The sequence below is a fragment of the Ramlibacter sp. bp-362 genome, from assembly GCF_054956735.1.
On sequence record NZ_JBUDXE010000007.1, the window covers coordinates 161992 to 215445 of the forward strand.

A 53454-nucleotide genomic window follows, 5' to 3' on the forward strand; every position below is an offset into this window, starting at 1 on the left:
GTGATGTCCTGCGCGGCGCACACCGCCTCGAATGCCCGCTTCTTCTCCGCATCGATGAGGATGGTGAGGCGGGCGGGTTTGTCGTCCATGCGGTCGTTCTCTCGTGCTGACATGATAATACTCTGCGTCTATCATGTGAGTCCGATGGTAGTACGCCGCGCCGGCCGGCGCTGGCGGAACCGCCCCGGCAGGCATCGGCAGGTGGCTCTTCGTTTTGTAGGCGGGAACAAACGCTGAGCCAGCAATAGGCGCGCAGCCCCGGTTTTTCAAGGCGGCGCGACGGAAGGGCTCAGGCGGCCGCGGCGGCGGCGGGCGCGCGGCCGGGCAGCGGCGCCTCGCGGATCGGCAGGTGCACCAGCGCGGCGCCGATGGCCAGCACGATGTCCACGTACCAGACCCAGTCGTAGGCGCCCGTCACCTCGAACACCTTGCCTCCCAGCCAGGATCCGAAGAAGGCACCGACCTGGTGCGTGAGCATCACGAGGCCGAACAGGGTCGCCATGTTGGCCGGCCCGAAGAAGCGCGCGACCAGGCCGGCGGTCGGCGGCACGGTGGACAGGTAGGTCAGACCCATGACGGCCGCGAACAGCAGCACGACGGGGCCCGTCTTGGGCGCGAGCAGGAAGGCGACCACCGCCAGCGCCCGCGCCGCGTAGATCACCGACAGCAGCGACTTCATGCGCCAGCGGCCCATCGCCCAGCCGGCGCCCAGGCTGCCGGCCACGTTGAACAGGCCCAGCATCGCGAGGGCCCAGCCGCCCCACTGCGTCGGCAGGCCGCAGGCCTCGATCACGCCGGGCAGGTGCACGGCGAGGAAGGCGACGTGGAAACCGCAGACGAAGAAGCCGGCGCACAGCAGCAGGTAGTCGGGCGTGCGGACCGCCTCGCGCACGGCGGCGCGCGGGCTGACGGGCGCCGCGGCGCCGGACTGGGCGGCGGCATGCTGCGCCGTCCCGCGCAGCACCCAGGCGGCCGGCAGGCAGAACAGCACCATGAGCGCCAGCACCTGCATCGCGGAGCCCCAGCCCATGCCGACGATCAGCGCCGCCGCCAGCGGCGCGGTGGCGAACTGGCCCAGCGACCCCCCCGCGTTGACGATGCCGGTGGCCATGCCCTGGCGCGCCGGATCGATCATGCGCACGGCCGCGGACATCAGCACGGCCGGCCCCGCCATGCCCGATCCGCCCGAGGCCAGCACGCCGATCGCGAAGATCAGGCCCAGCGTCGTCGTCATCAGCGGCGTGATGAAGGTGCCGATGCAAAGCAGCACGACCCCCGCCACCAGCACGCGCCCGGCGCCGTAGCGGTCGGCCAGCGCGCCGGCGAAGGGCTGCGTGAGCCCCCACCACAGCTGCCCGAAGGCGAAGGCCAGGCTGATGCTGCCGAGGCCAAGGCCGGTGGAGGTGTTGAGCGCCGGGAGGAACAGGCCCATGCTCTGGCGCGTGCCCATGGTGAGGGCGAAGGTTCCGGCGGCGGCGAGCAGCACGAGCCAGAAGGCCGCGCGGCGGCTGGCTTCAGTCATCGATCTCTCCTTGGTGCGCGGCGGGCGGCAGCCCGGCCGCCGGGCAGGGCATGGAACGCTACCACGGCCCCGGTGCCGCGTCGCCGTCACAGTGACTCCGGCGCCACAGGGCGGCTGCGCGTATGCTCGCCGGCGAGGAGGAGATCACATGGATGGAGCGGACCGCCTGGAAAGCTGGCTCGCGCAGGAGCGCGAAATCGCGGCGCGGCTGGCGGCCGGCGCCGGCTGCGGCGTGGCGAAGCCCGAGCAGGTGGCCGGGCGCAGCGGGCTGGACGTGCTGCAGGCGATGCTGCGCGGCGAGCTGCCCTACCCGCCGATCGCGCGCACGCTGGACTTCCAGCTGGTGGAAGTCGGCGAGGGCCGCGCCGTGTTCCAGGGCACGCCGGGGCCGGCGCACCTCAATCCCCTGGGCACGCTGCACGGCGGCTGGTACGCGACGCTCCTCGACTCGGCGCTCGGCTGCGCGGTGCACACGATGATGCCGCCGGGGCGGGGCTACACGACCGCGGAACTGGGCGTGAACCTGGTGAAGGGGATCGGGCCGAAGGTGCAGCGCGTGCGCGCCGAAGGGCGGGTGCTGCACTGCGGGCGGCAGCTGGCGACGGCCGAAGCGAAGTTGTTCGGGCCGGACGGGACCTTGTACGCGCACGGCACGACGACGTGCCTGGTGTTCGAAATGCGGTAAGGACGGTGGGGATCGCTGCGCTCACCGCCACCCTACGAAGCCGAACGAGAACGCAACGATCCGTAGGGTGGCGGTGAGCGCCAGCGAACCCCACCGCTCCTACTTCCGCACGCGGTCGAACGCGAACGTGAAGATCAAATCGACCCCGGTCCGCTCGCCCGCCTCCACCCGAAGCGTCGCGCGGCGCGACAGGTCGAAGAAGATGAACAGCGTGCCCATCGCGCCCGACAGGCTGCGCTCGTAGGCGGCGTAGAAGTTGTCCGCGAAACGCTTGCCGACGCGCACCACGGCGCCGCTCGTGCTGTCGGGGCTCACGCTCAGGTCGTCCAGCCCCAGGCTGCCGGCGATGCCCTTGCCCGTGCCGCCGCGGCCGGACAGCAGGGCCGCCGCCGCGCGCTGCAGCAGGGCGGCGTCGGCGCCGCCGCCCGCGGACGAGCGCCCCAGCACCACGTACGACAGCGTCTCGGCCTCGGACAGCCCGGCCTCGGAATACAGTTCCACGTGCGGCGACTGCGCGCGCCCGGTCACCTGCACGCCGACCTTCTCCTGCAGGTTGGGGCGGATCGCCAGGATGTCGAGCGCCGGGTTGTCGGCCGGGCCGGTGAAGCGCAGCACGCCGCGCTCGATCTCCATCCGCTGCCCGTAGGCCTGGTAGGTGCCGCCGACGGCCCGGATCACGCCGACGATCTGCGGCGTCCCCGAGCCGTCGCCCTGCACCTGCACCGAGCCGGCCAGGCGCGTGTCGAGGCCGCGGCCGGTGACGCGGAAGTCCGGCCCGAGGTTGAAGCGGACGTCGAGCGACAGCTTGCCCTCGCCTTCCGGCTGCGGCTTCTCGCGGCGTTCCGGCTCGGTGGCCGGCAGGCCCACCGCATGGCGCACGACCACGTCCTCGCCCAGGCGCGGCGGCGTCTCGTCCGGGATGCGGATGCGCGCGCGGTCCACGCGCAGCTCGCCCGTGACGGTGGTGCCCGTGCGGTCCATGCGCGCGAACACCGGTCCCGAGACGGTGAGCTGCCGGTCGCTGCGGATGCTGGCGCGCAGCTGCGACAGCTGCGCCTGCGCCGTGAACACCACGCCTTGCGGCGTCCAGCTGCCTTCTCCGAAGGCGAGCACCGTGCCGCCGCCACCGCCCTCCTCGCTGCCGTGCAGGAGGAACTCGTCGACGACCAGCTTCTGGCCGGCGAGGCGGGCGCGCAGGCGGCCGTTGCGCAGCTCGATGCCGTCCACCACCGAGCGCAGCGCCAGGTCTTCCGCGTTCACGGGGCCGGACAGCTCCGGCTGCGCGCGCGTGCCGGCGATGCGGATGTCGGCCGCCAGCGAGCCGCGCAGGCGCCAGCCCGGCGGCGCCAGCAGCGACCAGACGCCGATGCGCGGCAACTGCGCCTGCACCCGCCCGGCCAGGGGCGCCTGCGCCGCCCAGGTCCAGCCGCCCTCGGCGCTGCGCGCCAGCCGCGTGCGCAGCTCGCCCTGCGCATGGCCCGCGCGCTCGCTGTCCCAGGTGAAGGAGAGCAGCAGCTGCTCGCCCTCGCTGCGCAGCGTGAGCCGCGCGTCGCGCACGCCGGCGGTGACGCGCGCCGCGGCGCCGTCGATGCTCTCGGCCAGCACGTTGACGTCGCCGCCGGTGCGCACCAGCGAAGCATCCACCTGCAGGCTGCGGCCCAGCCGCGCATTCCACTGCGCATCGAACACCATGTCGCCCGACAGCGCCGCGCCACCGAGCTGCGGCCCCGCGACCAGCTCGATCCAGGCGAGCGGCAGGCCGCTCACCCGGCCCGAGGTGAACAGCTCGCCGCCCTGCCGGCGCACCGGGTTCCAGGCCAGCACCGCCTCGTGCGCCGCGCCGCCGCTGGGCAGCGGCGGCGCGCGCAGCAGCGCCTGTCCCGCGCCGACTTCGAAGTTGCCGCCGGCCGCGCGCCAGTCCACCGGCTGCTGCAGTTCCAGGCGCCAGTTGCCGCGGCTGAGCGCCGGGTCGCGCAGTTGCAGCGCCAGCGTCGTCACGCGCCCGTTCCAGCGCGAGGCGGCGCCCGCCAGCGTGCCGCCGAGGGTGCCGCGCGCCGTGACCGCGACCTGGCGCTGGCCTTGCTGCAAGGTGCCGTCGAGGCCCAGCGTCGCTTCGCGCAGCCGGCCCTGCCACTGCAGCGCGGCCTCGCGCACGGTCCACGCCGGCTCGCCGCCCGGCCCCGGGGCGGCCCAGCCCAGCCCTCGCACGTTCGCCTGCGCCTGCACGGCCGGATCGCGCCAGCCGCCCTGCCAGGCGAGCCGCGCCTGCGCTTCGCCGCGCAGGTCCAGGTCTTTCAACAGCGGGGCGATGCCGGGCCAGCGCGCCCACCAGCGCTGCGCGAGCGCCAGGTCTCGGGCCGCCAGCTGCGCGCTGCCCTGCCCGCGCGCCGGCGCGATGCTGCCCTGCGCATCGGCCTGCAGGCCCGGCGCGTGCAACTGCAGCTTGCCGCTGCCGGCCTGCGCCGCGAGGTTCCACTTCACCTCCCCCTGCAGGGAGGCATCGCTGGTGCGCAGGCGCAGGCGCGCGAGCGTGATCGCGTCGCCTTCCCAGCGGCCGCGCGCGACGATCTCGCGCAGCTCCAGCGCGCGCGCGGTGCGCGTTCCGGGCCCGGACGCCGCGGCGCCGGCGCGCAGTGCCACGTCGAAGTCCACCGCCCGCCCCGCGCCGGACAGCTGCACCGGCCCCGAGATGGGCAGCGAGGCCATGGACGTGTGCAGCCGCGCCGGATCGACGCCGGCCACGCGCCCCTCGAACTTCCAGCCCGGACCTTCCCAGGCGCCGCTGCCCTCGATTTGCCCGCCGCCCGCCTGCGCCGCCAGCGATTCCACCAGCGCCGTGCCGTCGCGCCAGGCGCCCTGCACGCTCGCCGACGTGACGGGCAGGCGGCCGCGGTCCCAGGGCCCGGCGAGGCCGTTGCGCAGGTCGGCCGCGAGCCGGTAGCTGCTCGCGGACAGCGGCTCGACTTCCACGTGCCCCGACAGCTCCGTGCGCGGCGCGGCCGGCCAGAGCATGGCCAGGTCCAGGTGCTCGAACTCCGCTTCGCCGCGCGGCACGGGCATGGCCGCGAACGGCGTGATGCGCGCGGTGGCAGTCGCGCGCGGTAGCGCGCCCGCGTCGGCGGGCCCTTCGGCGACCAGCTTCGCACTGGCGTCGATCCCGCTGGCCGGGCCTTCGGCGCGCAGCTCCAGCTGCAGCGGCACGCGTTGTTCGCTGCCCGGCACCGGCGCCAGCAGCTTGCCCGCGAGGCGCGCGTCCAGCGTCAGCGCCCCGGTCGCCAGCATCGTGGCCTCGCCCCGGTAGGTGCCGCCCGCGATGCGCAGCGACTGGAGGTCCACGCGATGCCGCAGCCCGTCGAAGGCGTACTGCGCCGCGAGGCCGCTCGCCTCGAATTGCGCGGCGCCCTGCCAGGACAGCTCACCCACTTCGAGCTGGTCCACGCGCACGCGCCAGGGCAGCCGCAGGTCCTTCGGCGGCTGCAGCGGCTCCTGGCTGCGCGGGCGCTTGTCGATCACGCGCGCGCGCGCCACCTGCACCTGCCGCAGTTGCAGCGTGCGATCCAGCAGGGCGAGCGGCTCCCATTCCAGCCGGATGTCCTCCGCCTCCAGGCGCAGGCCGTCGCGCTCCCAGACGATGCGGGCGATGTGCCAGCCGCGCCGCAGCGAGCCGCGCACGCCCTCGCTCTGCACGCCGCCGCGCGCCGCCTGGCGCAGCGTCCATTCGAGCGAGCCTTCCTGCCCCGCCCACCACCAGATCCCCGCGGCCGTGACGACCAGCAGCAGGCCGAGGCCGACCAGGACGCGGGTCGTCCAGCGCGCGATGCGGGCGGTGCGGGCGCTCAAAACACGAACCCCGCGCTGAAGTGCAGGCGGAAGCGCTTCGCCTGCACGCCGTAGGCGATGGCCGCCTCCACCGGGCCCACCGGGCTGCGCCAGCGCACGCCGGTGCCGACGCCGACTTTCGCGCGCAGCTGGCTCGGCTGGTCCGCCACCGCGCCCGCGTCCACGAACAACGTGTGCTCGAAGGCGGTGGCCTGGCCGCGCCAGCGGATCGGCCGCTGCCACTCGATGCTGCCGTCGGCGAGGTAGCGGCCCGGTCCGACCAGGCCGCCCGGCAGCGGCACGCCGATGTCCAGGTAGCCGTAGCCGCGCACCGAGGTGTCGCCGCCGGTGCGGAACAGCTGCGTCGCCGGGATGCGTGCTCCTTCGCGCGCGAGCACCGCGCCGCCTTCCGCGCGCATCTGCAGGCGCCCCCGCTCGATCGGGTGGTAGCCGAGCCAGCGTACCAGCGTGCGCTGGAAGGCATGGCCGTTGCCGCCCATGGTGAGGCCGCCGCCGAACTCGAAGCCGATGCCGTGCCCCGAGGACGGCTGCTGCACGTTGTCGAAGTAGCGGCCGGTCCAGATGTAGTTCGCGCTGACGGCGGAGCCTTCCCCCGTGTCCAGCGGCGTCAGCGCCACGTTGCGCGGGTTCTGCACGGTGGAGCGTTCGTACTGCAGGTACCAGCGCCGGTCGATGCGGTCGCCGAGCTTGAACCGGCCGGCACGCACCCGCTGGCTGTGCGTGACCAGGCGGTCATCGTCCAGCTTCTCGGCGCGGAGCAGCGCCGACCAGCGCCAGCCCTCCTCGTCCGGGATGTCGGTCCACTCGGTCTCCGCGTACGGATTCTTCTTCTCGACCTGCAGCTTGGTGGTGGCGCGCCATCCGATCAGGGGGACGCGGTTGTGCGTGTGCTCGATGCTCGCGCGCGGGCCGCCGTCGGTGGTGAAGCCCAGTCCCAGCACGACCTTCTGCAGGCGCGCCTCGCGCACGGTCACCTGCACCGGCGCCGCCGCCGGGTCGGACGCCGGGTCGACGAACAGGAAGGCCGAATCGAAGTAGCCGCTGCCGGTGAGGCGCAGCTGCGCCTGCACGATCTGTTCCTGGTCGTACACGGCGCCCTCGGGCAGGCGGGCGATGCGTTCCACCAGCACCGGGTCGTAGCGCTTCACGCCGGTCACCTGCAGCGGGCCGAGGCGGAAGGCCGGCCCGGAATCCAGGCGCAGGCCCAGGCGCGCCGACGCATTGGCCGCGTCCACGTCGGCCAGGCTGTAGCTGATGCGCCCGGCCGGGTAGCGGCGCGCCAGCAGCTGGCGGGTCGCGTCGGCCTTGGCGCTGTCCCAGGCCGACTGCGTGAAGGGGCGGCCCACGGGCAGGCTCCAGCCGCTGACGATGCCCTCGCGCTGGGCGATCGCCTGCGCGTCGGCGGTCGTGGCGATGTCGCCCTCGAAGGCGATGGCGACGTCGGCCACGCGCGTGCGCTCGCCCGGCGCCACGTCGACCACCAGCCGCGGCCGCGCGCCCGCCTCGCGCGTGATCGCGACCTGCGGCGCGAAGTAGCCCTGCGTGGCCAGCAGCTCGCGCGCGTCCTTCTCCGCCAGCACGATCAGGCGGGCGATCTCGGTGTCGTCGAGGTCGCTGACGGCGCGGTAGCGGCGCAGCTCGAGGTTGCGCTCCAGCAGTTCCTTGAGCGGATCGGGAGCGCGGACGACCAGGTCGAAGGCGGGGCCCTGCGGCTGGGCAGAGGCCGCGGGCGCCAGCAGCAGCCACGCCACGGCCCATCCCGCCGCGGCGAGCAACATGCGGATCATGGACCCCGAACTATGCCGGTGCGCACGCCGGGGCGCCGTAGGCCGAATCCGACTCATGCGGGGGCATCGACGAGCTGCACCATGTGGCTATCATCCGCGCATGCGGATCCTCCACACCATGCTGCGCGTCGGCGACCTGCAGAGGTCGATCGATTTCTACACCCAGGTGCTCGGCATGAAGCTGCTGCGCACCACCGAGCGGCCCGAGCAGAAGTACTCGCTGGCCTTCGTCGGCTACGGGACGAACCCGGAGCATGCGGAGCTGGAGCTCACGTACAACCACGGCGTGGACCACTACGACCTGGGCAGCGCCTACGGCCACATCGCCATCGCCGTGCCGGACGCCTACGCGGCCTGCGAGCGCATCCGCGCTGCCGGCGGCAACGTCACCCGCGACGCCGGCCCGGTGAAAGGCGGCAACACGGTGATCGCGTTCGTGACGGACCCGGACGGGTACAAGATCGAGCTGATCCAGCGGGACGCCTGAAGAAGGCAGTCACCGCTTCAGGCCCGCCGCCTCCTGCGCCAGCCGCGTGAGGCGTGCCCAGTCGCCCTTGGCGAGCGCTTCGGCTGGCGTCAACCACGAGCCGCCGACGCAGGCCACATTGGCGAGCGCCAGGAACTCGTTCGCATTGGCCGTGCTGACGCCGCCGGTGGGGCAGAAGCGCACGTCGTTGAACGGGCCCTGCCACGCCTTCAGCATCGCCGGGCCGCCCGCCTGCATCGCCGGGAAGAACTTCAGCTCGGTGTAGCCGTCTTCCTGCGCCATCATGATCTCGCTGCCCGTGGCCACGCCTGGCAGCAGCGCCAGCCCGAGGTCGCGGCAGGCCTGGCCGACGGCGTGCGTGTAGCCGGGGCTGACCGCGAAGCGGGCGCCCGCCATCGCGGCGGCCTGCGCGTCGGCGGCGCTGCGCACCGTGCCGGCGCCGACCACGGCTTCCGGCACTTCCTTGGCGATCGCCTCGATGCAGGCCAGCGCCACCGGCGTGCGCAGCGTCACTTCCAGCATGCGGATGCCGCCGGCCAGCAGCGCGCGCGCCATCGGCACGGCATGCGTGCGGTCCTGCAGGACGATCACCGGGATCACCGGGGCGTCCTGCATCACCTGGATCGGCGTGGGCCGCTCGGGCAGGGGATTCAGAGCCATGTGCAGGCGCCTTCCTCGGCAGCGGCGGCGTTGCGCCGCATGCCGGCAAACAGTTCCCGGCCAGTGCCGTGGCCGTTGGCGGTGCGCTGCGCATCGGACAGCAGCGCGGGTTGGCGGCGCGACCACTCGGCGGCGTCGACGAGCGCGTCGAGCCGGCCGGCCGGCGCATCCAGCCGCACGACGTCGCCGTCGCGCAGCAGCGCGAGCGGGCCGCCCGCCGCCGCCTCGGGCGAGACGTGGATGGCCGCGGGCACCTTGCCCGAGGCGCCGCTCATGCGGCCGTCGGTGACCAGCGCGACGCGGAAGCCCCTGCCCTGCAGCACCGCCAGCGGCGGCGTCAGCTTGTGCAGTTCGGGCATGCCGTTGGCCTGCGGGCCCTGCCAGCGCACGACGCAGACCACGTCGCGCTCCAGCTCGCCCGCCTTGAAGGCGGCGAGCAGGTCCTCCTGGTCGTCGAAGATGCGCGCCGGCGCCTCGATCACGTGCCGGTCGTCCGGCACCGCCGAGACCTTGATCACGCTGCGCCCCAGGTTGCCGGTGAGCAGCTTCAATCCGCCCGTGGGGCTGAAGGGCTGGCGCGCCGGGCGCACGATGCCTTCGTCGCGCGAAGCGCCGATCTCGGACCACACGAGCTTCTCGCTGCCAGCCTCGAGCGCAGGCTCCCGCGTGTACTCGCGCAAGCCCCCTTCGCGCACCGTCAGCACGTCCTCGTGCATCAGGCCCACGTCCAGCAGTTCGCGGATCACGTAGCCGGGGCCGCCGGCGGCCTGGAACTGGTTCACGTCGGCCAAGCCGTTCGGATAAACGCGCGCCAGCAGCGGCACGACGCCGGAGAGCTCGTCGAAGTCGTTCCAGTCGATCACGATGCCGGCCGCGCGCGCCACCGCCACCCAGTGGATCAGGTGGTTGGTGGAGCCCCCGGTGGCGAGCAGCGCCGCCATCGCGTTGACGATGCTGCGCTCGTCCACCAGCTGGCCGATCGGCGTGAAGCGGCGCGCCTTGACCAGGCCCAGCACGGTGCGCACCGCCTCGCGCGTGAGCGCCTCGCGCAGTTCCTGCTGCGGCTGCACGAAGGCGGCGCCCGGCACGTGCAGGCCCATGGCCTCCATCAGCATCTGGTTGCTGTTGGCCGTGCCATAGAAGGTGCAGGTGCCCTGCGTGTGGTAGGCCTTCATCTCGGCTTCCAGCAGCTCGGGCCGGCCGACCAGGCCCTGCGCCGCCTGCTCGCGCACCTTCGCCTTCTCGCCGTTGGACAGGCCGCTGGGCATGGGCCCGCCGGGCACGAACACGGTGGGCAGGTGGCCGAAGTGCAGCGCGCCGATCAGCAGGCCGGGCACGATCTTGTCGCAGATGCCCAGCATCAGCGCGCCGTCGAACACGTCGTGGCTGAGGCCCACGGCGGTGGCCATCGCGATCACGTCGCGCGAGAACAGGCTCAGCTCCATGCCGGCCGTGCCCTGCGTGACGCCGTCGCACATGGCCGGCACGCCGGCGGCGACCTGGGCCGTCGCGCCGTGGCGCCGCGCCTCGTCCTTGATGACGGGCGGGAAGGCGCCGTAGGGCGCGTGCGCCGACAGCATGTCGTTGTACGCGTTGACGATCGCGAGGTTGGGGGCGCGTTCGGTGACGACGCGGAACTTGTCGTTGGCGGGCAGGCCGGCGAACGCGTGGGCGACGTTGGCGCAGCCCATGCGGTCGGCGCCGCGGTCGCGGCCGGCGGCCTGGGCGATGCGGTCGAGGTAGGCCGAGCGGGTGGGCGCGCTGCGTTCGCGGATGCGCTGCGTCACCGTGGCCAGCACGGGATGGAGTTTCATGGCAGCTTCAGGTGTTGCGTCCATCCTACCCCGCAGCGAAGGCATTGGGGCCGCCAGGGGGTACGAACCGGTTACCAACTTCCGGCGGCCGCGCCGCTGGGCTAGAGTTCGTGCGTGAGCGAAGTGACGAAGCCGGCGCGCGACGCGGCGGCCATGCTGGAGCGGGCCCTTTCCGAATGGGGCGGGCAGGAGGATCTCTGGATCTTCGGCTACGGCTCACTCATCTGGCGGCCCGACTTCGACTTCGCCGAGCGCCGGCCGGCGCGCGTGCACGGCTGGCACCGCGCGCTGAAGATGTGGAGCCGCATCAACCGCGGCACGCCGGAGCGCCCGGGCCTCGTCTTCGGGCTGCTGTCGGGCGGCTGCTGCCGCGGCGTGGTGTTCCGCGTGGCGCGCGAACACGGCGCGGAGATCCTCACCCGCCTGTGGTCGCGCGAGATGGCGACCGCCGTCTACGACCCCAAGTGGCTGCTGGCCGACACGCCGCAGGGCCGCGTGCGGGCGCTCGCCTTCACGCTGTCGCGCCGCAGCCCCAGCCACACGGGCGAACTCACCGAGGAGGAGTACCGCGCGATCTTCGCGCTGGCCTCGGGCATCTACGGAACGACGCTGGACTATGCGCACCGCACGATGGAGGAACTGAAGCGGCACGACATCCGCGACCGCAACCTCGAGAAGCTGCTGCGGCTGATCCAGCGGAATTCGTGACCCGGGTCAGCGGGAGGCGAGCAGGCGCTCCGCCCGCGCGAGATCCTCCACCGTGTCGATGTCGGTGACGATCCCCGCGTCCTGCAGCTCCAGCTTCCTCACCTTCGCCTGCCGCACGATGGCCGCCGCGCCCTCGGCGCCGGTGAGCGCCTGCAAGGCCATGCCGTGCTCGCGCGCGAAGCCGACCGGATGGCCGCGCGTGCCCTGGTAGACCGGCACGACCACCGAGGCTTGCTGCAGCGCGGCCGCCACCGCCTGCAAGGACGCGGGCCGCACCAGCGGCAGGTCTCCCGGCAGCACCAGCCAGCCGCCCGCGTCGGACGTCGCGCGGACGGCCGCCGCGATGGAATCGCCCATGCCCGCATGCCCCGCGTCCTCCACGTGGAAAGCCAGTCCGCTCGCGCGCACCGCGGCGAGCGTGTGTTCCAGCACCGGCCGGCCGGCCAGCGGCGCCTGCAGCTTGGAGCCGCTGCCGCCGGAGGCGCGGAAGCGCTCGCCCCGGCCGGAGGCGAGGACGAGCACCACGGGAGCGGAGGGAGCGGGGGACATGGCGACAGCGATCGTAGCGCCGGTGCGAGAATCGCCGCTATGAGCAGCACCTCCGAACGCATCGCCGAACTGCGCAAGAGCTACGAGCGCGCCGAACTGGGCGAGGACGCCTCGCACGCGGACCCGCTGAAGCAGTTCGACCAGTGGCTCACCGAGGCCATCGCCGCGGAAGTGCCGGAGCCCAACGCGATGACGCTGGCCACGGTCGGCAGCGACCTGCGACCGAGCACGCGGCCGGTGCTGATCAAGGGCTACGACGACCGCGGCATCGTCTGGTACACCAACTACGAAAGCCGCAAGGGCCAGGAGCTGGCCGGCAATCCGCACGCCGCGCTGCAGTTCCACTGGGTGGAGCTGGAGCGGGTGGTGCGCATCGAAGGCCGCGTGGAAAAGACCAGCGCGGAAGAGAGCGACGCCTACTACGCGACGCGCCCGCTCGATTCGCGCATCGGCGCCTGGGCCAGCCCGCAAAGCCAGGTGATCCCGGGGCGCAGCGTGCTGGTGACGGCCGCCGCGAAATACGGTGCGCAGTTCCTGCTCAACCCGCCGCGGCCGCCGCACTGGGGCGGCTACCGGCTGGTGCCGCAGGAGTGGCAGTTCTGGCAGGGGCGCAAGAGCCGGCTGCACGACCGGCTGCGGTACCGGCGGGTGGGGGCGCAGTGGGTGCGGGAGCGGTTGGCGCCGTAGCGCCTGCGCCGCATCGCTGGGGTTCGCTGGCGCTCACCGCCAGCCTACGGACGCCGCGGCCCGTAGGCTGGTGGTGAGCCGCAGGCGAACCCCAGCTCTCATCGCTTCATCAACTCCGTGAACGTCTTCCTGAACTTCGCCACCTTCGGCGCCGCCACCGCGAGGCAGTACCCCTGCGTCGGGTTCTTCTCGAAGAAGTCCTGGTGGTACTCCTCCGCCGGCCAGTAGTTCGTCATCGGCAGGACCTCGGTCACGATCGGCCGGCCGAACAGCTTCTCCTGGCTCATGGCGCGGATCATGTCGTCGGCGACCTGCTTCTGCTCCGGCGTCGTGTAGTAGATGCCGCTGCGGTACTGCGTGCCGACGTCGTTGCCCTGGCGGTTCATCTGGGTCGGGTCGTGCACCACGAAGAAGATCTCCAGCAGCTGACGCGTGCTGACCTGCGCCGGGTCGTAGGTGAGCTTCACCACCTCGTTGTGGCCCGTGCGTCCGGTGCAGACCTGCTCGTAGCTCGGTCGTTCGGTGTCGCCGTTGGCGTAGCCGGATTCGACGTCCGTGACGCCGCGCACCTCCTTGAACACCGCCTCGGTGCACCAGAAGCAGCCGCCGCCCAGGACGATGGTTTGCAGGTCGCTCATGTCGGTCCTCCGTGAAGCCCTCACTGTAGTCCCAGCGGGCCCTGCCTTAGGATGCGCGGCCATGCACGCCATCGCCGCGACGAGGGAATCCCGCCATGCTGCTGCCCGGTGAGTGGAAGCCGGTCCTGGCGGCGCTGGTGCTGCCGCCGGCGGCGCCGCTGCTGCTGGCGCTGCTCGGGGGGCTCGTGGCGCTGCGCCGGCGCGGCGCCGGCCTGGTGCTCGCCTTCGCGGGCATCGCGCTGGCCTGGATGCTCAGCACGCACGGCATGGGCCTGCTGCTCGCCCGCCAGCTGCTGCCCGCGGTGGCGCCGCTGCAGACGCCCGCGCTGCTGCGGGTGCAGGCGATCGTGGTGCTGGGCGCCGGCGTGCTGCCCCAGGCGCCCGAATACGCCATCGCGCAGCCGCATCCGCACACGCTGGCGCGCCTGCGCTATGGCGCCTGGCTGGCGCGGCACAGCGGCAAGCCGCTCGCCTTCGCCGGCGGCGTCGGCTGGGCCGCCGCGGGGACGCGCACCGCTTCGGAAGCCACCGTGGCGCAGCGCGTGCTGAAGGAGGAGTACGGGCTCACGCTGCAGTGGCTGGACGACCGCTCGCGCGACACGGCGGAGAACGCCGCGCGCATCGGCCGGCTGCTGCGCAAGGACAAGGTGCAGCGCATCGCGCTGGTGACCGATGCGACGCACATGCCGCGCGCCGCCGCGGCGTTCCGCGCCGAGGGCTTCGAGGTGCTGCCCGCGCCGACGAATTTCCCCGTGGCGCACGGCCGGCCGGTGCTGGAGTGGCTGCCTTCGGACGAAGGGGTGACATTGTGCCGGCAGGTGCTCAGGGAGTGGCTGGCCCGGGCGGTCGCGAAGGCCGCCTGAAGACGGTGGGGTTCGCCTGCGGCTCACCTGCCGCGGCGGCCGCCGCGCCACCCTACGCCGGCCGGCCCATCCGCGCCGCCCGGCCATCCTGCGGTTGACGCGCCAGCACGGCCGCGCTACATTACTAACCGGTCAGTCAGTAACAGCCCCCCCTCCCGGCCCGCCTTCCATGTCCCTGAACAAAGCCGTCGCCGGGCGCGACGCCTCCCCGGTCCGCCGCGGACGCCGCAAGCAGGCGCGCCCGGGCGAACTGCTGGACGCCGCGCTCGACCTGTTCGTGGAGAAGGGCTTCGCCGCCACCCGCTCCGAGGAAGTGGCCGCCCGCGCCGGCGTGTCCAAGGGCACGCTGTTCCTCTACTTCCCCAGCAAGGAAGAGCTGTTCAAGGCCGTCGTGCGCGAGAACATGTCGGGCCGCTTCGCCGAGTGGCAGGAGGAGTTCGAGACCTTCGAGGGCACCACGGCCGACATGGTGCGCTACTGCATGCGCGTGTGGTGGGAGCGGATCGGCGCGACGCGCGCCTCCGGCATCACCAAGCTGATGATCAGCGAGGCGCGCAACTTCCCCGAGCTGGCGGCCTTCTACCAGCAGGAAGTGATCCGTCCCGGCACGGAACTCGTGCGGCGCATCCTGCAGCGCGGCGTCGAGCGCGGCGAATTCCGGGCCATCGACGTGGACTACACCGTCTTCGGCATCGTCGCGCCGATGATCTTCCTGATCATGATGAAGCACTCGCTGGGCGCCTGCGTCCCGCAGGACTATCCGCTGGACCCGGAGCGCTACATCGACGCGCAGGTCGAGACGCTGCTGCAGGGCCTGTGCGTGCGCGAAGGCGACGCGAAGGCGCGGCCATGAGCAAGGGCAGGTGGCTGCTGCTGGCGCTGGTCGCGGTGCTGGTGGTGCTGGGCGCCTCGCGCATCCTGGGCGCGCGCCGCGCGCAGCAGGTCGCGCAGGCGCAGCTCGCCACGCAGCGGGCGCAACCGGTGGTGGAGCTGGCGGCCACGGACGTCGTGCGCGCCGAGGTGCGCGAGCTGCAGCGCGGGCTGCCGGTCTCGGGTTCGCTCAAGGCCGTCGACTCGGCCTTCGTGAAGGCGCGGGTGGCCGGCGAGCTGCAGGGCCTGGCGCTGCGCGAAGGCGACCCGGTGCAGGCCGGCCAGGTGATCGCGCGCATCGATCCCACCGAGGGCGAGGCGCGCTTGCAGCAGGCGCAGCAGCAGGCCGACGCGGCCAGGGCGCAGATCGACATCGCCGAGCGCCAGTACGCGAACAACAAGGCGCTGGTGGACCAGGGCTTCATCTCGCGCTCCGCGCTGGACACCTCGGCCAACAACCTCGCGGCCGCGCAGGCCACGCACCGGGCGGCGCTGGCCGCCGTGGACCTGGCCCGCAAGGGCGTGGCCGACACGGTGCTGCGCGCGCCCATCGCCGGCATCGTCTCGCAGCGCTTCGCGCAGAGCGGCGAGCGCATCGCGGTGGACGGCCGCGTCATCGAGATCGTGGACCTGCGCCGGCTGGAGCTGGAGGCGACGCTCGCCGCGGCCGATTCGGTGGACGTGCGCGTCGGCCAGGAGGCCACGCTGCAGGTGGAAGGCAGCGCCAGCCCGGTCATGGCGCGCGTCGCCCGCATCAACCCGAGCGCGCAGGCGGGCAGCCGCAGCGTGCTGGCCTACCTGGCGCTCGCCGACACCACCGGTTTGCGGCAGGGGCTGTTCGCGCAGGGGACGCTGGCGATCGGCCGCGCCTCGGGCCTGGCCGTGCCGCTCGCGGCCGTGCGCACCGACAAGCCGGCGCCCTACGTGCAGGTGGTGGAGGACGGGCGCGTCGCGCACAAGGCCGTGCAGCCGGGAGCGCGCGGCGAGGTGGAGCACGACGTGTGGGTGGCCGTTGAGGGATTGCAGCCGGGCGCGGTCGTGATCCGCGGGCATGTGGGGGCGTTGCGCGAGGGGACGGCGGTGAAGTTCACGGGCGGCAGCCCCTGACCCCATGTGGTTCACCCGCGTCAGCCTCAGGAATCCGGTGTTCGCGACGATGGTCATGCTGGCCATCGTGGTGCTGGGGGCGTTCGCGTACCAGCGGCTGAAGGTGGACCAGTTCCCCAACATCGACTTCCCCGTCGTCGTGGTCACGGCCGACTATCCGGGCGCCTCGCCGGAGATCGTCGAGACCGAGGTCAGCAAGAAGATCGAGGAGGCGGTGAATTCCATCGCCGGCATCAACGCCCTCACCTCGCGCAGCTACGAAGGCTCCTCGGTGGTGATCATCGAGTTCCAGCTCTACGTCGACGGGCGCAAGGCGGCCGAGGACGTGCGCGAGAAGATCGCGGCGATCCGGCCGACGCTGCGCGAGGAGGTCAAGGAGCCGCGCGTGCTGCGCTTCGACCCGGCGAACCGGCCCGTGTGGTCGCTCGCCGTGCTGCCCGACGCGAGCGGCGGCGCCCGCCCGATGACGCCGGTCGAACTGACGAACTGGGCCGACCAGGTGCTCAAGAAGCGGCTGGAGAACGTGCGCGGCGTCGGCTCGGTCACGCTGGTGGGCGGCACCAGGCGCGAGATCAACGTCTACCTGCAGCCCGCGGCCATGGAGGCGCTGGGCATCACGGCCGAACAGGTCGCGGCGGCCGTGCGCAACGAGAACCAGGACCTGCCGGTCGGCGCGCTGCGCTCGCCGGCGCAGGACCGCGTGGTGCAGGTCGATGCGCGCATGCAGCGGCCGGAGGACTTCGGCCAGATCATCGTCACGCGCCGCAACGGCGCGCCCGTGCGGGTGAGCCAGGTCGCCCGCGTCGCCGACGGCGGCCAGGAGGTGGAAAGCCTCGCCCTCTACAACGGCCAGCGCACGCTGCTGCTGCAGGTGCAGAAGTCGCAGGACGAGAACACCATCGCGGTCGTCGACGGCCTGCAGCGCACCCTGCAGGAGATGCAGGCGCAGCTGCCGCCGGGCGTCAAGCTGGAGCCGGTGACCGACGCCTCGCGGCCGATCCGCGTGTCGGTGCGGAACGTGCGGCAGACGCTCATCGAAGGCGCGTTCCTGACGGTGCTGATCGTGTTCCTGTTCCTGAACTCCTGGCGCTCCACCGTCATCACCGGGCTGACGCTGCCGATCGCGCTGATCGGCACCTTCCTGTTCATGTACGCCTTCGGCTTCTCGATCAACATGGTCACGCTGATGGCGCTGTCCCTGTGCGTGGGGCTGCTGATCGACGACGCGATCGTCGTGCGCGAGAACATCGTGCGCCACGTCCAGATGGGCAAGCCGCCCTGGCAGGCGGCGCTGGACGGCACGCAGGAGATCGGCCTGGCGGTGCTGGCGACCACCTTCTCCATCGTCGCCGTGTTCCTGCCCATCGGCTTCATGGGCGGCATCATCGGCAAGTTCTTCCACGAGTTCGGCGTGACCATCGTGGCGGCCGTGCTGATCTCGATGTTCGTGAGCTTCACGCTGGACCCGATGCTGTCCTCGGTATGGCACGACCCCGAGGCGGAGCGGCAGCGCCGGGACAGCGCACCGGTCACGCGCTACGACCGCACCATCGGCCGCGTCACCGGCTGGTTCGACCGCGCCACGGAGCGCCTCGCCGGCGCGTACCAATCCATCCTGCGCTGGTCGCTCGCGCACAAGCTGGCGACGGTGCTGGGGGCGCTGGCGATCTTCGCCACCAGTGTCTTCATGGTGCCGCTGCTGGGCACCGAGTTCGTGCCCAAGGCCGACTACTCGGAGACCAGCCTGAACTTCTACACGCCGGTCGGCTCCTCGCTGGAGCTCACCGAGGCCAAGGCGCGACAGGTCGAATCCATCATCCGCGAGTTCCCGGAGGTGCGCTACACGGTGGCGACCATCAACACCGGGTCGGCCGCCGGCAAGATCTACGCATCGGTGTACGTGCGGCTGGTGGACCGCCAGCAGCGCAGCCGCAGCGTCGACGAGATGGCGGGCCTCCTGCGCGAGCGCCTGAAGCAGGTGCCCGGCATCACCGTCACGCACGCCGGCCTGCTCGACGCCGTGGGCGGCAACAAGCAGATCGAGTTCTCGCTGCAGGGGCCGGACCTGAAGGAGCTGGAGCGCCTGTCGCGCCTGGTCACCGAGCGCATCCGCGACATCCGCGGGCTGGTGGACCTGGACTCCAGCGTCAAGCCCGACAAGCCCACCATCGCCATCCAGGTGCGGCGCGACGCCGCCTCCGACCTGGGCCTGTCGGTGGCGCAGGTCGCGGGCGCGCTGCGCACGCTGGTGGCCGGCCAGACGGTGGGCAACTGGCGCGCGCCCGACGACCAGACCTACGACGTCAACGTGCGGCTCGCGCCGGGCGCGCGCAACGCCCCGCAGGACCTGGAGCGCCTGCCCTTCGCCACCGGCAGCAACGCCGACGGCAGCCCGCGCGTGGTGCGCCTGAACCAGCTGGCGACGGTGCGCGAGAGCACCGGGCCGAACCAGATCAACCGGCGCGACCTCGCGCGCGAGGTGGCGATCAACGCCAACGCCCAGGGGCGCTCGGCCGGCGAGATCTCCGCGGACATCCGCGCGCGGCTGGACACCATCGCCTTCCCGCCCGGCTACCGCTACCAGTTCAGCGGCTCCACGAAGAACATGGACGAGTCCTTCGGCTACGCCGTCTCGGCGCTGGCCATGGCCGTGATCTTCATCTACATGATCCTGGCCAGCCAGTTCCGCAGCTTCCTGCAGCCGCTGGCGCTGATGACCTCGCTGCCGCTCACGCTGATCGGCGTCGTGCTGGCGCTGCTGCTGTTCGGCTCCACGCTGTCGATCTTCTCGGTGATCGGCATCGTGATGCTCATGGGCCTGGTGACCAAGAACGCGATCCTGCTGGTGGACTTCGCGATCCGCATGCGCGAACAGGGCATGGAGCGCTCGCAGGCGCTGCTCCACGCCGCCCGCGTGCGCCTGCGCCCCATCCTGATGACCACCCTGGCGATGGTGTTCGGCATGGTGCCGCTCGCCTTCGCCCTGACCGAGGGTTCCGAGCAGCGCGCCCCCATGGGCCAGGCCGTGATCGGCGGGGTGATCACCTCCTCGCTGCTCACGCTGGTGGTGGTGCCGGTCGTGTACTGCTGGCTCGACGACCTGGCGCAGTGGCTGCGCGGCCGCCGGCCCGCTTCGGGCGGTTCCGGCGCGCAGGCCGCGCCGGCTTCTAGAATGGACGGTTTGTCCTGACCGCTCCCCGAATTCCCATGACTCCCGCCATCGACATCGCCCGCGCCCGCTTCAACATGATCGAGCAGCAGATCCGTCCCTGGGACGTGCTGGACCTCGACGTGCTCGCCCTGCTGGAGCAGGTGAAGCGCGAGGACTTCGTGCCGGAGGCGCACAAGGCCCTGGCCTTCACCGACATGATGATCCCCCTGCTCGCGGACACCGAGGAGGCGATGCGCAACGGCTGGTGCATGCTGGAGCCCAAGATGGAGGCCCGCATGCTGCAGGACGTGGCGCCCCGCGCCCACGAGAAGGTGCTGGAGGTCGGCGCCGGCTCGGGCTACATGGCCGCCCTGCTGGCGAGCCGGGCCCAGCGCGTGATCAGCCTCGAACTGAAGCCCGAGCTCGCCCGCATGGCGCGCGAGAACCTGCAGCGCGCCGGCATCCGCAACGCCGAAGTGCGCGAGGCGGACGGCGCCAAGGGCCTGTCGGCCGAAGGCCCCTTCGACGCGATCGTGCTCTCCGGCTCGGTCGCCGAGGTGCCGCAGGCCCTGCTGGCGCAGCTCAAGGTCGGCGGGCGGCTGGCGGCCATCGTCGGCGGCGACCCGGTGATGCGCGCCACCTTCGTGACGCGCACCGGTGAAACCACCTACACCACGGTGCAGCCCTGGGATACGCTGGCGCCGCGCCTGGCGCACTTCCCCGAGCCGTCCCGCTTCCGCTTCTGAACCGCATGATCCCGCAAGTCCGCCCCGCCGACTGGAACGACTGGCTGCAGGCGCAGCCGGCCCGGCCCCTGCTGCTGGACGTGCGCGAGCCCTGGGAAGTGCAGACGGCCAGCGTGGCGCCGCGCGACTTCGACCTGGCCACCATCCCCATGAACGAGATCCCGGCGCGGCTGGCGGAGCTGCCGCAGGACCGGCCGATCGCCTGCCTGTGCCACCACGGCGCCCGCAGCCAGCGGGTGGCGCTGTTCCTGGCGCAGCAGGGCTACACCGATGTGGCGAATATCGCGGGCGGGATCGACGCCTGGTCGCGGGAGCACGATCCGGGGATCCCCCGGTACTGAGGGGCGTTACAACGGAAGGTCGCCCGACAAGCAGACCCAGAGAAGGACGGACGGAACAATGAAAACGAAGCGGCTTCTCCCCCTGGCGGCGGCACTCGCGCTGGTCCTCGCCGGCAGTGCCCGTGCCGAAGGACTGCTCCAGCTCTACGAAGCCGCGAAGGCCTACGACGCCACCTGGCAGTCGGCCCGCTCGCAGTACGAGGCGACCGTCTACCGCGCCGAGCAGGCCCGCGCGGGCCTGCTGCCGCAGGCGGGGCTGTCGGCCGGCGTCACGCGCAGCGACTTCGGCAACCACATCGACAGCCGCCCCGCCGTGACGGACGCCGACCGCAGCTTCACGACCCAGCAGGCGACGCTGAGCGCCTCGCAGCCGCTGTACCGGCCGGCCAACCTGGCGACCTTCCGCCAGGGCCAGCGCCAGGCGGAACTGGCGGAATACCAGCTCACCGCGGCCGGCCAGGACCTGATGATCCGCGTGGCGCAGGCCTACTTCGACGTGCTGGCGGCGCAGGACACGCTCGCCTTCGTGCGGGCGCAGAAGGTCGCCACGGCGGAACAGCTCGCCTCGGCCAAGCGCAACTTCGAGGTCGGCACGGCCACCATCACCGACACGCGGGAGGCGCAGGCCCGCTACGACCTCGTGCTGGCGCAGGAGATCGCGGCCGAGAACGACCTGCGCGTGAAGCGCCTGGCGCTCGACACGCTGGTCGGCAAGAACGACACGCAGCCGAACCCGCTGGCCGCGCCGCTGGACGTGCCGGCCCCGCAGCCGCCGAACCCGCAGGCGTGGGTGGCGGCCGCGGAGGACGCGAGCCCGCTGATCCAGCAGGCGAAGAAGGCGGTGGAGATCGCCGAACTGGAGACCGAGAAGGCCCGCGCCGGCCACAAGCCGACGCTGGACCTGACCACCAGCTATGCCGTCGCCCGCAACCTGAACGGCAGCACCACCTCGCAGTTCGACGGGCGCACCCACAACGGCAACGTCGGCGTGGCCTTCAACCTGCCGCTCTTCGCCGGCTTCGCCACGCAGAACCGCATCCGCGAGACGCTGGCGCTGGAAGACAAGGCGCGCAGCGACCTGGAGGCGGCGCGCCGGCAGGTGGCGCAGGCGGTGCGCACGGCCTACTTCGGCGTCGTCTCGGGGCAGGGCCAGGTGCGGGCGCTGGAAGCCGCGGAAGCTTCCAGCCAGAGCGCGCTGGACGCGAACCGCCTGGGCTACCAGGTCGGCGTGCGCATCAACATCGACGTGCTGAACGCCCAGAGCCAGCTGTTCCAGACCAAGCGCGACCTCGCGCAGGCGCGCTACAACGTGCTGCTGGGGCATTTGCGGCTGCGGCAGGCGAACGGGACGCTGCAGGCGGAAGACCTGGCGCGGTTGAACACGCTGCTGGCGCCCTGAAGGTTCAGCGCCCCAGCACCGCCAGCACCGCCTCCGCCGTCTTCTCCGCCGCGCCGCGGTGCGCGTTCGCGAAGTCTTCGCTCGCGCTCGCCATCGCCGCCCGTGCGGCCGGGTCGCGCACCAGGTCCACGGCGGCGCGCACGCCCTCTTCCATCGAAGCCACGCGCTTGGCCGCGCCCGCCTCCAGCGCCAGCTCCGCCGCCTCGCTGAAATTGAAGGTGTGCGGCCCCATCACCACCGGGCAGCCGCAGGCCGCCGCCTCGATCAGGTTCTGCCCGCCCAGGGGCGCGAAGCTGCCCCCCAGCAAGGCGACGTCCGCCAGCGCGTAGTACAGCGGCATCTCGCCCAGCGAATCGCCGATCCACACGTCCGCCGGTGCCGGCGCGTCGATCCAGGCGCTGCGCCGCGCCACCGTGTGCCCGGCCTGCGCCACCAGGGCCGCGACATCGTCGAAGCGCTGCGGATGGCGCGGCACCAGCAGCCACTGGATGCCCTCGTGCCCTGAGATCGCCCGCAGGAAGTCCGCCTCCTCGCCCTCGCGCGAACTGGCGAACATCACCACCGGGCGCGGCGAGGTGGAGCGCCAGTCGCGGCCTTCGCGCAGCTGCGCGGCGTCGGGGCTGGCGTCGAACTTCAGGTTGCCGAAGACGTGCTGCACCGTCGCGCCCACCTGCGCCAGCCGGCGCGCGTCGGCCTGCGTCTGCGCCCACACGGCGCGCAGCGCGCCATAGGCCGGCCGCGACAGGCGCGCGAGCCGGCGCGCCTGCGCCATCGAGCGGTGCGACAGCCGCGCGTTCGCCAGCACCAGCGGGATGCCCCGCGCATGGCAGGCCGCGGCGAGGTTGGGCCAGACCTCGGTCTCCATCAGGATGCCGGCGCTGGGCCGGAAGTGGTCGAGGAAGCGGCGCACCGCGTGCGGCGTGTCCCAGGGCAGCCAGGCCTGGGCATCGCCCTCGCGCAGCAGCCGCTGCCCTTCGGCGCGGCCGGTGGCCGTCCCGTGCGTGAGCAGCACGCGCAGCCCGGGGCGGGCGGCCCGCAGGGCGTCCAGCAGGATGGCGGCAGCGCGCGTCTCGCCCAGCGACACCGCATGAATCCAGAGCCGGCCCGGCTCGCTCGGCATCGCGTAGCGGCCGAAACGCTCCTCCACGTGTTCCAGGTAGCCGGGCTCCGCCTTCCCCCGCCGCCGGAGCTTGCGCCGCAGCAGCGGCTGCGCACCGATCAGCACCAGGGAATAGAGGGGCCGGATCATCCCCGCATTGTGACCGCCTGCCAGGCCCGCCAGACGGCCTCGACGTCCGGCGTGGGCGAGGCGAAGACGCTGCGTTGCCGGCCCGCATCGGCCGGCGGTCCGGTGCGCCAGGCCGTGTCGAAGTTGTAGACCTGCACGTGCGGCAGGTCCAGCGCCACGGCGATGTGGCTCAGGCCGCTGTCCACCCCGATCGCGCCGGCGCAGCGGGCCAGCCGCTCCGTGAGCGCGTCGAGGGCCAGCCGCGGCCAGACTTCGGCCTGCGGCCCGATCGCCTGCGCGAGCCGCTGGCTGCGCTCGCGCTCCTCGTCGCTGCCGTGCGGCAGGGCGATGCCGTGGCCCTGCGCGACCAGGCGCCGGCCGAGGTCGATCCAGTGGTCCTCGGGCCAGCACTTGTCGGCGCGGGACGTGCCGTGGATGAGCGCGACGGCATCGCCGCGCTGGCCGGCGCCGGCGGCCAGGCCGTAGCCCGGCGGGCCCTGCAGCGCATAGCCGAAGGCGCGGGCGCAGAGTTCGCGCGAGCGGTGGACAGCGTGCACGTGCGGCTCCAGCGGGATCGCGACGTCGGCGACCCAGCGCGTGGGCGCCTCGTAGCTCGAGCCGGCGGTGCGGTTGGCCATGGCGTAACGCTTGCCGCCGGGCGCGAGCCGCGCCATGCGGGCGACCAGCGCCGACTTGGTGAGCCCCTGCAGGTCGACGACCGCGTCGTAGGCCAGCGCATGCAGGTCCGTCCGGAACGCCCGCCACTCCGCCCGGGTCGCGCGCGCGAGCGGCGCCTTGCGCCAGCGCCGCAACTCGCAGGGAATCACCCGCTGCACGCCCTCGCAGCGCTGCACGAGCGGCGCGAAGCCGCGCTCCACCACCCAGTCGATGCGCGCATCCGGCAGCGCCGCGCGCAGGTCTTGCACGGCCGGCATCGCGTGCACGACGTCACCGAGGGACGAAAGCTTGACGAGGAGGATGTTCAAGAGAATGCGGACAGCCGGACGCAGAGGTCGCAAAGGATACGCAAAGGTCGCAAAAGAACATCCATCAAGGTTTTTTTTGCGTCTTTTGCGTCACTTTTGCGACCTCTGCGTCCGGAAGTCCGCTTTCGTTTCTCAGTGCGCCGCTTCGCCGATCTTCGCGTCGGGCTTCACGCTGCGCAGGAGCGACAGCATCTCGCCTTCGATGCGGTGCATCGCCTCCTGCGTGTGGCCCTCGAAGCGCAGCACCAGCACCGGTGTCGTGTTCGAGGCGCGCACGAGGCCGAAGCCGTCCGGCCAGTCGACGCGCAGGCCGTCGATGGTGGAGACCTGGGCGCTGGGGAAGCTCGCCTTCTTCACGAGTTCGGCGACCACGCGGTGCGGCTCGCCTTCCTGGCAGGGGACGTTCAGCTCCGGCGTCGAGTAGCTGGTGGGCAGGTCGTTGAGCACCTGGCTCGGGTCGGGCGAGCGCGAGAGGATCTCCAGCAGGCGGCAGCCGGCGTAGGTGCCGTCGTCGAAGCCGTACCAGCGCTCCTTGAAGAAGATGTGGCCGCTCATCTCGCCGCCCAGCGGCGCCTGCAGCTCCTTCATCTTCGCCTTGATCAGCGAGTGCCCGGTCTTGTACATCACGGGCCGGCCGCCGGCCTCGGCGATGGTGGGGCCGAGCCGCTGCGTGCACTTCACGTCGAACAGGATCGGCGCGCCCGGCACGCGCGAGAGCACGTCGCGGGCGAACAGCATCATCTGCCGGTCGGGGAAGATGTTGTGGCCGTCCTTCGTGATGATGCCCAGGCGGTCACCGTCGCCGTCGAAGGCGAGGCCCAGCTCGGCGCCGGTCTCCTTCAGCTTCGCGATCAGGTCGCGCAGGTTCTCCGGCTTGCTCGGGTCGGGATGGTGGTTCGGGAAGTTGCCGTCCACGGCGCTGAACATCTCGATCACCTCGCAGCCGATGGCGCGGAAGATCTCGGGGGCCGAGGCGCCGGCGACGCCGTTGCCGCAGTCCACGACGATCTTCATGGGCCGGGCGAGCTTGATGTCGCCGGCGATGCGGTCGCGGTAGGGCGCGAAGATGTTGACGTTGCGGACCTTGCCGGGCGCGGCGGGCGCCTCCTGCGGCCCGCTTTCCATCAGCTTGCGCAACGCCTGGATCTCGTCGCCGTAGATGGCGCGGCCGGCCAGGACCATCTTGAAGCCGTTGTAGTCCTTGGGGTTGTGGCTGCCGGTCACCTGGATGCCGCTGTTGGCGAGCGTGCTGGCGGCGAAGTACAGCATGGGCGTCGTCACCATGCCGACGTCGACGACGTCGACGCCGGCGGCGACGAGGCCGCGGACGAGGGCGGCGGACAACGAGGGGCCGCTGAGGCGGCCGTCGCGGCCGACGGCGACGGTCTGTTCACCCTCGCGCTTGGCGAGAGTGCCGAAGGCGCGGCCCAGGGCCTCGGCAACCTCTTCCGTCAGGGTGGAAGGGACGATGCCGCGGACGTCGTAGGCCTTGAAGATGCTGGGGCTGAGCTGCATGGGAAAAAAGTCGGACGGAAAGACGGGTCCGGTCCATTCTAGGCGGCGGGCCCGCAGGAACATGTCCGGAAACGGCCAGTCTCGCCGCCGGCGCTGCGTATCATGCAGCCCATGGGTCCCGCCGAGCCGCCACTGCATCCCGACGCCTGCTACCTGGCGCTGAAGACGCGCGACGCGCGCTTCGACGGCAGCTTCTTCACCGGCGTCACCAGCACCGGCATCTACTGCCGGCCGGTGTGCAAGGTGCGGACGCCCCGGCGCGAGAACTGCCGCTTCTTCGCCCACGCGGCCCAGGCGGAAGGGGCCGGCTTCCGGCCCTGCCTGCGCTGCCGGCCCGAGCTGGCGCCGCAGGCGCTGCGCTGGTCGCTGCAGGACGCGAGCGCCGTGCTGGCGCAGCAGGCGGCGCGGCTGCTCGACGAGCCGGAAGCCTGGGGCGGCGAGACGCCGTCCGTGGAGCGCGTCGCGCAGCGGCTGGGCATCAGCGACCGTCACCTGCGCCGCATCTTCGAGGCGCAGCTGGGCGTGTCGCCCCTGCAGTACCTGCAGACGCGGCGGCTGCTGAGCGCCAAGCAACTGCTGGCCGACACGCCGCTGCCCATCACGCAGGTGGCGCTCGTCAGCGGCTTCGGGAGCGTGCGCCGCTTCAACGCCGCGTTCACGGCGCACTACGGACTGAGCCCGGGCGCGCTGCGGCGCGAAGGCGCGCAGCGCGACGCGTCCTGCGTCGTGCGGCTCGGCTACCGGCCGCCGTACGACGTCGATGCCATGCTGGGCTTCTTCCGCACGCGCGCCATCGATGGACTCGAAGCCGTGCGCGAGCGCCAGCTGGCCCGGACGCTGGCGCTCGACGCCAACGGCCGGCGCTGGGAAGGCTGGCTGGTGGCCGAATTCGACGAGGCGCACCACCAGGTGCTGCTGCGCGTGAGCGAGTCGCTGCACGGCGTGCTGCCGCTCGTGATCCGGCGGCTGCGGGCGGCGCTGGACCTGGACGCCGATCCGCATGCGATCAATGCGCGCCTGCACGGCAGTTTCCCGCTCGGCGACGGCTTGCGCGTGCCGGGCGCCCTGAGCGGCTACGAGCTGGCCGTGCGCGCGGTGCTGGGCCAGCAGATCACGGTGGCGGCGGCGCGCACGCTGGCGCAGCGGCTGGTCCAGCGCTTCGGCGCCCCGGTCGCGACGCCGGATCCGGCGCTGCACCACGCGTTCCCGGCGCCCGAGGTGCTGGCGGCGGCCGAAGGCGACGCGCTGGGCCAGCTGGGCATCGTGCGGCAGCGGCAGGCGGCGATCGTCGCGATCGCGCGGGCCGTCGCCGAAGGCCGGCTGGCGCTGCACGCGGGCGCCGACGTGCCGGCCACGATCGCTGCCCTGAAGGAGCTGCCCGGCATCGGCGACTGGACGGCCCAGTACATCGCGATGCGGGCGCTGCGCTGGCCCGATGCCTTCCCGGCCGGCGACGTGGCGCTGCACAAGGCGCTGGGCGTGCAGCAGATGAAGCAGCCGGCGCGCGAGGCCGAGGCGGCGTCGCAGGCCTGGAAGCCCTGGAGGAGTTACGCGGTGGTGCGCGCGTGGAGCGCGCTGTCTTCAAGGAGCGTGAGATGAAGAAGACCGTTTCCCCGCGCGTGTGCGCGCATTACGAGAGCCCGCTGGGCCCCATGCTGCTGGCGGCGACGGACCGCGGCCTGGCCGGCGTGTGGTTCGTCGGCCAGCGCCACGGACCGGACGCCAGCGGCTGGCGAGAGGATCCGGAACATCCGGTCCTGCAGGAAGCCGTCGCGCAGCTGCGCGCCTGGTTCGCCGGCGAACGGACGTCCTTCGAACTGCCGCTGGACCTGCAGGCGGGCACGCCGTTCCAGCAGGACGTGTGGGCGGCGCTGCTCGCCATCCCGCGCGGGGGGACGACCAGCTACGCCGAACTGGCGCGGCGTCTCGGCCGGCCCCAGGCAGCGCGGGCGATCGGCGCGGCGGTGGGGCGCAATCCGGTGAGCATCGTCGTGCCCTGCCATCGCGTGCTGGGCACCGGCGGGTCCTTGACGGGGTATGCAGGGGGATTGGAGCGCAAGACGGCGTTGCTGAAGATGGAAGGCGTGCGCTAGTCCATGTCCTTCGCTTCGATGATCGACTTCGCCGCGCTCGCGGCGATCTGGGGCTCCTCGTTCCTGTTCATGCGGCTGGCGGTCGTGGAGTTCGGGCCGTTGCCGACCGCCGCCGTGCGCGTGGGCGTCGCGGCGGCCTTCCTGCTGCCGATCCTGCTGTGGAAGGGCCAGGGCCACGTGCTGCGCCGCCACTGGCCGGTGATCGCGGTGGTGGGCCTGCTCAATTCCGGCATTCCCTTCTTCCTGTTCTCGTTCGCGCTGCTGTCCATCACGACCGGGCTGTCGGCCATCCTCAATGCGACGGTGCCGCTGTTCGGCGCGCTGGTCGCGTGGGTGTGGCTGCGCGACCGGCCGACCGGCTCGCGCATCCTGGGGCTGGCCATCGGCTTCCTGGGCGTGGCGCTGCTCGCCTGGGACAAGGCCAGCTTCAAGGCGGGCGCGAACGGCATCGCGCCGGCCTGGGCCGTGCTGGCCTGCCTGCTCGCGTGCGTCTGCTACGCGCTGGCGGCGAGCGCCACCAAGCGCTACCTGAGCGGCCTCCCGCCGCTGGTGACGGCCACGGGCAGCCAGCTCGGCGCCGCCGTGGGGCTCGCCCTGCCCGCCCTGTGGCTGCGGCCGCAGCAGATGCCGGGCGCGCAGGCGTGGCTCGCGCTGGTGGTGCTGGGGATCCTCTGCACCGGCGTCGCGTACATCCTCTACTTCCGCCTGATCGAGCAGACCGGCCCGGCTCGCGCGCTCGCCGTGACCTTCGTCGTGCCGGTGTTCGCCGTGCTCTATGGGGCGCTCTTCCTGCACGAGCAGGTGACGCCTTGGATGCTGGCGTGCGGGATGGTGATCGTTTGCGGGACGGCGCTGTCGACGGGGTTGGTCAGGATTCCGGCGCTGCGGGCGCAGGTCTAGGGTTGCTGGGGTTCGCTGCGCTCACCGCCAGCCTACGGGCATCGTTGCAGACGGCAGGAGGATTCGTAGGCTGGTGGTGAGCGCAGCGAACCCCAGCTCAAAACCTTGGCAAATCCGCCAACCTCCGCCCCGGCCGCTCTTCCGCCGCCGCGAGCGTCTCGGTGCCCTCGGGCAGCACGTCGACCTTCACCTGCGGCCCCATCTGCAGGGTGCCGCGCTCCGTCGGGAACAGCGTGACGATGGTGTCGCCCTCGACGAGCCGGTCGACCACTTCGACGAGCCGCGTCGGCGCCGGACGCAGGTCCCAGTGCTCCAGGCTCGGATCGATCATGCCCATCATCACTTCCGAGACCTGGCTGCCTTCCAGCCGCACCGCCGTGATGCCGTAGAGCACCGTGCGCGCCGGAGCACCCGCCAGGGCGGGAGGAAGGGCGGCGGCGCGCAGGGACTCCATGGATTTCTCAACCATGCGGCACATTGTGTGCACCCACTCAGGCCGGGCGATAAGCGGGGCCCGCGTGGCAGCGTGGGATAGTACCTACCGGTGACCGTACACTGCGCCCCCTGGCCATGTCCTCCGCCGTCCTGCCCTCCCCTGCCTCCGGCGCCGCCCTCACGCGCGCCCATGCGCGCCGCCTGCGCGACGTCTACCGTTCGGCGGGCTGGCCCAGCCAGGACCCGCTGGAGATCGACCTGCTGGCGGCCGGCCTGCTCGAGCGCATCCGCGCGGACGGCGGGCACGAGACGCTGCGCGTCACGGAGGCCGGCGTGCACTGGCTCGCGGCCGTGCTCGCGCGCAACCGCTCGGCGCTCTCGGCCCACGAGGCCCTCGTGCAGCGGGTCGCGCAGGAGATGGCGCGCGCCGGGCGCCTGGCCTGGACCGGCCTGAGCCTGCGCGCGCAGGTGCCCAGCGGCGATCCGGCGCGGCCGCTGCGCTGGTGCGTCGCGCGCCCCGACGTGTTCTCGATCCGCCATACCTCGGTGGAGAGCTACGTCGAGCCGATCGTGCACGAGATCAAGGTGCGCCGCCCCGACCTGCTGGCGGACCTGCGGCAGGAAGGCAAGCGCGCCGCCTACCGCGACCTGGGCGAGTGCTGGTACGTGCTGGGCAACGACGCGCGGGGCCGCGCGATCGCGCGGCCCGAGGAGATCCCGCCGGAGTGCGGCGTGATGACGGTGCAGGCCGACGGTCGCCTGGCCGTCGCGCGGGCGGCGCTACGGCCGGCGCGGGCCGGTTTGCCCTTCGGCGTGTGGATGGCGCTCGCCAAGGCGACGCCGCTGCCGGGCGCCGACGACGACGCCCAGGGCCTGCTGTCCGCCGCCAGCTAGCGGGGCTGCTGCTTCGGGTGCTCGGACTTCCCCTGCTCGGGGTCGTGCACCGTGCCCTTCTCCGGATCGACCGGCGGCGCGGTCGGCTCGGGATTGGCGGGCTTGGGCGCGTCGGTCGGCGGCGTGCCCGGCGGCGGCGGAGTCCAGTTCATTCCCGCTCGGAGCTTCCCAGCGGAAGTTCGTCGCGGACGGCCGAACGTTCGGAGCGCGTCGTGTAGCGGCCCTCCGGCCCGGGGATGTCCTCCTCGGGGACGAAGGTCGGCTCCTCGCGTTCGAGGCCGGGCGCGGGCGGCGTGATGCCGCGGGGCGTGCGCAGGGTGGGCATGGAGAACTCCTTGGTTTGCTGATGCTTCAGATCTTGGGTTTCACCACGCCGGGATCTTCCGGTTCCGCCGGAGGCAGCGCCTGCCCGAACTCGGGTTCGACGGGCAGTTGCGTCGGATTGGCCGGAGGCGCATCGCCTTGCGGCGGATACGGGTCCGGTTCGACCGGGTGCGTGGGCGGGGTGGAAACGTTCATGGGTCGGAACGGGCTCTGGGGCCGGCCGCGGGTCCCGCGGGGGGCATGGGTGCATTCTGCTGCCGCCGGGGCGCCGGCGCCGTCAGTGCTTTTCCTCGGCCAGCCGCTGCGCCTCCCGACGCATGACGGCGCTGGGCTCGTGGGTGAAGGGCAGGCGAGGCAGGCCGATGAGCGCCTGCAGGCGGGCATGGGCGCGGTCCATGTCGGCGCCGACCATGGCCAGGGCGACCTCGTGGTCGGGTTCGTTCTGGGCGATCTCCAGGTAGGCGTTGCGCAGGCGCTGGTAGTCCGCGTCGGCGCGCGCCACTTCCTCCTGGAGCGCCAGGACCTTGGCGTATTCGGCTCGGCTGTAGCGCATGGTCTTGCTCCCGGCACCGGAGGGCCGCGCGTCGTCGGCCGCGCTGGCGCGTGCGTGGGGCCCGTTCCTCGTGCTCATGCAGGCCATCCTAGGAACTAACGCACAAGGATGCTGTAGGACGGGGCGCTACACGGGCGCAGGAGCGCGGGGGACGCGTGAAGTTTCGGCGGGCGGTGCTACTCTTCCACCGCCCAGTGCAAGGCCGCGCGGGCCAGCAGCCGCGTGGAGTCGAGCGTGGGCAAGGGCGAGTTGGTGTCGTCGAGGATCAGCGGCAGCTCGGTGCAACCCAGCACGACGGCGTCGCAGCCCTGCTGCTTCAGCCCTTCGATCACGCCGGCGAGGTAGTCCACCTGCTGCGGCCGCTGGATGCCGCATACCAGCTCGTCCATGATGAGCCGGCCGACCTCGATGCGCTGCGCTTCGGTTGGCCGCGCGAAATCGAGGTCGTGCTCCCGCAGCCGCTCGGGATAGACCTCGCTTTCCACCAGCCAGCGCGTGCCGGTGAGGCCCAGCTTGCGGAAGCCGCGCCGCCGCGCCTCCCGCGCCACCACGTCGGCGATGTGCAGCCAGGGCAGCGGCGTGCGCTCCTGCACGAGCGCCCAGGCCTGGTGGATGGTGTTGTCGGGGCAGATCAGCAGCTCGGCGCCGAGGCGCGCCAGCTTCTGCGCCGAGGCGAGCATGAGGTCCGCCACGCCCTGCAGGTCGCCGGCCTCGAGCCGCTCGACGTACAGGTGCAGCGAGGGCGTGTGCAGCGACACCTCGGGATGGCGGTGCGCACCGAGCAGCTGCGCCGCCTCGGTGCACAGCGTGCGGTAGCAGAGGGCCGCGCCCTCGGACGAGCAGCCGACGATGCCGACGTGCCGCGGCATGGCCTCAGGCCGGCAGGCCCTTCGTGTCGCCCAGCACCTCGGCTTCGTAGGCGTGCAGCGAGGGCAGCCCACCGGTGTGCAGGAACAGGACGTTCTCGCCGGCCTTCAGGTCGCCCGCGCGCGCCATGCCGATCAGGCCGGCCATGATCTTGCCCGTGTACACCGGGTCCAGCGGGATGCCTTCGGTGCGCGCCAGCATCTGCACGGCCTCGACCATGCGCGCGTTCGGCACCGAGTACTTCGGCTGCCAGTAGCCGCCGACGCACTGCACGTCCTCGGGCTTCACGCGCAGGTCCACGCCCAGCAGGTCCAGCACGGCCTGGGCCTCCTTCAGCACCAGCGGCGCCTGGTCGGCCGGGTCGCGGCTGACGCCGATGCCGGTGACCGGGATGCGGATGTTGTTGCCCAGGAACCCGGCCACGATGCCGCCGTGCGTGCCCGAGCTGCCGGAGCCGACGACCAGGCGGTCGATGGCGAGGCCCTGCTCGAACAGCTGCTGCTGCAGTTCCTGCGCGCACGCCACGTAGCCCAGGCCGCCGATGGCGTTGGAACCGCCGCCGGGGATGATGTAGGCCTTGCGGCCCAGGCGCGCGACTTCGTCGGCGACCTTCTGCATCTCCGCGGCCATGTTGCTGCCGCCGGGAACGACCGTGATCGCCTCGACGCCCAGCAGGCGGAACATGAAGTTGTTGCCGCTCGCGTCGGGCCGGTAGCTCTCGGGCACGCGCTCTTCGATCACGAAGCGGCACTTGAGGCCTTCCTTGACGGCGGCCGCCAGCGTGATGCGGCAGTGGTTGGACTGCGGCGCGCCGCAGGTCACCAGCGTGTCGGCGCCCTGCGCCAGCGCGTCGGCCACCAGGAACTCCAGCTTGCGCGTCTTGTTGCCGCCGGGGAACAGGCCCAGCATGTCATCGCGCTTGATCCAGATGCGCGGACCCTTGCCGCCGGGGCAACTGGCCGCCAGGGCCTTGCTGAAGTGGGGCAGGAATTCGATCGGCGTGGCGAAGGAGGTGTAGCGGCGGCGGGGGAAGCGTGACAGGTCCATGCGTCTCTTCGGGTTGGTTCTTGCTCGGGATGCCCATTGTCGGCCATCCCCGGCCGGCCACGCCAGCTACGCGGCTGTCGCCTGCCGCGCCGCCAGCTTGCGCTTCGCGTACGGCACCAGGCCGCCGGCGGCCAGGATCTCCAGCGCCGTTCCCGACAGGGGCGTCGCCTGCAGCACCTGGCCGGTCGCCAGGCTGGTGATGCGCGCCGTTTCCAGGTCCACCGAAAGTTCCTGGCCGGTCTGCACGGCGCGCGAGATGCCGTCGCACACGAGGATGGGAAAGCCGTTGTTGATCGCGTTGCGCAGGAAGTAGCGCGCGAAGGAATCCGCGATCACCAGCTTCACGCCGGCGCCGCGCAGCGCGAACACCGGGCCTTCGACGGTCTTGCCGCCGCCGCCGAAGTTGACGCCGGCGACGACGATGCCGTACTCGCCGGCCAGCGCCTTCGCGGAGAAGCCGGGATCGAGGTCGGCGAAGGCCGCCCGCGCCAGCTCCGCATCGGACAGCGCGTTGGAACTCTTGAAGCGCGTGGGCATGATCTCCAGCGCCTTCACGTCATCGCCGACGCGGTAGGCGCCGGCGCGGATCTCATTCGGCATGGGCCGGCTCCTCCTGGGGGATCGCTTGCAGCGTGCGCGGGTCGGTGATGACGCCCCGCACTGCCGAGGCCGCCACGGTCTGCGGCGAGCCGAGGTACACGGCGGAATCGGGGCTGCCCATGCGCCCCTTCATGTTGCGGTTGCCCGAGCTGATCGCGACCTCGCCGGCGCCGAGCACGCCGCTGTGCTCGCCCATGCAGGGCCCGCAGCCGGGCGGGAACACCAGCGCGCCGGCGTCCGACAGCGTGGCGATGTGGCCGGCCTTCAGCGCGCGCTGGTACACCTCGCGCGAGGCGGGCACGACGACGAAGCGCACGCCCGGGGCCACCTTGCGGCCGGCGACGATGCGCGCCGCCGCCGCGAGGTCCTCGAAGCGGCCGTTGGTGCAGGTGCCGATGAAGGCCTCGTGGATGGTCTTGCCGGCCTGCGAGGCGACGCTGTGGATGTTGTCCAGCGCGTGCGGGCAGGCGAGCAGGGGCTCGAGCGTGTCGAGGTCGACGTCGATGACTTCCTCGTAGGCGCAGTCCGGGTCGCTCGTCACGGGCGTGAATTCGCGCTGGGCGCGCGAGTGCGCATAGGCGAGCGTGATCTCGTCGGGCTCGAAGATCGCCGACTTGGCGCCCATGTCGGAGCAGTAGTTGGTGATGGTGAAGCGCGCGTCCATCGACAGCGCGGCGACGCCGGGCCCGCCGATCTCGATGGTCTTGTAGATCGCCTTGCGCTCGTAGCCCAGCAGCTGCATCAGGTGCAGTGCGACGTCCTTGGTCGTGACGCCCTCGGGCAGTCGCCCGCGCAGGTTGACGCGGATCGTGGCCGGCACCACCAGCCAGATCTCGCCCAGCGCCGCGGCGACGGCCGCGTCGGTCTGGCCGACGCCGATCACCACGGCGCCCATCGCGCCGCCCGTGGGCGTGTGCGACTCGTTCATGATGACCAGCTCGCCCGGCAGCACCAGGCCGCGCTCGGGCATGACCACGTGCATGATCCCGCTGCCGACGTCGAAGAAGTTCTTCACCTCGTACTTCTTCACCGCGCTGCGGATCGCCGCATGGACGTCGGCGATGGCCACCGTCTGCGCCGGGCTCTGGTGGTCCAGCGTCAGCGCGACGCGGCTGGTGTCGAACAGCTGTTCCGAGCCGAGCTTGCCCAGCGTGTTGAACACCAGCTTGCCCTGCAGGTCCATGCTGGCGACCTGGTCCACCTTGCAGTCCAGGAACTGTCCGGGGCGCACCGTGTCCAGCCCCGCCGCGCGGGCCAGGATCTTTTCCGTGATGGTCATGCCCATGGCGAGGCCCTTACTCCATGCCGATGTGGGCGGCCTTGATGGTGGCGGCCCACTTGGCGGCGTCGCTCTTGATCAGCGCGGCGAACTGCTCGGGCGTGCCGGAACCGGGCTGCAGGCCCATGGTCTGGAACTTGGCGCGCAGTTCGGGATCCTGCAGCACCTCGGCGACGTCCTTCTGCAGCTTCGCGAGCACGTCCTTCGGCAGGCCCACGGGGCCGACCAGGCCGAACCAGTTGCTGAAGTTGTAGTTGGGCAGGCCCGCTTCGGCCATGGTCGGCACTTCCGGCAGCAGCGCGGAGCGCTTCGTGCCCAGAACGGCCAGCGGCTTGAGCTTGCCGGCGCGGATGTGCGGCACGACCTGCGAGGCGGCGTCGAAGTCCAGCAGGGTCTGGCCGGACAGCACCGCGTTCACGGCGTCGGCCGTGCCCTTGTACGGGACCAGCGTCAGCTGCACGCCAGCCTCGTTCTCGAACAGCGCGGCGGCCAGGTGCGGCGCACCGCCGTTGCCGGAGGTGGCGCTGGTGATCGTGTCCGGCTTGGCCTTGGCGGCGGCGACCAGCTCCTTCACGTTGTGGAAGGGCGCGTTCGGCTGCGTCACCAGCACGAAGTCGACGCCGGCGGTCTGCGCGATCGGCGCGAAGTCCTTCACCGGGTCGAACTTCATGTTCTTGTACAGGTGCTGGTTGACCGTCAGGTTGCCGGCCGTGGCCATCAGCAGGGTGTAGCCGTCGGCGGGCGCCTTGGCCACGAGCTCGGAGCCGAGCAGGCCGGCGGCGCCGGGCTTGTTGTCGACGATGACCTGCTGGCCCCACTTCGTGGACAGCTTCTGGCCGATCAGGCGCGCGACCACGTCGGTCGGGCCGCCGGCCGTGAACGCCACCACGATCTTCACCGGCTTGTCGGGATAGCTGCCCTGCGCGAGGGCGGGCGTGGCGGTGGCGGCGAGGGCCAGGGTCGCGAGCGCGGCTTGCGCCAGGGTGCGGCGGGTGAACTGCATGCGGATTCCGTTCTTGGGGTTCAGGGGTTGAGGGTGGCGACGGCCTTCGCCTTGGCGGTGCAGGCGGCCATCAGGAAGGAAAGGTCCGTCCCGGTGGAGACGAAGCGCGCGCCGAGGCGCACGAACTTCTCCACCAGGTCGGGGCGCGAGGCGAGCCCGCCGATGCCGACGTGCTTGCCGTGCCTGCGGCAGGCGGCGATGGTGCGTTCGTAGGCCGCCGCGACCCGCGGGTCGTCGTACTGGCCGGGGATGCCCCATTCCGCCGTGAGGTCGTTGGTGCCGACCAGCATCATGTCCACGCCGTCGACGGCGGCGATCTCCTCCACCTGCTCCAGCGCCTCGACCGCTTCCATCATGACGATCACCATCGTCTGGCGGTCGAGGGCGGGGTTGGCCTCGGCGGCGGGGAAGCTGCGGTACTGCAGGTGCGGCAGGCCGCCGTTGGCGGAGCGGTCGCCGCGCGGCGCGAAGCGCGCGTGCCGCACGACCTCGCGCGCCTGGGCGGCGCTGCGCACGTGCGGCGCGATCACGCCGACGGCGCCGCCGTCGAGCACGCGCGAGATGTACTCGGGCGTGTTGGCGGGCACCCGCACGAACGCGGGGATGCCGATCTCCAGGGCGGCCATGCAGATCTGGCTGGTGGTTTCCAGCGAGAAGCTGCAGTGCTCCATGTCGATGTAGAAGGTGTCGAAGCCGGCGGACTTCGCGATGCGCGCGATCTCGACGCCGCGCACCAGGCGCACCATCATCGAGGCGACGACTTCGCCGCGGGCCAGCTTGTCCTTCACGGGGTTGCGAAGGATCTCGTTCAGGGAAGGGGTCATGCAGGCGCGGCGGAGCCGCTGGAGGAGTCCGAAAAGATTCTCACATTGTAGGAGACTTTTCGGAACGCTCCGGAAAGACCCCGCGTCCCGCTATCCCAATGCGCGCGCCGGCAGGTCCACCACGTTGGCGCTTTCGGCGATGCCGTGCGAGATGTCGGCAGCCGCCTGGATGAGCGCCGGCGCCAGCGCCTTGAACTGCTCCAGCTTGGGCGACTTCGTCCCCGTGGCGAGCGCGATGCTGCCCAGCACCTCGCCGTCCTTGTTGAACAGCGGCGCGGCCAGGCCCGCGATGCCGGAGCGGTATTCGCCGGCGGAGAAGCTGTAGCCCTGCTCGCGGATCGCGGCCAGGTTCGCGCGCAGCTGCTCCCAGTCCTTGCCCAGGCCGGCGGCGGCGATGCGCTCGCGCTGGCGCGTGAAGACGCTGCGCAGCTGGTGCGGCTGCAGGTGCGCCAGGATCACGTTGGCCGTGGCGCCGGCCACCAGGGGACGCTGCTGCCCGCGCCCGAACAGGCCGGCGGGCGCGTCGGCGGTGGCGACCTGCTGGACGCACATCACCGAGTCGCTGTACAGCACCGACAGCAGCGCGCTGAAGCCGGTGCGGCGCGAGAGCGCCGCGACGACGGGGCTGCCCACGCTGTAAACGGGGTCGGAAAGGCGGGCGATGCGGTCCAGGGCCAGCACGCGCGGGCCGACGACGTAGGAGCCGCTGCCCACCCGGGCCAGCAGGCCGGCCTGGTGCAGCGACTTCAGGTAGCGGTAGCAGGTGGAGGCCGGCAGCTCGAAGCGGGCGGCCAGCTCCTCGGCCGACCAGACGGGCGCCTCCGGGCTGAAGGCGTCCAGCAGGGCGAGCATCTTGTCCTGGCTGCTCATGGCGCGATGATCGGTCGGAAAGGAAAAAGGCCTCGCACGGGTGCGAGGCCTTTCGAAGCTTGGCGGAGTGGACGGGACTCGAACCCGCGACCCCCGGCGTGACAGGCCGGTATTCTAACCGACTGAACTACCACTCCGCGTCGGGGCTGCTTTCCTGTCCTCGCGGACAACAAGTGCAGCCAAACTTGGCGACCCTACGGGGATTCGAACCCCGGTACTCACCGTGAAAGGGTGATGTCCTAGGCCTCTAGACGATAGGGTCAAAACCTGGACGATTTCCGTTCGACATCTGTGGTGGAGGTAAGCGGGATCGAACCGCTGACCTCTTGCATGCCATGCAAGCGCTCTCCCAGCTGAGCTATACCCCCTTGCAGGTGTCGAGCCTCGCATTATATGTCGATTTTCAGGCGCTCCGCAGCCGCTCCAGAACTTTCTGCCGCAACGACAGGCTCAGGACAGCATCCAGGGAGGGCGTCTGCGCCGTGCCCATCACGAGCACCCGCACCGGCATGGCCAGCTGCGGCATCTTGAGGCCGGTGGCGCGCAGGGTTTCCTTCACCGCCTCGGCGATGTCCTCCTTCGTCCACGGGCACGCCTCCAGCATCCTGGCCAGCATGCTGATCGCCGGGCGCACGCCCTCCGTGATGTGCTTCGCCGCCTCGGCGGGATCGGGCTGCACGTCCGTGTAGAAGCGCTGCGCCCAGTCGGCCAGCACCAGGGTCGTGTCGCAGCGATCCTTGAACAGGCCGCAGATCCCGGCCAGCCGCGCATCCGTGGCGATGCCGCGCTGCTCCAGCAGGTCCTTGACGATCACGGCCAGGGCCGCGTCGTCCATGGCCTTCATGTGCTGGGCGTTCACCCAGCGCAGCTTGGCCTCGTCGAACTGCGCGGCGCTGCGCCCCAGGTGGTCCAGGTCGAACCACTGCAGGAACTGCTCGCGGCTGAAGATCTCGGCGTCGCCGTGCGACCAGCCCAGGCGCGCCAGGTAGTTCACCATGGCGTCGGGCAGGTAGCCCTCGTCGCGGTACTGGGTGACGGCCTTGGCGCCGTTGCGCTTGGACATCTTCTCGCCCTGCTCGTTCAGCACGGTGGGCAGGTGCGCGAACACCGGCGGCTCGTAGCCGAGGGCGCGGAAGATGTTGATCTGGCGCGGCGTGTTGTTCACGTGGTCGTCGCCGCGGATCACGTGCGTGATCTGCATGTCGATGTCGTCCACCACCACGCAGAAGTTGTACGTGGGCGTGCCGTCCGGACGGGCGATCACCAGGTCGTCGAGTTCGTCGTTGCTGATCTCGATGCGGCCCTTGACCTTGTCGTCCCACACGACCGAGCCGCCGATCGGGTTGCGGAAGCGCAGCACCGGCTGCACGCCTTCGGGCACCGGCGGCAGCGTCTTGCCCGGCTCGGGGCGCCAGGTGCCGTCGTAGCGCGGCTTCTCCTTGGCGGCCATCTGGCGCTCGCGCAGCGCGTCGAGCTCCGCCACGCTCATGTAGCAGGGGTAGACCAGGCCCTTCTCGCGCATCTCCGCGATCACGGCGCGGTAGCGGTCCATGCGCTGCATCTGGTAGTACGGCCCCTCGTCCGGGTCCAGGCCCAGCCAGCGCATGCCTTCCAGGATCACGTCCACCGAGGCTTGCGTGGAGCGCTCCAGGTCGGTGTCCTCGATGCGCAGGATGAAGGTGCCGCCCTGCGAGCGGGCGAACGCCCACGGGTACAGCGCCGAGCGGATGTTGCCCAGGTGGATGAAGCCGGTCGGCGAGGGGGCGAAGCGGGTTCTGACTTTCACGGCGTCGTTCACAGCAGGTCCAGGCCGCGCGACAGGTCGGCCTTGACGTCGTCCAGGTGTTCCAGGCCCACGGCCAGGCGCAGCAGGTTCTGCCGGATGCCGGCGGCCAGGCGCTGGTCCTCGGTGAGCCGGCCATGCGAGGTGCTGGCCGGGTGCGTGATGATGCTCTTCACGTCGCCCAGGTTGGCGGTGATCGAGAGCAGCTGCGTCTCGTCGACGACGCGGAAGGCATTGCGGCGCGCCTCGGCCGGGTCCTTGCCCTTCACGTCGAAGGAGACGACCGCGCCGCCGCGGCCCGACTGCTGCTTCATGGCCAGCGCGTGCTGGGCATGGCTCTCCAGCGCCGGGTAGTACACGCGCTCCACCTTGGGGTGCGCCTCCAGCCAGCGGGCGAGCTCCAGCGCGCGCTGCGATTGCGCCTCCATGCGGATGCCCAGGGTTTCCAGGCCCTTGAGCACGACCCAGGCGTTGAAGGGCGACAGCGTAATGCCGGCGCTGCGCATGAAGGGGACGAACTTCTCCTTCACCAACTGCTGGCTGGCGCACAGGGCGCCGGCGATCACGCGGCCCTGGCCGTCGAGGTACTTGGTGCCGGAGTGCACCACGATGTCGGCGCCGAACTGCACGGGCTTCTGCAGCGCCGGCGTGCAGAAGCAGTTGTCCACGGCCAGCAGCGCCCCGGCCTCGTGGGCGATGTCCGCCAGCGCCTGGATGTCGCACACGTCGGTGAGCGGGTTGGTCGGCGTCTCGGCGAACAGCAGCTTCGTGCCCGGCCGCATCGCGGCCTTCCAGGCGGCCAGGTCGGTCTGCGGGACGAAGCTCGTCTGCACGCCGAACTTGCCCATCTCGGTGCCGAGCAGCTTCACCGTGGAGCCGAACACCGACTGCGAGCAGACCACGTGGTCGCCGGCCTTCAGCAGGCCCATGCACAGCAGCAGGATGGCTCCCATGCCGCTGGCGGCGGCGATGCCCGCCTCCATGCCTTCCATCGCGGCCAGGCGCTGCTCCATGCTGGCGACGGTGGGGTTGGTGAAGCGGGAGTAGATGTAGCCCTCTTCCTCGCCGGCGAAGCGGCGCACCGCCGTCTCGCTGTCCGGCTGGGTGAAGCTGGAGGTGAGGTACAGGGCCTCGGAGTTCTCGCCGTACTGGCTCTTCTCCACGGCGGCGCGCACGGCGAGCGTGTCGGGGTGCAGCCCGTCGGGCAGTTTCTTCTTCTCGGTCAATTCAGGCTTCCTGGGGATTCGGGATCGCGAGGCGGGTGGTGCTCTCTTCCAGCGGGTCTTCCTGGCCGATCCGCGCCTCGTTGATGCGCGCGATGTCGTCGGGATTGATGTCGCCGGTGACGTAGACGCCGTCGAAGCAGGAGGCGTCGAAGCCGTCCAGCTTCGGATTCAGGCGGCCGATCGCGTTCTTCATGCCGTCGACCTCCTGGTAGATCAGCGCGTCGCAGCCGATGATCTCGCGGATTTCCTCGACCGTGCGGCCGTGCGCGACCAGTTCGCTGGACGTCGGCATGTCGATGCCGTACACGTTGGGATAGCGCACCGGCGGCGCCGCGCTGGCCAGGTAGACCTTGCGGGCGCCGGCGTCGCGCGCCATCTGCACGATCTCGCGGCTGGTGGTGCCGCGCACGATGGAGTCGTCCACCAGCAGGACGTTGCGGCCCTTGAACTCGCTGGCGATCACGTTGAGCTTCTGGCGCACGCTCTTCTTGCGCACCGCCTGCCCCGGCATGATGAAGGTGCGGCCGACGTAGCGGTTCTTCACGAAACCTTCGCGGTAGGGCAGGCCCAGCAGCTGCGCCAGCTGCATCGCGCTCGGCCGGCTCGATTCCGGGATCGGGATCACCACGTCGATCTCGTTGGGCGGCACGGTGGAGATCACGCGCTTGGCCAGCGTCTCGCCCAGGTTCAGCCGCGCGCGGTAGACGGAGATGCCGTCCAGCTCGGAGTCGGGCCGGGCGAGGTACACGTATTCGAAGATGCAGGGCTTCAGCTGCGGCTGGTCGGCGCACTGGCGCGTGTGCACGTTGCCCTCGAGGTCCACGAACACGGCTTCGCCGGGACCGATGTCGCGCTCGAACTTCTGGCCCGTGCCTTCCAGCGTGACCGACTCGCTGGCGATCATGACGGTGCCGTCGGGCCCGCGGCCGATGCACAGCGGCCGGATGCCGTACGGGTCGCGGAAGGCCAGCAGGCCGTGGCCGGCGATCAGCGCCACCACGGCATAGGAGCCGCGGATGCGCCGGTGCACGTTGCCCACCGCCGAGAACACGTCCTGCGGTGTCAGCGGCAGGCCGCGCGTGGTGCGCTCCAGCTCATGGGCGAACACGTTCACCAGCACCTCGGTGTCGCTCTCGGTGTTGATGTGCCGGTGGTCGCCGGAGAACAGCTCCGCCTTGAGGGCCTGCGCGTTCGTGAGGTTGCCGTTGTGCGCCAGCGTGATGCCGAAGGGCGCATTCACGTAGAAGGGCTGCGCCTCTTCCTCGCTGTGGGCGTTGCCCGCCGTGGGATACCGCACCTGCCCCAGGCCCGCGTTGCCCGGCAGCGCGCGCATGTTGCGCGTGCGGAAGACGTCGCGCACCATGCCCTTGGCCTTGTGCATGTAGACCTTGCGGCCCTGCAGCGTGACGATGCCGGCAGCATCCTGCCCGCGGTGCTGCAGCAGCAGCAGCGCGTCGTAGATCAGCTGGTTGACCGGCCCCTGGCTGACGACGCCGACGATCCCGCACATAAACGTTTCCCTTCAGGCCGGAAGGTAGGCACCGAACGATTCGGGCACCACCGGCTTCAAACCCCGCAAGGCCGCCGTCGCAACGCCGGCCGTCATCGATTCCGTCCACCACGCCCCGTCCGCGAGGCCCATCAGGTGGATCACCAGCGCCAGCGCCAGCACGGCCACCGTGCCGCGCACCAGGCCGAACACGCCGCCCAGCGCCCGGTCCACCGGCCGCAGGCCCACGGCCTCGACCAGCTTCTTGGTCAGCCAGGCCACCAGCCCGCCCGCGAACAGCGCGACCACGAACACCAGCACGAAGCCGGCCGCATGGCGCACCGGCTCGCCGGCGCCGCCCAGCGGCAGCAGCGCGGCCGCGCGATGCGCCAGCCACTGCGCCAGCACGAAGGCGGCCAGCCAGTTCAGCACCGACAGCACCTCGTACACCAGGCCGCGCCAGAGTCCCAGCAGCACGGAAGCCGCGAGCAGCATCAAGACCAGCCAGTCCAGCGCAGCCACTTACAAGGTGAGGATCGCGGCCGGCAAATCCAGCCCCTTGATCTTCTCGGCGGCCTTGTCGGCCTCGGCCCGCGAGGAGAACGGCCCCGCGCGCACCCGGATGCGCGGCCCGTTCTTCGTCTCGGCCACGTGCGTGTAGTTGCGCAGGCCCGCCCGCTGCAGCTTCAGCTGGGCTTGCCGCGCCTTGTCCTTTTCCGCGAAGGCGCCGACCTGCACGACGTAGCGGCTCTTGTCGGCGGCTTCCGCCTTCGCTGCCTTCTCCGCCGGTTCGGCCTTCGCCGCCGGTTCCGCCTTGGCAACTTTCTCGGCCGGCTCGGCCTTCGCGGCCTTCTCCGCCGGGGCCGCCTTGGCCTCCGCCTTTTCCGCGGCGGCCGCCGGCTCGGGCCGGGTTTCGCTCACGGGCGTGGGCGCCGGCACGGGCACCGGCGTCACCTTGCCGGCGGCCACGGGCGTCGCCGCCTGGGGCGGCAACGGCAGGGGCATCGCCTTGTTGCGGTCGGGGATCTCGATCGGGATGTCCACCGCCACCGGGCGGGGCTGCGTGTCGAACAGCAGCGGGAAGCCGATCACGGCGGCCAGCACCAGCACCACCGCGCCGATGAGGCGGTGGCGCGCGCGGCGGCGCAGCGCTTCGATGCTTTCGGCCGGTGCGGCCGCGGCCTTCGGCTCGTCGACCTTTTTGCGCAACTTGAACAAGGCCATGGGAGGGTCAGCCGAGGTGTTTGGCGGACAGGCGGGGCACTCCCCGCTGCAGGACGCCGCCCACCGTGTAGAACGATCCGAACACCAGAATTCTATCAGCGGGCTCTGCAGCGGCCATCGCGGCATGCAGCGCTTCCTCGGGGTTCGCGTGGGTGCTCGCCGGCACCTTGGGGTAGCCGGGCAAGGCCTCCCAGCGTTGCAGCAGTGCCCGGGCCGACGCTGCGCGCGGCGTCGGCAGGTCGGTGAAGTACCAGCGGTCCACCAGCGGCGCGATCTTCGCGAACATGGGCGCGAGGTCCTTGTCGGCCATCGCGCCGAACACCGCGTGCGTCACCGGGTAGAAGCCCATCGCGTCGAGGTTGGCCGCGAGCGTCGCCACCGCGTGCGGGTTGTGGGCGACGTCCAGCACCAGCGCCGGCTGGCCGGGCACGACCTGGAAGCGTCCCGGCAGTTCCACCATGGCCAGCCCGTTGCGCACCGCCTGCGCCGTCACGGGCAGGCGCTGGCGCAGCGCCGTGAAGGCGGCGAGCACGCCCGAGGCGTTGAGCAGCTGGTTGGCCCCGCGCAGCGCCGGATAGCCCAGGCCGGCGTAGCGCCGGCCGCGCCCGGCCCACGCCCACTGCTGCTTGTCGCCGGTGAAGTTGTAGTCGCGGCCCACCAGCCACAGGTCGGCCCCGAGCGCCTCGGCGTACTGGATCACGCTGTGCGGCGGCACGGGGTCGCTCACGATCGCCGGCTTGCCGGCGCGCAGGATGCCGGCCTTCTCGCGGCCGATGCTCTCGCGGTCCGGCCCCAGGAACTCCGTGTGGTCCAGGTCGATGCTGGTGATGATCGCGCAATCGGTGTCGATGGCGTTCACCGCGTCGAGGCGGCCGCCGAGCCCGACCTCCAGGATCGCGACCTCCAGCTGGCTGGCGGCCATGAGGCTGAGGATCGCGAGCGTCGTGAACTCGAAGTAGGTGAGGCTCGTGTCGCCGCGCGCCGCCTCGACGCGTTCGAAGTGCGGCACCAGTGCGTCGGCCTGGACGATCTCGCCGCCGATGCGGCAGCGTTCCTCGAAGTGCACCAGGTGCGGCGAGGTGTAGACGCCCGTGCGCCAGCCCGCCTGCAGGGCGATCGCCTCCAGCATCGCGCAGGTGGAGCCCTTGCCATTGGTGCCGGCCACCGTGATCACCGGGCAGCCGAAGCGCAGCGCCAGCCGCTGCGCCACGGCCTGCACCCGCTCCAGCCCGAGGTCGATGCCCTTCGGGTGCAGCCGCTCGCAGTGCGCGAGCCATTCGCCGAGTTCTTTCATGCCCGCATTGTCCAGCCTGCGCGCGGTCGGCGAAAAAAAGCGCGCGGAATCCCGCATGGAAGAGTCCGCTTGCCTATGCTGCACGCGAATCCGTTGCCACCGATCCGCGAAGTCCCTGGCCGTGTCGCAAGAGCAAGATCGCGCCGACGTGTACGCCCTGCTGGCGGCGCTGCTGCTGGGGCCCGACGAGGAACTGGTCGCGGCGCTCGCCGCCCTGCCCCCGCCCGGGCCGCCGCACGACGACGCCATGAGCCTCGCGTGGGCGGACCTGTTCGACGCCGCGCGCCGCTGCGGTCCGGCCGCGCTCGCCGAACACCGGCAGCTCTTCTCCGGCGCGGGCCCCCTGCGGGGCCGGCCCTGCCGGGCGCAGTACGCGGACGACCTGCCGGCGGGCGGCCCCCTGCTGCAGTTGCGCGACGAACTGAAGGCGCTCGGCCTGGCCCGCGCGCCCGACGCGCCGGAGCAGGAAGACCACCTCGGCGCGCTGTGCGAGGCCATGCGCGTGCTGATCCAGTGGGGGCACGCGCCCGCCACCCAGCAGGCCTTCTTCGGGCGGCACCTGGCCGGCTGGTCGGCGCGCTGCCTGCAGGACCTGGCCGCCGCGCCCGCCGCCGACTTCTACCGGGCCGTCGCCGCGCTGGGGCTGGCGTTCTTCGAACGCGAGGCCTGACAATGCCGGCATGGCGATCACCCTCTATGGCATCACGAACTGCGACACGGTGAAGAAGGCGCGCAACTGGCTGGCCGCCGCGGGCGTGGACCACCATTTCCACGATTTCAGGAAGGACGGCGTGCCGCCCGGGCACCTGGACCGCTGGATCCAGGCGGCCGGATGGGAAAAATTGCTCAACCGGCAGGGCACGACGTGGCGCAAGCTCGACACCGCCGCGCAGTCGCAGGCCGGCAACGAAGCAGGGGCCCGCGCCCTCATGCTGGCGCAGCCCAGCATCATCAAGCGCCCAGTGGTGGAGTGGCCGGACGGCAGCGTCACGGTCGGCTTCGACCCGGGCGCCTGGCCCGTGCGCAAAGCTTCCTGAGCCTGGACTTTTTACCGGCCCTTTACCGTAAAGCTCTGCAGAACCTCTTGCCGCTGCATAAACTTTCAGCACCAGCAGTTCAACGAGTTTTCCCGCCATGAAACAGTCCGTCCTTTTCGCCGCGCTCGGCCTCGCCGCCCTGGGCGTCCACGCGCAGGAAGTCGGCCGCGTCCTCTCCAGCACTCCCGTCATCGAGCAGGTGGCCGTGCCCCGCCAGGTGTGCAGCCAGATGCCCGTCGTCCAGCCCCAGACCTCCGGCGGCGGCGGCCTGCTCGGCGCGCTCGCGGGCGGCGCCATCGGCAGCACCATCGGTGGCGGCACGGGCACCGGCGCGGCCATCGTGGCCGGCACGGCGCTCGGCGCGATCGTCGGCAACAACATCGAGGCCAGCAACCAGCGCTACGCCCAGTCGGTGCCGCAGTGCGTGACCGAGACCACCTACGAGAACCGCACGGTGGGCTACGACGTGACCTACGAATACGCCGGCCGCGAGTTCTCCACCCGCATGCCCTACGACCCCGGCGCCACGGTGACGCTGAACGTCACGCCGGTGGCGAGCACGAACACCCGGCCGTCGAACGCGCCGGTGGTGGTCGCCCCGCCCGTGCAGGCCGCGCAGGCGGTCCAGCCGGTGCAGGTGCAGCCCGTGCAGACGGTGCAGGCCGCCCCGGTGGTCGTGACGACGCCCGCGCCGGTGGTCTATGCGCCCTACCCGGTCTATCCCGCCTATCCGTACCCGGCGTACCGCCCCTGGTATCCCAGCATCTCGCTGGGCTTCGTGTTCCGCGGCGGCGGCCACCGCCACGGCCACTGGCGCCATTGAGTCTCGACAGGTGTGAAGAAGCAAGGGCGCCCGCGGGCGCCCTTTTTCATTCCGGGGCGGCTTGCACGCCCTCGCCTAAAATCGACGGTTTCCCCGGAAACCGCCCATGACCACCGAAACCCTCCAGGTCGCGTCCGTGCAGACGAAGGCCAACGTCTACTTCGACGGCAAGTGCGTCAGCCACGGCCTCACGCTGGCCGACGGCACGAGGAAGTCGGTGGGCGTCGTGCTGCCCGCCACCCTGACCTTCAACACCGGCGCGGCCGAGATCATGGAATGCGTCGGCGGCGGCTGCGAGTACAAGCTGGCCGGCAGCGACGCATGGCGCCGGTCGGGCCCGGGCGACAAGTTCTCCATTCCCGCCAACTCCAGCTTCGAGATCCGCGTGGCCGAGGCCTACCACTACATCTGCCACTACGGCTGATCCCAAGACATGAGCACCATCCTCGAAAGCCTGCCCCTGGGGCAGAAAGTCGGCATCGCCTTCTCCGGCGGCCTGGACACCAGCGCCGCGCTGCACTGGATGCGCAAGAAGGGCGCGGTCCCCTACGCCTACACGGCCAACCTGGGCCAGCCCGACGAACCCGACTACGACGCGATCCCGCGCAAGGCCATGGAGTACGGCGCCGAGAAGGCGGTGCTGGTGGACTGCCGCAAGCAGCTGGCGCACGAGGGCATCGCGGCGCTGCAGTGCGGCGCCTTCCACGTCTCCACGGCGGGGCAGATGTACTTCAACACCACGCCGCTGGGCCGCGCCGTGACGGGCACGATGCTCGTGGCGGCGATGAAGGAGGACGACGTCCACATCTGGGGCGACGGCAGCACCTTCAAGGGCAACGACATCGAGCGCTTCTACCGCTACGGCCTGCTCACGAACCCGGCGCTGCGCATCTACAAGCCCTGGCTGGACCAGGCCTTCATCGACGAACTCGGTGGCCGCGCGGAGATGTCGGCCTTCCTGAACGCGGCGGGCTTCGGCTACAAGATGTCGGCCGAAAAGGCGTATTCCACCGACAGCAACATGCTGGGCGCGACGCACGAGGCCAAGGACCTGGAGCACCTCGATTCGGGCATCCGCATCGTCAACCCGATCATGGGCGTGGCCTTCTGGAAGCCGGAAGTCGAGGTGAAGCCCGAGGAAGTGCGCGTGCGCTTCGAGGAAGGCCAGCCCGTCGCCCTGAACGGCAAGACCTTCGACGATCCGGTGGAACTGATCCTGGAGGCCAACCGCATCGGCGGCCGCCACGGCCTGGGCATGAGCGACCAGATCGAGAACCGCATCATCGAGGCCAAGAGCCGCGGCATCTACGAAGCCCCCGGCATGGCGCTGCTGTTCATCGCCTACGAGCGCCTGGTCACCGGCATCCACAACGAGGACACCATCGAGCAGTACCGCGACAACGGCCGCAAGCTGGGCCGCCTGCTGTACCAGGGCCGCTGGTTCGACCCGCAGGCCATCATGCTGCGCGAGACGGCGCAGCGCTGGGTGGCGCGGGCCGTCACGGGCGAGGTGAGCGTCGAGCTGCGCCGCGGCAACGACTACTCGCTGCTGGACACGCAGTCGCCCAACCTCACCTACGCGCCGGAGCGCCTGTCGATGGAGAAGGTGGAGAACGCGCCCTTCTCGCCCAAGGACCGCATCGGCCAGCTGACCATGCGCAACCTGGACATCACCGACACGCGCGAGAAGCTGGGGATCTACGCCCGCAGCGGGCTGCTCGTGACGGGCGGCGACGCGCCGCTGCCGTCGCTGGGCAAGGACTGATACAACCGTTTCGTCGCCGCGCGGGGAGAATCGCTGCATGCAGTGCTCCCTTCCTCGCGCGACGGCGCGCCTTGCGCCGGGCCTGGCCACCGCCCTCGCGGCCCTCGCCTGCAGCGGCGAATCGGCCGCGCCACCTTCCGTCTCCCCTTCCACGCCCGCCACGCCCGTCCTGCAGGAGGTCCCGCCGGCCTTCCGCGGCGAGTGGAACGCGCGCCTGACCGACTGCGGCAGCGGCCGCAACGATTCGCGCCTGCGCATCGCCGCGCGGCGCCTGCGTTTCCACGAGAGCGAGGGCCCGGTCACGCGCGTGGAGCAGCCGCGGCCTTCCGACATCGTCGTGAAGGTGCGCCTGGCCGGCGAAGGGCAGGAGTACCTGTCCACGCGCCGCTGGCGCCTGTCGCCGGACGGCGCCGAATTGCAGGACGTGAGCGAAGGCAAGCCGGGGCTCGTGCGGCTGCGCTGTTCCGACACGAAGACGGGCGCGGTCGCCGGACCTACGTGTATGCGCGGAGGCTGCAGCTGGGCACCCTCGCACTGCGCATCACACAGGCCGAGCGCGGCCAGCCGGCCACCCTGCTCCTGCTGGAGCACCTGCCCGATCGCCTGGCGGTGTACGAAGCGAACTACGCAGGCCCCGGACGCGTCAGCGTGGCGACGCGCCTGCGCAAGGCGCTCGATCCGCATGGCGGGCTGGCAAGCCCGCGCCTGCCCTGAGACACTGCCCCCCATGAAAGCACAGGAACGCGCACACCTGCTCCTCGCCTTGCAGGCCCGGTTCGAGAAGCACATGCAGCGCCACAAGGGCGTGGCCTGGGCCGACGTGCAGGCACGGCTGGAAGCGAATCCCGGCGCGCTCGCGTCGCTGGCCGCCATGGAAGCGAGCGGCGGCGATCCCGACGTGATCGGCCACGACAGGAAGTCGGGACAGTTCACGTTCTGCGACTGCGCCGCCGAGAGCCCCGCCGGGCGCCGCAGCCTCTGCTACGACCGCGAGGCGCTCGATGCGCGCAAGGAGAACAAGCCCCAGGGCAGCGCCGTGCAGGCGGCCGAGGCCATGGGCATCGAGCTCCTGGACGAGGCCCAGTACCGGGCCCTGCAGGAACTCGGCACCTTCGACGCGAAGACCTCCAGCTGGATCCGCACGCCGCCGGAGATCCGCGCGCTGGGCGGCGCCCTCTTCTGCGACCACCGCTACGGCCAGGTGTTCGTGTACCACAACGGCGCGCAGTCGTACTACGCGGCGCGCGGCTTTCGCGGGCTGCTCCGCGTGTGAGGCGAACGATGGCGATCGAACTCCCCAAGGACCTCCGCGCCCAGGCGATCGCCTCGATCGAACGCTACTTCCGCGAGAACATGGAGGAGCCGATCGGCAACGTCGCCGCCGGCGGCCTGCTCGGGTTCTTCCTGGAGGAGATCGGGCCCAGCATCTACAACAAGGCCGTGCTGGACGTGCAGGAGCGGCTGCAGCTGCGCGTGAGCGAGCTGGACCTCGAGGTGCACGAGGACGAGTTCCAGTACTGGCGCAAGTACGAGCGCAAGGCCCGGCCCCGCAAGTGAGAGGCCCTGCCGCCGCCCGAGCCGCGACTGGCACGCTTTCGCCCGCAGGTCTATGATTCCCGCAGGCAGCACGCGCAAGCGTCGAAGGAGGTGCGCCATGAAGCAGGTGAAGCACTGGCAGGATCCCGTCAACGCCATCCTGGGTGCATGGCTCGTCCTCTCCCCCTGGCTGCTGGGATTCAGCGGCCTCATGATCGCGACGACGAGCGCCGTCGCGATCGGGCTGCTGCTCATCGCCTCCAGCGTCGGCGCCATGCAGGTGCCGCAGGCCTGGGAAGAGTGGATGGACGTCGGGCTGGGCGTGGCGCTGGTCATCGCGCCCTGGCTGCTCGGCTTCGACGGGCATGGCGTGGCGATGCAGAACGCGCTGCTGACCGGGCTGGCCGTGACGGTGCTCGCGGTGTGGGTGCTGCTCACCGACAAGGAGGTCGGGGCGCAGCGGGTCTGGTAGCTTGCTGGGGTTCGCCTGACGGCTCACCGCCAGCCTACGGAACCCACATCTACACCACCACGGGCTCCGGCTCCAGCCGGATGCCGAAGCGCTCGTACACGCTCGTCTGGATCGCCCGCGCCAGGGTGACCACCTCGCCGCCGGTCGCCCCGCCCCGGTTGACCAGCACCAGCGCCTGCTTCTCGTAGACGCCCGCCTGCCCCACCGACTTGCCCTTCCAGCCGCAGGCGTCGATCAGCCAGCCCGCGGCCAGCTTGATCGAGCCGTCCGGCATGGGGTAGTGCACGATCCCGGGATCGCGCGCGATGATGTCCTGGCACTGCTCGGGCGTCACCGTCGGGTTCTTGAAGAAGCTGCCGGCATTGCCGATCACGCGCGGGTCCGGCAGCTTGGCGCTGCGGATCGCACAGACCCAGTCGTACACCTGGCGGGCGGTCGGCTGCTGGATGCCGGTCTCGGCGATCTTGCGCTGCAGGTCCAGGTAGCCCAGCACCGGCTTCCAGGGCTTGGGCAGGCGCACCCGCACGCGCAGGATCAGCGCCCGGCCGGCCAGGCCGAAGTCGCTGTCGCGGGCCGGCGAATGCTTGAACACGGAGTCGCGGTAGCCGAAGGCGCACTGCGCCGCGTCCAGCGTGAACTCGCGTCCGGTCGCCAGGTCGATCGCGTCCAGCGACTCGAAGCGGTCCTGCAGTTCGATCCCGTAGGCGCCGATGTTCTGCACGGGCGAGGCGCCGACGGTGCCCGGGATGAGCGCCAGGTTCTCCAGGCCGCCCAGGCCCTGGTCGATCGTCCACGTGACGGCGTCGTGCCAGTTCTCGCCGGCGCCGAATTCCACGATGGTGGCCTTGGGGCCGTCCTCCACGACGGCGCGGCCGGCCACCTCCACCTTCAGAACCACGGCCTTGACGTCGCCGGTCAGCACGATGTTGCTGCCGCCGCCCAGCACGAACTTGGGCTCGGCGCCCAGCTCCGGATGAGCCAGGACGCCGTGCACGTCGGCCGCGCTCTTCACCCGCACCATGGTCCGGGCCCGCGCGACGATGCCGAACGTGTTGTGCGGTTGCAGCGGGGCGTTGGACTCGACGATCATGGGAGAATTGTGGACCAAGCAGCCGTGTCACAGGTGCAGGAGGAATTCCCATATGCCGTCATTCGATACCGTGTGCGAGCCGAACATGGTGGAGGTCAGGAACGCCGTGGACAACGCCGCCAAGGAGATCGGGACCCGCTTCGACTTCAAGGGGACCGCGGCGGCCATCGAGATCAAGGAAAAGGAGATCACCCTCACCGGTGATGCCGAGTTCCAGCTCCAGCAGGTCATGGACATCCTGGTCGCCAAGTTGGCCAAGCGCAACGTCGATGTGCGGTTCCTGGACAAGGGCGAAGTGCAGAAGACGGGCGGCGACAAGGTCAAGCAGGTCCTCAAGGTCCGCAGCGGCATCGAGTCCGAGCAGGCGAAGAAGATCCAGAAGCTCATCAAGGAAAGCAAGGTGAAGGTGCAGGCGGCCATCCAGGGCGATGCCGTGCGCGTCACGGGGGCCAAGCGCGACGACCTGCAGGCGACGATGGCCCTTGTGCGGAAGGAAATGGCCGAGCTACCCTTGTCGTTCACGAACTTCCGGGACTGAACATGCACAGGAGCCTGATCGCGCTGGCGTTCGCGCTGGCCGCAGGAGGCGCCGCGGCGCAGACGGTGACGCTGCAGGGCATGCTGGGACGCAAGGCCCTGCTGATCGTCGACGGCGGCGCCCCGAAATCGGTGGCCCCCGGCGAGACGCACCAGGGCGTGAAGGTCCTCTCCACGGCGGGCGACCAGGCGGTCGTGGAAATCGCCGGCCGGCGCCAGACGCTGCGCATCGGCGACGCGCCGGCCAGCGTCGGCGGCGCGGGCGGCGCCAGCCCGCGCGGCGACCGCATCGTGCTCACGGCCGGCGGCGGCGGCCACTTCGTGACCCAGGGCGCCATCAACGGGCGCGCGACGCAGTTCCTGGTGGACACCGGCGCCACGTCGGTCGCCATGAGCGTGGCCGAGGCCGAGCGCCTGGGCATCGCCTACCGCCAAGGGCGGGTCGCCCGCGCCAGCACGGCCAACGGCGTGACCACCATGTACCAGGTGAAGCTCGCCTCCGTGCGCATCGGGGACGTCGAGGTGTACGACGTCGACGCGGCGGTGCTGCCGGCGTCGATGCCGCACATCCTGCTGGGCAACAGCTTCCTCACCCGCTTCCAGATGACGCGCCACAACGACCAGCTGGTGCTGGAGCGCAGGTACTAGGCCCGCTTGCGCGACTCCGAATTCCCCGAAGCGCTGCCCGTGCGGCAGCCCCCCGAAAGCGCGCTGGGCCCGCTGCGCGCGCCGGTGTTCCGCATGCTGTGGTTCGCCTGGTTCGCGGCGAACACCACGATGTGGATGAACGACGTCGCCTCGGCCTGGCTCATGACGACGCTCGGGCCCTCGCCGCTGTGGGTGGCGCTGGTGCAGAGCGCGTCCACGCTGCCCGTGTTCCTGCTGGGCCTGCCGAGCGGGGCGCTGGCCGACACCGTGGACCGGCGCCGCTACTTCATCGCCACGCAGTTCTGGGTGGCGGCGGTGGCCAGCATCCTGTGCGTGGTCATCCTGCTGGACGAGCTCACGGCGCCGCTGCTGCTGGCGCTGACCTTCGCCAACGGCGTCGGCCTGGCGATGCGCTGGCCGGTGTTCGCGGCGATCATCCCCGAGATCGTGCCGCGGCCGCAGCTCGCGCAGGCGCTGGCGCTCAACGGCATCGCGATGAACGCCTCGCGCATCATCGGGCCGCTGGTCGCCGGCGCGCTGATCGCGGGGCTCGGCAGCGCCTACGTGTTCGTGCTGAACGCTGCCCTGTCCATCGTCGCCGGCCTGACCATCATGCGCTGGCGGCGGGTGCACCAGGAAAGCCCGCTCGGGCGCGAGCCCTTCGCCAGCGCCATGCGCGTGGGCGTGCAGTTCGTGCGGCAGTCGAGCCGCCTGCGAGCGGTGTTGCTGCGCATCGCCCTCTTCTTCCTGCATTCCACCGCGCTGCTGGCGCTGCTGCCGCTGGTGGCGCGCCAGCTGCCCGGCGGCCAGGCGGGCACCTTCACCGTGCTGCTGGCCTCCATGGGCGTGGGCGCGATCATCGCGGCGCTGCTGATGCCGCGCATCCGCGCCGCCATGACGCTCGAGCCGCGCGTGCTGGCGGGAACCGCCGTGCAGTCCGCGTCGGCGCTGCTGGTGGCCTTCGCGCCCAGCATCTACGTCGCGGTGCCCGCGATGGTGCTGGCGGGCGCCGCCTGGATCACCGTGGCCAACTCGCTGACCGTGGCCGCGCAGATGGCGCTGCCCGACTGGGTGCGGGCACGCGGCATGGCGATCTACCAGATGGCGCTGATGGGGTCCACCGCGATCGGCGCGGCGCTCTGGGGCCAGGTCGCCACCTGGACCAGCATCGCCGCGGCGCTGGCGATTTCGGCGGTGACGAGCGTGATCAGCATGGCCGTCGCGCAGCGGCTGGTGGTGGACCGCGGCAGCGAGGAAG

The 53454-nt window shown here is 71.5% G+C and carries 57 protein-coding genes and 3 tRNA genes (2 of these 60 cut by a window edge); 27 read left to right on the forward strand and 33 right to left on the reverse strand.

Translation table 11 applies throughout. The features are described from left to right. Window positions 1-89, reverse strand: the 5' end (the start) of a protein-coding gene (locus ACY0MJ_RS11910) for a ribbon-helix-helix protein, CopG family (protein ID WP_462638677.1). Its footprint begins 91 nt before the window's first position; 89 of the gene's 180 nt are visible here — the first part of the coding sequence; the start codon lies at window positions 87-89; the stop codon falls past the left edge of the window. Between the two features lie 200 nt (window positions 90-289). Continuing rightward, the gene (locus tag ACY0MJ_RS11915; RefSeq protein WP_462638678.1) at window positions 290-1522 is read right to left on the reverse strand and encodes an MFS transporter; all 1233 of its coding nucleotides are present in this window, start codon (window positions 1520-1522) and stop codon (window positions 290-292) included. Window positions 1523-1670: 148 nt separating this feature from the next. Here ACY0MJ_RS11915 and ACY0MJ_RS11920 point away from each other — a divergent pair, with 148 nt between their 5' ends. Further along, the gene (locus tag ACY0MJ_RS11920) at window positions 1671-2207 is read left to right on the forward strand and encodes a PaaI family thioesterase (protein ID WP_462638679.1); all 537 of its coding nucleotides are present in this window, start codon (window positions 1671-1673) and stop codon (window positions 2205-2207) included. A gap of 99 nt (window positions 2208-2306) precedes the next feature. Here ACY0MJ_RS11920 and ACY0MJ_RS11925 read toward each other — a convergent pair whose 3' ends face one another. Beyond that, window positions 2307-6047, reverse strand: a complete 3741-nt coding sequence (locus tag ACY0MJ_RS11925; RefSeq protein WP_462638680.1) for a translocation/assembly module TamB domain-containing protein — start codon at window positions 6045-6047, stop codon at window positions 2307-2309. After that, complete coding sequence (locus ACY0MJ_RS11930) at window positions 6044-7834, reverse strand: autotransporter assembly complex protein TamA (RefSeq protein WP_462638681.1); 1791 nt, start codon at window positions 7832-7834, stop codon at window positions 6044-6046. The genes ACY0MJ_RS11925 and ACY0MJ_RS11930 overlap by 4 nt, the downstream gene beginning before the upstream one ends. A 100-nt stretch (window positions 7835-7934) precedes the next feature. Here ACY0MJ_RS11930 and gloA point away from each other — a divergent pair, with 100 nt between their 5' ends. Continuing rightward, window positions 7935-8321: a lactoylglutathione lyase gene (gene gloA / locus ACY0MJ_RS11935; RefSeq protein WP_462638682.1), complete on the forward strand. Its 387-nt coding sequence runs from the start codon at window positions 7935-7937 to the stop codon at window positions 8319-8321. Between the two features lie 9 nt (window positions 8322-8330). Here the strand turns inward: gloA and eda are convergent, their stop codons facing one another. Together eda and edd are read right to left on the reverse strand one after the other, a co-directional pair. Next, a complete protein-coding gene (gene eda / locus ACY0MJ_RS11940; RefSeq protein WP_462638683.1) occupies window positions 8331-8981 on the reverse strand; it encodes a bifunctional 4-hydroxy-2-oxoglutarate aldolase/2-dehydro-3-deoxy-phosphogluconate aldolase in 651 nt (216 codons plus the stop codon). Continuing rightward, window positions 8972-10795: a phosphogluconate dehydratase gene (gene edd, locus ACY0MJ_RS11945; RefSeq protein WP_462638684.1), complete on the reverse strand. Its 1824-nt coding sequence runs from the start codon at window positions 10793-10795 to the stop codon at window positions 8972-8974. The genes eda and edd overlap by 10 nt, the downstream gene beginning before the upstream one ends. A gap of 153 nt (window positions 10796-10948) precedes the next feature. Here edd and ACY0MJ_RS11950 point away from each other — a divergent pair, with 153 nt between their 5' ends. After that, entirely contained in the window at window positions 10949-11503 is a 555-nt protein-coding gene (locus ACY0MJ_RS11950; RefSeq protein WP_462638822.1) for a gamma-glutamylcyclotransferase, read from the forward strand. A gap of 6 nt (window positions 11504-11509) precedes the next feature. Here the strand turns inward: ACY0MJ_RS11950 and ACY0MJ_RS11955 are convergent, their stop codons facing one another. Then, window positions 11510-12052: a nucleotidyltransferase family protein gene (locus ACY0MJ_RS11955; protein ID WP_462638685.1), complete on the reverse strand. Its 543-nt coding sequence runs from the start codon at window positions 12050-12052 to the stop codon at window positions 11510-11512. A gap of 39 nt (window positions 12053-12091) precedes the next feature. Between ACY0MJ_RS11955 and pdxH the strand changes: the two genes are divergently transcribed. Next, window positions 12092-12739 carry a pyridoxamine 5'-phosphate oxidase gene (gene pdxH / locus ACY0MJ_RS11960; protein WP_462638686.1) on the forward strand — a complete coding sequence of 216 codons (648 nt, stop codon included), beginning with the start codon at window positions 12092-12094 and terminating at the stop codon, window positions 12737-12739. Between the two features lie 98 nt (window positions 12740-12837). Here pdxH and msrA read toward each other — a convergent pair whose 3' ends face one another. After that, window positions 12838-13377 (reverse strand): peptide-methionine (S)-S-oxide reductase MsrA, encoded by a 540-nt coding sequence (gene msrA, locus ACY0MJ_RS11965; protein WP_462638687.1) that lies wholly within the window; start codon window positions 13375-13377, stop codon window positions 12838-12840. A 95-nt stretch (window positions 13378-13472) separates the two neighbouring features. Here msrA and ACY0MJ_RS11970 point away from each other — a divergent pair, with 95 nt between their 5' ends. The 7 genes from ACY0MJ_RS11970 (at window position 13473) to ACY0MJ_RS12000 (ending at window position 21854) form a co-directional block, all read left to right on the forward strand. Further along, entirely contained in the window at window positions 13473-14240 is a 768-nt protein-coding gene (locus tag ACY0MJ_RS11970) for a YdcF family protein (RefSeq protein WP_462638688.1), read from the forward strand. A 169-nt stretch (window positions 14241-14409) separates the two neighbouring features. Next, complete coding sequence (locus ACY0MJ_RS11975) at window positions 14410-15093, forward strand: TetR family transcriptional regulator (RefSeq protein ID WP_462638689.1); 684 nt, start codon at window positions 14410-14412, stop codon at window positions 15091-15093. Further along, a complete protein-coding gene (locus ACY0MJ_RS11980) occupies window positions 15090-16217 on the forward strand; it encodes an efflux RND transporter periplasmic adaptor subunit (RefSeq protein ID WP_462638690.1) in 1128 nt (375 codons plus the stop codon). Before ACY0MJ_RS11975 ends, ACY0MJ_RS11980 begins: the two co-directional genes overlap by 4 nt. Window positions 16218-16221: 4 nt before the next feature. Then, window positions 16222-19407: an efflux RND transporter permease subunit gene (locus ACY0MJ_RS11985; RefSeq protein WP_462638691.1), complete on the forward strand. Its 3186-nt coding sequence runs from the start codon at window positions 16222-16224 to the stop codon at window positions 19405-19407. Window positions 19408-19424: 17 nt separating this feature from the next. Continuing rightward, window positions 19425-20114 carry a protein-L-isoaspartate O-methyltransferase family protein gene (locus tag ACY0MJ_RS11990; RefSeq protein ID WP_462638692.1) on the forward strand — a complete coding sequence of 230 codons (690 nt, stop codon included), beginning with the start codon at window positions 19425-19427 and terminating at the stop codon, window positions 20112-20114. A gap of 5 nt (window positions 20115-20119) precedes the next feature. Beyond that, complete coding sequence (locus tag ACY0MJ_RS11995; protein ID WP_462638693.1) at window positions 20120-20455, forward strand: rhodanese-like domain-containing protein; 336 nt, start codon at window positions 20120-20122, stop codon at window positions 20453-20455. 58 nt (window positions 20456-20513) lie between these two features. Continuing rightward, the gene (locus tag ACY0MJ_RS12000; protein WP_462638694.1) at window positions 20514-21854 is read left to right on the forward strand and encodes a TolC family outer membrane protein; all 1341 of its coding nucleotides are present in this window, start codon (window positions 20514-20516) and stop codon (window positions 21852-21854) included. 4 nt (window positions 21855-21858) lie between these two features. Here ACY0MJ_RS12000 and ACY0MJ_RS12005 read toward each other — a convergent pair whose 3' ends face one another. The 3 genes from ACY0MJ_RS12005 to ACY0MJ_RS12015 form a co-directional block, all read right to left on the reverse strand. Further along, on the reverse strand, window positions 21859-23103 hold the full coding sequence (locus ACY0MJ_RS12005; RefSeq protein ID WP_462638695.1) for a 3-deoxy-D-manno-octulosonic acid transferase: 1245 nt from the start codon (window positions 23101-23103) through the stop codon (window positions 21859-21861). Further along, on the reverse strand, window positions 23100-24068 hold the full coding sequence (gene waaC / locus ACY0MJ_RS12010; protein ID WP_462638696.1) for a lipopolysaccharide heptosyltransferase I: 969 nt from the start codon (window positions 24066-24068) through the stop codon (window positions 23100-23102). The genes ACY0MJ_RS12005 and waaC overlap by 4 nt, the downstream gene beginning before the upstream one ends. 132 nt (window positions 24069-24200) lie before the next feature. Then, entirely contained in the window at window positions 24201-25583 is a 1383-nt protein-coding gene (locus ACY0MJ_RS12015; RefSeq protein WP_462638697.1) for a phosphomannomutase/phosphoglucomutase, read from the reverse strand. A 111-nt stretch (window positions 25584-25694) separates the two neighbouring features. On the opposite strand from ACY0MJ_RS12015, the gene ACY0MJ_RS12020 reads away from it, so the two are divergent. Genes ACY0MJ_RS12020 through ACY0MJ_RS12030 form a run of 3 tightly spaced genes read left to right on the forward strand, consistent with a single transcriptional unit; the run spans window position 25695 to window position 28576 of the window. Beyond that, on the forward strand, window positions 25695-27182 hold the full coding sequence (locus ACY0MJ_RS12020) for a DNA-3-methyladenine glycosylase 2 family protein (protein WP_462638698.1): 1488 nt from the start codon (window positions 25695-25697) through the stop codon (window positions 27180-27182). Next, window positions 27179-27676: a methylated-DNA--[protein]-cysteine S-methyltransferase gene (locus ACY0MJ_RS12025; RefSeq protein WP_462638699.1), complete on the forward strand. Its 498-nt coding sequence runs from the start codon at window positions 27179-27181 to the stop codon at window positions 27674-27676. The genes ACY0MJ_RS12020 and ACY0MJ_RS12025 overlap by 4 nt, the downstream gene beginning before the upstream one ends. A gap of 3 nt (window positions 27677-27679) precedes the next feature. Continuing rightward, complete coding sequence (locus tag ACY0MJ_RS12030; protein WP_462638700.1) at window positions 27680-28576, forward strand: DMT family transporter; 897 nt, start codon at window positions 27680-27682, stop codon at window positions 28574-28576. A 97-nt stretch (window positions 28577-28673) separates the two neighbouring features. Here ACY0MJ_RS12030 and ACY0MJ_RS12035 read toward each other — a convergent pair whose 3' ends face one another. Then, the gene (locus tag ACY0MJ_RS12035; RefSeq protein WP_462638701.1) at window positions 28674-29045 is read right to left on the reverse strand and encodes a hypothetical protein; all 372 of its coding nucleotides are present in this window, start codon (window positions 29043-29045) and stop codon (window positions 28674-28676) included. Between the two features lie 101 nt (window positions 29046-29146). Here ACY0MJ_RS12035 and ACY0MJ_RS12040 point away from each other — a divergent pair, with 101 nt between their 5' ends. Continuing rightward, window positions 29147-29905, forward strand: a complete 759-nt coding sequence (locus tag ACY0MJ_RS12040; RefSeq protein WP_462638702.1) for a hypothetical protein — start codon at window positions 29147-29149, stop codon at window positions 29903-29905. On the opposite strand, the gene ACY0MJ_RS12045 is transcribed toward ACY0MJ_RS12040, so the two are convergent. The 20 genes from ACY0MJ_RS12045 to folC all read right to left on the reverse strand — a co-directional run bounded on the left by ACY0MJ_RS12045 (window position 29902) and on the right by folC (window position 44288). Further along, window positions 29902-30057 (reverse strand): hypothetical protein, encoded by a 156-nt coding sequence (locus ACY0MJ_RS12045; protein WP_462638703.1) that lies wholly within the window; start codon window positions 30055-30057, stop codon window positions 29902-29904. The two genes, ACY0MJ_RS12040 and ACY0MJ_RS12045, sit on opposite strands and share 4 nt — an antisense overlap. Then, complete coding sequence (locus ACY0MJ_RS12050) at window positions 30054-30230, reverse strand: hypothetical protein (RefSeq protein ID WP_462638704.1); 177 nt, start codon at window positions 30228-30230, stop codon at window positions 30054-30056. The genes ACY0MJ_RS12045 and ACY0MJ_RS12050 overlap by 4 nt, the downstream gene beginning before the upstream one ends. 26 nt (window positions 30231-30256) lie before the next feature. Beyond that, on the reverse strand, window positions 30257-30424 hold the full coding sequence (locus ACY0MJ_RS12055; protein WP_462638705.1) for a hypothetical protein: 168 nt from the start codon (window positions 30422-30424) through the stop codon (window positions 30257-30259). 82 nt (window positions 30425-30506) lie between these two features. Further along, entirely contained in the window at window positions 30507-30860 is a 354-nt protein-coding gene (locus ACY0MJ_RS12060) for a hypothetical protein (RefSeq protein ID WP_462638706.1), read from the reverse strand. A 98-nt stretch (window positions 30861-30958) separates the two neighbouring features. Beyond that, complete coding sequence (locus tag ACY0MJ_RS12065; protein WP_462638707.1) at window positions 30959-31651, reverse strand: aspartate/glutamate racemase family protein; 693 nt, start codon at window positions 31649-31651, stop codon at window positions 30959-30961. A gap of 4 nt (window positions 31652-31655) precedes the next feature. After that, the gene (gene cuyA, locus ACY0MJ_RS12070) at window positions 31656-32696 is read right to left on the reverse strand and encodes a D-cysteate sulfo-lyase (RefSeq protein WP_462638708.1); all 1041 of its coding nucleotides are present in this window, start codon (window positions 32694-32696) and stop codon (window positions 31656-31658) included. Window positions 32697-32762: 66 nt separating this feature from the next. Then, on the reverse strand, window positions 32763-33296 hold the full coding sequence (locus tag ACY0MJ_RS12075; protein ID WP_462638709.1) for a LeuD/DmdB family oxidoreductase small subunit: 534 nt from the start codon (window positions 33294-33296) through the stop codon (window positions 32763-32765). Then, window positions 33286-34581 (reverse strand): 3-isopropylmalate dehydratase large subunit, encoded by a 1296-nt coding sequence (locus ACY0MJ_RS12080; RefSeq protein ID WP_462638710.1) that lies wholly within the window; start codon window positions 34579-34581, stop codon window positions 33286-33288. Before ACY0MJ_RS12080 ends, ACY0MJ_RS12075 begins: the two co-directional genes overlap by 11 nt. Window positions 34582-34591: 10 nt before the next feature. Further along, the gene (locus ACY0MJ_RS12085; protein ID WP_462638711.1) at window positions 34592-35578 is read right to left on the reverse strand and encodes a Bug family tripartite tricarboxylate transporter substrate binding protein; all 987 of its coding nucleotides are present in this window, start codon (window positions 35576-35578) and stop codon (window positions 34592-34594) included. Between the two features lie 20 nt (window positions 35579-35598). Next, window positions 35599-36402 (reverse strand): HpcH/HpaI aldolase family protein, encoded by an 804-nt coding sequence (locus tag ACY0MJ_RS12090; protein ID WP_462638712.1) that lies wholly within the window; start codon window positions 36400-36402, stop codon window positions 35599-35601. Between the two features lie 90 nt (window positions 36403-36492). After that, window positions 36493-37272, reverse strand: a complete 780-nt coding sequence (locus tag ACY0MJ_RS12095; protein WP_462638713.1) for an IclR family transcriptional regulator — start codon at window positions 37270-37272, stop codon at window positions 36493-36495. 60 nt (window positions 37273-37332) lie between these two features. Next, window positions 37333-37409, reverse strand: a tRNA-Asp gene (locus ACY0MJ_RS12100). Window positions 37410-37458: 49 nt separating this feature from the next. Beyond that, a tRNA-Glu gene (locus tag ACY0MJ_RS12105) sits at window positions 37459-37534 on the reverse strand. 30 nt (window positions 37535-37564) lie between these two features. Next, window positions 37565-37640: transfer RNA gene (locus ACY0MJ_RS12110), tRNA-Ala, on the reverse strand. Between the two features lie 35 nt (window positions 37641-37675). Then, window positions 37676-39058, reverse strand: a complete 1383-nt coding sequence (gene gltX, locus ACY0MJ_RS12115; RefSeq protein ID WP_462638714.1) for a glutamate--tRNA ligase — start codon at window positions 39056-39058, stop codon at window positions 37676-37678. Between the two features lie 8 nt (window positions 39059-39066). Further along, on the reverse strand, window positions 39067-40281 hold the full coding sequence (locus ACY0MJ_RS12120) for an O-succinylhomoserine sulfhydrylase (protein ID WP_462638715.1): 1215 nt from the start codon (window positions 40279-40281) through the stop codon (window positions 39067-39069). A gap of 1 nt (window position 40282) precedes the next feature. After that, the gene (gene purF / locus ACY0MJ_RS12125) at window positions 40283-41791 is read right to left on the reverse strand and encodes an amidophosphoribosyltransferase (protein ID WP_462638716.1); all 1509 of its coding nucleotides are present in this window, start codon (window positions 41789-41791) and stop codon (window positions 40283-40285) included. Window positions 41792-41803: 12 nt separating this feature from the next. Then, a complete protein-coding gene (locus tag ACY0MJ_RS12130; protein ID WP_462638717.1) occupies window positions 41804-42292 on the reverse strand; it encodes a CvpA family protein in 489 nt (162 codons plus the stop codon). Continuing rightward, complete coding sequence (locus ACY0MJ_RS12135; protein WP_462638718.1) at window positions 42293-42994, reverse strand: SPOR domain-containing protein; 702 nt, start codon at window positions 42992-42994, stop codon at window positions 42293-42295. It abuts the gene before it with no gap. A gap of 7 nt (window positions 42995-43001) precedes the next feature. Continuing rightward, window positions 43002-44288 (reverse strand): bifunctional tetrahydrofolate synthase/dihydrofolate synthase, encoded by a 1287-nt coding sequence (gene folC / locus ACY0MJ_RS12140; protein WP_462638719.1) that lies wholly within the window; start codon window positions 44286-44288, stop codon window positions 43002-43004. A 121-nt stretch (window positions 44289-44409) separates the two neighbouring features. Between folC and ACY0MJ_RS12145 the strand changes: the two genes are divergently transcribed. The 9 genes from ACY0MJ_RS12145 to ACY0MJ_RS12185 all read left to right on the forward strand — a co-directional run bounded on the left by ACY0MJ_RS12145 (window position 44410) and on the right by ACY0MJ_RS12185 (window position 49921). Further along, entirely contained in the window at window positions 44410-44958 is a 549-nt protein-coding gene (locus ACY0MJ_RS12145; protein WP_462638720.1) for a TorD/DmsD family molecular chaperone, read from the forward strand. A gap of 10 nt (window positions 44959-44968) precedes the next feature. Beyond that, window positions 44969-45325, forward strand: a complete 357-nt coding sequence (locus tag ACY0MJ_RS12150; RefSeq protein WP_462638721.1) for an ArsC family reductase — start codon at window positions 44969-44971, stop codon at window positions 45323-45325. A 97-nt stretch (window positions 45326-45422) separates the two neighbouring features. Continuing rightward, complete coding sequence (locus ACY0MJ_RS12155) at window positions 45423-46148, forward strand: glycine zipper 2TM domain-containing protein (RefSeq protein WP_462638722.1); 726 nt, start codon at window positions 45423-45425, stop codon at window positions 46146-46148. 106 nt (window positions 46149-46254) lie between these two features. Continuing rightward, on the forward strand, window positions 46255-46572 hold the full coding sequence (ppnP, locus tag ACY0MJ_RS12160) for a pyrimidine/purine nucleoside phosphorylase (protein WP_462638723.1): 318 nt from the start codon (window positions 46255-46257) through the stop codon (window positions 46570-46572). Window positions 46573-46581: 9 nt separating this feature from the next. Continuing rightward, window positions 46582-47913 carry an argininosuccinate synthase gene (gene argG / locus ACY0MJ_RS12165; RefSeq protein ID WP_462638724.1) on the forward strand — a complete coding sequence of 444 codons (1332 nt, stop codon included), beginning with the start codon at window positions 46582-46584 and terminating at the stop codon, window positions 47911-47913. A 498-nt stretch (window positions 47914-48411) separates the two neighbouring features. Then, complete coding sequence (locus ACY0MJ_RS12170) at window positions 48412-48627, forward strand: hypothetical protein (protein ID WP_462638725.1); 216 nt, start codon at window positions 48412-48414, stop codon at window positions 48625-48627. Between the two features lie 13 nt (window positions 48628-48640). Next, a complete protein-coding gene (locus tag ACY0MJ_RS12175; protein WP_462638726.1) occupies window positions 48641-49186 on the forward strand; it encodes a DUF4256 domain-containing protein in 546 nt (181 codons plus the stop codon). An 8-nt stretch (window positions 49187-49194) separates the two neighbouring features. Continuing rightward, window positions 49195-49470 carry a DUF2164 domain-containing protein gene (locus tag ACY0MJ_RS12180; protein ID WP_462638727.1) on the forward strand — a complete coding sequence of 92 codons (276 nt, stop codon included), beginning with the start codon at window positions 49195-49197 and terminating at the stop codon, window positions 49468-49470. Window positions 49471-49567: 97 nt separating this feature from the next. Then, a complete protein-coding gene (locus ACY0MJ_RS12185; RefSeq protein ID WP_462638728.1) occupies window positions 49568-49921 on the forward strand; it encodes an SPW repeat protein in 354 nt (117 codons plus the stop codon). A 49-nt stretch (window positions 49922-49970) separates the two neighbouring features. Here the strand turns inward: ACY0MJ_RS12185 and murB are convergent, their stop codons facing one another. Further along, window positions 49971-51011, reverse strand: a complete 1041-nt coding sequence (gene murB, locus ACY0MJ_RS12190) for a UDP-N-acetylmuramate dehydrogenase (RefSeq protein WP_462638729.1) — start codon at window positions 51009-51011, stop codon at window positions 49971-49973. Window positions 51012-51063: 52 nt separating this feature from the next. Between murB and ACY0MJ_RS12195 the strand changes: the two genes are divergently transcribed. The 3 genes from ACY0MJ_RS12195 to ACY0MJ_RS12205 form a co-directional block, all read left to right on the forward strand. Beyond that, window positions 51064-51549, forward strand: a complete 486-nt coding sequence (locus ACY0MJ_RS12195) for a YajQ family cyclic di-GMP-binding protein (protein WP_462638730.1) — start codon at window positions 51064-51066, stop codon at window positions 51547-51549. A gap of 2 nt (window positions 51550-51551) precedes the next feature. Then, complete coding sequence (locus ACY0MJ_RS12200) at window positions 51552-52196, forward strand: retropepsin-like aspartic protease family protein (RefSeq protein WP_462638731.1); 645 nt, start codon at window positions 51552-51554, stop codon at window positions 52194-52196. A gap of 93 nt (window positions 52197-52289) precedes the next feature. Further along, window positions 52290-53454, forward strand: partial view of an MFS transporter gene (locus tag ACY0MJ_RS12205; RefSeq protein ID WP_462638823.1) — the 5' portion only. Its footprint extends 359 nt past the window's final position; 1165 of the gene's 1524 nt are visible here — the first part of the coding sequence; it begins with the start codon at window positions 52290-52292; the stop codon falls past the right edge of the window.

Coding starts and splice junctions, on each gene's coding strand:
- ACY0MJ_RS11915 (WP_462638678.1), bottom strand. CDS start 1,522: ATGACTGAAGCCAGCCGCCGCGCGGCCTTCTGGCTCGTGCTGCTCGCC.
- ACY0MJ_RS11920 (WP_462638679.1), top strand. CDS start 1,671: ATGGATGGAGCGGACCGCCTGGAAAGCTGGCTCGCGCAGGAGCGCGAA.
- ACY0MJ_RS11930 (WP_462638681.1), bottom strand. CDS start 7,834: ATGATCCGCATGTTGCTCGCCGCGGCGGGATGGGCCGTGGCGTGGCTG.
- gloA (WP_462638682.1), top strand. CDS start 7,935: ATGCGGATCCTCCACACCATGCTGCGCGTCGGCGACCTGCAGAGGTCG.
- eda (WP_462638683.1), bottom strand. CDS start 8,981: ATGGCTCTGAATCCCCTGCCCGAGCGGCCCACGCCGATCCAGGTGATG.
- edd (WP_462638684.1), bottom strand. CDS start 10,795: ATGAAACTCCATCCCGTGCTGGCCACGGTGACGCAGCGCATCCGCGAA.
- ACY0MJ_RS11950 (WP_462638822.1), top strand. CDS start 10,949: ATGCTGGAGCGGGCCCTTTCCGAATGGGGCGGGCAGGAGGATCTCTGG.
- ACY0MJ_RS11955 (WP_462638685.1), bottom strand. CDS start 12,052: ATGTCCCCCGCTCCCTCCGCTCCCGTGGTGCTCGTCCTCGCCTCCGGC.
- pdxH (WP_462638686.1), top strand. CDS start 12,092: ATGAGCAGCACCTCCGAACGCATCGCCGAACTGCGCAAGAGCTACGAG.
- msrA (WP_462638687.1), bottom strand. CDS start 13,377: ATGAGCGACCTGCAAACCATCGTCCTGGGCGGCGGCTGCTTCTGGTGC.
- ACY0MJ_RS11970 (WP_462638688.1), top strand. CDS start 13,473: ATGCTGCTGCCCGGTGAGTGGAAGCCGGTCCTGGCGGCGCTGGTGCTG.
- ACY0MJ_RS11975 (WP_462638689.1), top strand. CDS start 14,410: ATGTCCCTGAACAAAGCCGTCGCCGGGCGCGACGCCTCCCCGGTCCGC.
- ACY0MJ_RS11980 (WP_462638690.1), top strand. CDS start 15,090: ATGAGCAAGGGCAGGTGGCTGCTGCTGGCGCTGGTCGCGGTGCTGGTG.
- ACY0MJ_RS11985 (WP_462638691.1), top strand. CDS start 16,222: ATGTGGTTCACCCGCGTCAGCCTCAGGAATCCGGTGTTCGCGACGATG.
- ACY0MJ_RS11990 (WP_462638692.1), top strand. CDS start 19,425: ATGACTCCCGCCATCGACATCGCCCGCGCCCGCTTCAACATGATCGAG.
- ACY0MJ_RS11995 (WP_462638693.1), top strand. CDS start 20,120: ATGATCCCGCAAGTCCGCCCCGCCGACTGGAACGACTGGCTGCAGGCG.
- ACY0MJ_RS12000 (WP_462638694.1), top strand. CDS start 20,514: ATGAAAACGAAGCGGCTTCTCCCCCTGGCGGCGGCACTCGCGCTGGTC.
- ACY0MJ_RS12005 (WP_462638695.1), bottom strand. CDS start 23,103: ATGATCCGGCCCCTCTATTCCCTGGTGCTGATCGGTGCGCAGCCGCTG.
- ACY0MJ_RS12015 (WP_462638697.1), bottom strand. CDS start 25,583: ATGCAGCTCAGCCCCAGCATCTTCAAGGCCTACGACGTCCGCGGCATC.
- ACY0MJ_RS12020 (WP_462638698.1), top strand. CDS start 25,695: ATGGGTCCCGCCGAGCCGCCACTGCATCCCGACGCCTGCTACCTGGCG.
- ACY0MJ_RS12025 (WP_462638699.1), top strand. CDS start 27,179: ATGAAGAAGACCGTTTCCCCGCGCGTGTGCGCGCATTACGAGAGCCCG.
- ACY0MJ_RS12030 (WP_462638700.1), top strand. CDS start 27,680: ATGTCCTTCGCTTCGATGATCGACTTCGCCGCGCTCGCGGCGATCTGG.
- ACY0MJ_RS12035 (WP_462638701.1), bottom strand. CDS start 29,045: ATGGTTGAGAAATCCATGGAGTCCCTGCGCGCCGCCGCCCTTCCTCCC.
- ACY0MJ_RS12040 (WP_462638702.1), top strand. CDS start 29,147: ATGTCCTCCGCCGTCCTGCCCTCCCCTGCCTCCGGCGCCGCCCTCACG.
- ACY0MJ_RS12045 (WP_462638703.1), bottom strand. CDS start 30,057: ATGAACTGGACTCCGCCGCCGCCGGGCACGCCGCCGACCGACGCGCCC.
- ACY0MJ_RS12050 (WP_462638704.1), bottom strand. CDS start 30,230: ATGCCCACCCTGCGCACGCCCCGCGGCATCACGCCGCCCGCGCCCGGC.
- ACY0MJ_RS12055 (WP_462638705.1), bottom strand. CDS start 30,424: ATGAACGTTTCCACCCCGCCCACGCACCCGGTCGAACCGGACCCGTAT.
- ACY0MJ_RS12060 (WP_462638706.1), bottom strand. CDS start 30,860: ATGAGCACGAGGAACGGGCCCCACGCACGCGCCAGCGCGGCCGACGAC.
- ACY0MJ_RS12065 (WP_462638707.1), bottom strand. CDS start 31,651: ATGCCGCGGCACGTCGGCATCGTCGGCTGCTCGTCCGAGGGCGCGGCC.
- cuyA (WP_462638708.1), bottom strand. CDS start 32,696: ATGGACCTGTCACGCTTCCCCCGCCGCCGCTACACCTCCTTCGCCACG.
- ACY0MJ_RS12075 (WP_462638709.1), bottom strand. CDS start 33,296: ATGCCGAATGAGATCCGCGCCGGCGCCTACCGCGTCGGCGATGACGTG.
- ACY0MJ_RS12080 (WP_462638710.1), bottom strand. CDS start 34,581: ATGGGCATGACCATCACGGAAAAGATCCTGGCCCGCGCGGCGGGGCTG.
- ACY0MJ_RS12085 (WP_462638711.1), bottom strand. CDS start 35,578: ATGCAGTTCACCCGCCGCACCCTGGCGCAAGCCGCGCTCGCGACCCTG.
- ACY0MJ_RS12090 (WP_462638712.1), bottom strand. CDS start 36,402: ATGACCCCTTCCCTGAACGAGATCCTTCGCAACCCCGTGAAGGACAAG.
- ACY0MJ_RS12095 (WP_462638713.1), bottom strand. CDS start 37,272: ATGAGCAGCCAGGACAAGATGCTCGCCCTGCTGGACGCCTTCAGCCCG.
- purF (WP_462638716.1), bottom strand. CDS start 41,791: ATGTGCGGGATCGTCGGCGTCGTCAGCCAGGGGCCGGTCAACCAGCTG.
- ACY0MJ_RS12135 (WP_462638718.1), bottom strand. CDS start 42,994: ATGGCCTTGTTCAAGTTGCGCAAAAAGGTCGACGAGCCGAAGGCCGCG.
- folC (WP_462638719.1), bottom strand. CDS start 44,288: ATGAAAGAACTCGGCGAATGGCTCGCGCACTGCGAGCGGCTGCACCCG.
- ACY0MJ_RS12150 (WP_462638721.1), top strand. CDS start 44,969: ATGGCGATCACCCTCTATGGCATCACGAACTGCGACACGGTGAAGAAG.
- ACY0MJ_RS12155 (WP_462638722.1), top strand. CDS start 45,423: ATGAAACAGTCCGTCCTTTTCGCCGCGCTCGGCCTCGCCGCCCTGGGC.
- ppnP (WP_462638723.1), top strand. CDS start 46,255: ATGACCACCGAAACCCTCCAGGTCGCGTCCGTGCAGACGAAGGCCAAC.
- argG (WP_462638724.1), top strand. CDS start 46,582: ATGAGCACCATCCTCGAAAGCCTGCCCCTGGGGCAGAAAGTCGGCATC.
- ACY0MJ_RS12175 (WP_462638726.1), top strand. CDS start 48,641: ATGAAAGCACAGGAACGCGCACACCTGCTCCTCGCCTTGCAGGCCCGG.
- ACY0MJ_RS12180 (WP_462638727.1), top strand. CDS start 49,195: ATGGCGATCGAACTCCCCAAGGACCTCCGCGCCCAGGCGATCGCCTCG.
- ACY0MJ_RS12185 (WP_462638728.1), top strand. CDS start 49,568: ATGAAGCAGGTGAAGCACTGGCAGGATCCCGTCAACGCCATCCTGGGT.
- murB (WP_462638729.1), bottom strand. CDS start 51,011: ATGATCGTCGAGTCCAACGCCCCGCTGCAACCGCACAACACGTTCGGC.
- ACY0MJ_RS12195 (WP_462638730.1), top strand. CDS start 51,064: ATGCCGTCATTCGATACCGTGTGCGAGCCGAACATGGTGGAGGTCAGG.
- ACY0MJ_RS12200 (WP_462638731.1), top strand. CDS start 51,552: ATGCACAGGAGCCTGATCGCGCTGGCGTTCGCGCTGGCCGCAGGAGGC.